The organism is Microbacterium sp. BLY (assembly GCF_017939615.1).
Lineage (GTDB): Bacteria > Actinomycetota > Actinomycetes > Actinomycetales > Microbacteriaceae > Microbacterium.
In genome coordinates, this window is record NZ_JAGKSR010000001.1 from 941,964 (window position 1) to 997,834 (window position 55,871).

General features: G+C 70.3%; 56 protein-coding genes and 1 pseudogene (2 of these 57 cut by a window edge). 28 read left to right on the forward strand and 29 right to left on the reverse strand.

Annotation, left to right across the window (positions count from 1 at the left end; all coding sequences use genetic code 11):
- Positions 1-574: the beginning of an argininosuccinate synthase gene (gene argG, locus KAF39_RS04830; protein ID WP_210676199.1), read on the reverse strand. 872 nt of this gene lie to the left of the window's left edge; the window shows 574 of its 1,446 coding nt (coding positions 1-574); it begins with the start codon at positions 572-574; its stop codon lies off the left edge, out of view.
- Between the two features lie 115 nt (positions 575-689).
- Between argG and KAF39_RS04835 the strand changes: the two genes are divergently transcribed.
- Positions 690-1,397 carry a ZIP family metal transporter gene (locus KAF39_RS04835; RefSeq protein WP_210676200.1) on the forward strand — a complete coding sequence of 236 codons (708 nt, stop codon included), beginning with the start codon at positions 690-692 and terminating at the stop codon, positions 1,395-1,397.
- A gap of 22 nt (positions 1,398-1,419) precedes the next feature.
- On the opposite strand, the gene KAF39_RS04840 is transcribed toward KAF39_RS04835, so the two are convergent.
- The 11 genes from KAF39_RS04840 to KAF39_RS04890 form a co-directional block, all read right to left on the reverse strand.
- Positions 1,420-1,827, reverse strand: coding sequence for a pyridoxamine 5'-phosphate oxidase family protein (locus tag KAF39_RS04840; RefSeq protein ID WP_210676201.1), 408 nt, complete (start codon positions 1,825-1,827; stop codon positions 1,420-1,422).
- Between the two features lie 56 nt (positions 1,828-1,883).
- On the reverse strand, positions 1,884-3,338 hold the full coding sequence (gene cls / locus KAF39_RS04845) for a cardiolipin synthase (protein ID WP_210676202.1): 1,455 nt from the start codon (positions 3,336-3,338) through the stop codon (positions 1,884-1,886).
- A gap of 85 nt (positions 3,339-3,423) precedes the next feature.
- On the reverse strand, positions 3,424-4,524 hold the full coding sequence (locus KAF39_RS04850) for a hypothetical protein (RefSeq protein ID WP_246878232.1): 1,101 nt from the start codon (positions 4,522-4,524) through the stop codon (positions 3,424-3,426).
- The gene (locus KAF39_RS04855; RefSeq protein WP_210676204.1) at positions 4,521-5,270 is read right to left on the reverse strand and encodes a hypothetical protein; all 750 of its coding nucleotides are present in this window, start codon (positions 5,268-5,270) and stop codon (positions 4,521-4,523) included. Before KAF39_RS04855 ends, KAF39_RS04850 begins: the two co-directional genes overlap by 4 nt.
- A 126-nt stretch (positions 5,271-5,396) precedes the next feature.
- Positions 5,397-8,900, reverse strand: coding sequence for a PKD domain-containing protein (locus KAF39_RS04860; protein ID WP_210676205.1), 3,504 nt, complete (start codon positions 8,898-8,900; stop codon positions 5,397-5,399).
- A 203-nt stretch (positions 8,901-9,103) separates the two neighbouring features.
- A complete protein-coding gene (locus KAF39_RS04865) occupies positions 9,104-10,156 on the reverse strand; it encodes a VWA domain-containing protein (RefSeq protein WP_210676206.1) in 1,053 nt (350 codons plus the stop codon).
- A complete protein-coding gene (locus KAF39_RS04870) occupies positions 10,153-11,139 on the reverse strand; it encodes a VWA domain-containing protein (protein ID WP_246878233.1) in 987 nt (328 codons plus the stop codon). The genes KAF39_RS04865 and KAF39_RS04870 overlap by 4 nt, the downstream gene beginning before the upstream one ends.
- Entirely contained in the window at positions 11,130-11,618 is a 489-nt protein-coding gene (locus KAF39_RS04875) for a hypothetical protein (protein WP_210676207.1), read from the reverse strand. The genes KAF39_RS04870 and KAF39_RS04875 overlap by 10 nt, the downstream gene beginning before the upstream one ends.
- The gene (locus KAF39_RS04880) at positions 11,605-12,492 is read right to left on the reverse strand and encodes a DUF58 domain-containing protein (protein ID WP_210676208.1); all 888 of its coding nucleotides are present in this window, start codon (positions 12,490-12,492) and stop codon (positions 11,605-11,607) included. The genes KAF39_RS04875 and KAF39_RS04880 overlap by 14 nt, the downstream gene beginning before the upstream one ends.
- A gap of 29 nt (positions 12,493-12,521) precedes the next feature.
- Positions 12,522-13,487, reverse strand: a complete 966-nt coding sequence (locus KAF39_RS04885; protein ID WP_374093867.1) for an AAA family ATPase — start codon at positions 13,485-13,487, stop codon at positions 12,522-12,524.
- A gap of 243 nt (positions 13,488-13,730) precedes the next feature.
- Positions 13,731-14,663 carry a DMT family transporter gene (locus KAF39_RS04890; protein WP_307805076.1) on the reverse strand — a complete coding sequence of 311 codons (933 nt, stop codon included), beginning with the start codon at positions 14,661-14,663 and terminating at the stop codon, positions 13,731-13,733.
- Between the two features lie 124 nt (positions 14,664-14,787).
- On the opposite strand from KAF39_RS04890, the gene KAF39_RS04895 reads away from it, so the two are divergent.
- Together KAF39_RS04895 and KAF39_RS04900 are read left to right on the forward strand one after the other, a co-directional pair.
- On the forward strand, positions 14,788-15,165 hold the full coding sequence (locus tag KAF39_RS04895; RefSeq protein ID WP_210676210.1) for a hypothetical protein: 378 nt from the start codon (positions 14,788-14,790) through the stop codon (positions 15,163-15,165).
- Positions 15,166-15,397: 232 nt separating this feature from the next.
- Positions 15,398-16,759, forward strand: coding sequence for an NAD(P)/FAD-dependent oxidoreductase (locus KAF39_RS04900; protein ID WP_307805077.1), 1,362 nt, complete (start codon positions 15,398-15,400; stop codon positions 16,757-16,759).
- A 79-nt stretch (positions 16,760-16,838) separates the two neighbouring features.
- On the opposite strand, the gene KAF39_RS04905 is transcribed toward KAF39_RS04900, so the two are convergent.
- Positions 16,839-17,522, reverse strand: a complete 684-nt coding sequence (locus tag KAF39_RS04905) for a Pr6Pr family membrane protein (protein ID WP_210676211.1) — start codon at positions 17,520-17,522, stop codon at positions 16,839-16,841.
- A gap of 212 nt (positions 17,523-17,734) precedes the next feature.
- Between KAF39_RS04905 and KAF39_RS04910 the strand changes: the two genes are divergently transcribed.
- The 10 genes from KAF39_RS04910 to KAF39_RS04955 all read left to right on the forward strand — a co-directional run bounded on the left by KAF39_RS04910 (position 17,735) and on the right by KAF39_RS04955 (position 27,805).
- On the forward strand, positions 17,735-19,021 hold the full coding sequence (locus tag KAF39_RS04910) for an adenylosuccinate synthase (protein ID WP_210676212.1): 1,287 nt from the start codon (positions 17,735-17,737) through the stop codon (positions 19,019-19,021).
- A gap of 11 nt (positions 19,022-19,032) precedes the next feature.
- Positions 19,033-20,136, forward strand: coding sequence for a beta-propeller fold lactonase family protein (locus KAF39_RS04915; protein ID WP_210676213.1), 1,104 nt, complete (start codon positions 19,033-19,035; stop codon positions 20,134-20,136).
- 68 nt (positions 20,137-20,204) lie between these two features.
- Positions 20,205-21,578: an MFS transporter gene (locus KAF39_RS04920; RefSeq protein WP_210676214.1), complete on the forward strand. Its 1,374-nt coding sequence runs from the start codon at positions 20,205-20,207 to the stop codon at positions 21,576-21,578.
- Between the two features lie 75 nt (positions 21,579-21,653).
- Positions 21,654-22,232, forward strand: coding sequence for a biotin transporter BioY (locus KAF39_RS04925; RefSeq protein ID WP_210676215.1), 579 nt, complete (start codon positions 21,654-21,656; stop codon positions 22,230-22,232).
- A gap of 432 nt (positions 22,233-22,664) precedes the next feature.
- Entirely contained in the window at positions 22,665-24,101 is a 1,437-nt protein-coding gene (locus KAF39_RS04930) for an NAD(P)/FAD-dependent oxidoreductase (RefSeq protein WP_210676216.1), read from the forward strand.
- A 135-nt stretch (positions 24,102-24,236) separates the two neighbouring features.
- Positions 24,237-24,539 (forward strand): DUF427 domain-containing protein, encoded by a 303-nt coding sequence (locus KAF39_RS04935; RefSeq protein ID WP_060922325.1) that lies wholly within the window; start codon positions 24,237-24,239, stop codon positions 24,537-24,539.
- Between the two features lie 53 nt (positions 24,540-24,592).
- A complete protein-coding gene (locus tag KAF39_RS04940; protein ID WP_210676217.1) occupies positions 24,593-25,453 on the forward strand; it encodes an ABC transporter ATP-binding protein in 861 nt (286 codons plus the stop codon).
- Positions 25,450-26,133: an ABC transporter permease gene (locus KAF39_RS04945; RefSeq protein ID WP_210676218.1), complete on the forward strand. Its 684-nt coding sequence runs from the start codon at positions 25,450-25,452 to the stop codon at positions 26,131-26,133. Before KAF39_RS04940 ends, KAF39_RS04945 begins: the two co-directional genes overlap by 4 nt.
- Entirely contained in the window at positions 26,130-26,849 is a 720-nt protein-coding gene (locus KAF39_RS04950) for an ABC transporter permease (RefSeq protein ID WP_210676219.1), read from the forward strand. Before KAF39_RS04945 ends, KAF39_RS04950 begins: the two co-directional genes overlap by 4 nt.
- A gap of 35 nt (positions 26,850-26,884) precedes the next feature.
- Entirely contained in the window at positions 26,885-27,805 is a 921-nt protein-coding gene (locus tag KAF39_RS04955) for an ABC transporter substrate-binding protein (RefSeq protein WP_210676220.1), read from the forward strand.
- Positions 27,806-27,970: 165 nt separating this feature from the next.
- On the opposite strand, the gene KAF39_RS04960 is transcribed toward KAF39_RS04955, so the two are convergent.
- On the reverse strand, positions 27,971-29,206 hold the full coding sequence (locus KAF39_RS04960; RefSeq protein WP_210676221.1) for an AI-2E family transporter: 1,236 nt from the start codon (positions 29,204-29,206) through the stop codon (positions 27,971-27,973).
- Positions 29,207-29,269: 63 nt separating this feature from the next.
- On the opposite strand from KAF39_RS04960, the gene KAF39_RS04965 reads away from it, so the two are divergent.
- A complete protein-coding gene (locus KAF39_RS04965; RefSeq protein ID WP_210676222.1) occupies positions 29,270-29,569 on the forward strand; it encodes a chorismate mutase in 300 nt (99 codons plus the stop codon).
- Positions 29,570-29,579: 10 nt separating this feature from the next.
- Here the strand turns inward: KAF39_RS04965 and KAF39_RS04970 are convergent, their stop codons facing one another.
- The 4 genes from KAF39_RS04970 to KAF39_RS04985 form a co-directional block, all read right to left on the reverse strand.
- The gene (locus tag KAF39_RS04970) at positions 29,580-31,286 is read right to left on the reverse strand and encodes a long-chain-fatty-acid--CoA ligase (protein ID WP_210676223.1); all 1,707 of its coding nucleotides are present in this window, start codon (positions 31,284-31,286) and stop codon (positions 29,580-29,582) included.
- A 46-nt stretch (positions 31,287-31,332) separates the two neighbouring features.
- Positions 31,333-31,899: a GNAT family N-acetyltransferase gene (locus KAF39_RS04975; protein ID WP_210676224.1), complete on the reverse strand. Its 567-nt coding sequence runs from the start codon at positions 31,897-31,899 to the stop codon at positions 31,333-31,335.
- Entirely contained in the window at positions 31,899-32,492 is a 594-nt protein-coding gene (locus tag KAF39_RS04980) for a short chain dehydrogenase (protein ID WP_210676225.1), read from the reverse strand. Before KAF39_RS04980 ends, KAF39_RS04975 begins: the two co-directional genes overlap by 1 nt.
- Positions 32,493-32,595: 103 nt before the next feature.
- Positions 32,596-33,690: an ROK family protein gene (locus tag KAF39_RS04985; RefSeq protein ID WP_210676226.1), complete on the reverse strand. Its 1,095-nt coding sequence runs from the start codon at positions 33,688-33,690 to the stop codon at positions 32,596-32,598.
- 122 nt (positions 33,691-33,812) lie between these two features.
- Between KAF39_RS04985 and KAF39_RS04990 the strand changes: the two genes are divergently transcribed.
- Positions 33,813-34,976: an ROK family protein gene (locus KAF39_RS04990; protein WP_210676227.1), complete on the forward strand. Its 1,164-nt coding sequence runs from the start codon at positions 33,813-33,815 to the stop codon at positions 34,974-34,976.
- Positions 34,977-35,092: 116 nt separating this feature from the next.
- On the opposite strand, the gene KAF39_RS04995 is transcribed toward KAF39_RS04990, so the two are convergent.
- Genes KAF39_RS04995 through KAF39_RS05005 form a run of 3 tightly spaced genes read right to left on the reverse strand, consistent with a single transcriptional unit; the run spans position 35,093 to position 38,272 of the window.
- Complete coding sequence (locus tag KAF39_RS04995) at positions 35,093-36,019, reverse strand: carbohydrate ABC transporter permease (RefSeq protein WP_025104200.1); 927 nt, start codon at positions 36,017-36,019, stop codon at positions 35,093-35,095.
- 2 nt (positions 36,020-36,021) lie between these two features.
- Complete coding sequence (locus tag KAF39_RS05000; RefSeq protein WP_210676228.1) at positions 36,022-36,993, reverse strand: carbohydrate ABC transporter permease; 972 nt, start codon at positions 36,991-36,993, stop codon at positions 36,022-36,024.
- Positions 36,994-37,024: 31 nt separating this feature from the next.
- The gene (locus tag KAF39_RS05005; RefSeq protein ID WP_246878234.1) at positions 37,025-38,272 is read right to left on the reverse strand and encodes an extracellular solute-binding protein; all 1,248 of its coding nucleotides are present in this window, start codon (positions 38,270-38,272) and stop codon (positions 37,025-37,027) included.
- Positions 38,273-38,548: 276 nt separating this feature from the next.
- Between KAF39_RS05005 and KAF39_RS05010 the strand changes: the two genes are divergently transcribed.
- The 8 genes and pseudogenes from KAF39_RS05010 (at position 38,549) to KAF39_RS05045 (ending at position 44,655) form a co-directional block, all read left to right on the forward strand.
- Positions 38,549-39,448 (forward strand): SIS domain-containing protein, encoded by a 900-nt coding sequence (locus KAF39_RS05010; RefSeq protein ID WP_210676229.1) that lies wholly within the window; start codon positions 38,549-38,551, stop codon positions 39,446-39,448.
- Positions 39,449-39,473: 25 nt separating this feature from the next.
- Positions 39,474-40,466 (forward strand): ROK family protein, encoded by a 993-nt coding sequence (locus tag KAF39_RS05015; protein WP_210676230.1) that lies wholly within the window; start codon positions 39,474-39,476, stop codon positions 40,464-40,466.
- Positions 40,463-41,407 carry a 1-phosphofructokinase family hexose kinase gene (locus KAF39_RS05020; protein WP_210676231.1) on the forward strand — a complete coding sequence of 315 codons (945 nt, stop codon included), beginning with the start codon at positions 40,463-40,465 and terminating at the stop codon, positions 41,405-41,407. Before KAF39_RS05015 ends, KAF39_RS05020 begins: the two co-directional genes overlap by 4 nt.
- Positions 41,404-42,288: a class II fructose-bisphosphate aldolase gene (locus KAF39_RS05025; protein WP_210676232.1), complete on the forward strand. Its 885-nt coding sequence runs from the start codon at positions 41,404-41,406 to the stop codon at positions 42,286-42,288. Before KAF39_RS05020 ends, KAF39_RS05025 begins: the two co-directional genes overlap by 4 nt.
- A complete protein-coding gene (locus tag KAF39_RS05030) occupies positions 42,285-43,061 on the forward strand; it encodes a DeoR/GlpR family DNA-binding transcription regulator (RefSeq protein WP_210676233.1) in 777 nt (258 codons plus the stop codon). Before KAF39_RS05025 ends, KAF39_RS05030 begins: the two co-directional genes overlap by 4 nt.
- Positions 43,062-43,678: 617 nt before the next feature.
- Positions 43,679-43,910, forward strand: a pseudogene (gene nrdH, locus KAF39_RS05035) (glutaredoxin-like protein NrdH).
- The gene (locus tag KAF39_RS05040; RefSeq protein ID WP_210676234.1) at positions 43,907-44,170 is read left to right on the forward strand and encodes a hypothetical protein; all 264 of its coding nucleotides are present in this window, start codon (positions 43,907-43,909) and stop codon (positions 44,168-44,170) included. The pseudogene nrdH and the gene KAF39_RS05040 overlap by 4 nt, the downstream one beginning before the upstream one ends.
- Positions 44,167-44,655: a thermonuclease family protein gene (locus tag KAF39_RS05045; RefSeq protein WP_210676235.1), complete on the forward strand. Its 489-nt coding sequence runs from the start codon at positions 44,167-44,169 to the stop codon at positions 44,653-44,655. Before KAF39_RS05040 ends, KAF39_RS05045 begins: the two co-directional genes overlap by 4 nt.
- Before the next feature lie 168 nt (positions 44,656-44,823).
- Here KAF39_RS05045 and KAF39_RS05050 read toward each other — a convergent pair whose 3' ends face one another.
- Both KAF39_RS05050 and KAF39_RS05055 read right to left on the reverse strand, forming a co-directional pair.
- Positions 44,824-45,393 (reverse strand): hypothetical protein, encoded by a 570-nt coding sequence (locus tag KAF39_RS05050; protein WP_210676236.1) that lies wholly within the window; start codon positions 45,391-45,393, stop codon positions 44,824-44,826.
- Between the two features lie 119 nt (positions 45,394-45,512).
- Positions 45,513-46,055, reverse strand: coding sequence for a hypothetical protein (locus KAF39_RS05055; RefSeq protein WP_210676237.1), 543 nt, complete (start codon positions 46,053-46,055; stop codon positions 45,513-45,515).
- A 167-nt stretch (positions 46,056-46,222) separates the two neighbouring features.
- On the opposite strand from KAF39_RS05055, the gene KAF39_RS05060 reads away from it, so the two are divergent.
- From KAF39_RS05060 to KAF39_RS05080, 5 genes are all read left to right on the forward strand, one after another.
- The gene (locus KAF39_RS05060) at positions 46,223-46,624 is read left to right on the forward strand and encodes a hypothetical protein (protein ID WP_210676238.1); all 402 of its coding nucleotides are present in this window, start codon (positions 46,223-46,225) and stop codon (positions 46,622-46,624) included.
- Between the two features lie 322 nt (positions 46,625-46,946).
- Positions 46,947-47,249 (forward strand): hypothetical protein, encoded by a 303-nt coding sequence (locus KAF39_RS05065; RefSeq protein ID WP_210676239.1) that lies wholly within the window; start codon positions 46,947-46,949, stop codon positions 47,247-47,249.
- On the forward strand, positions 47,249-47,587 hold the full coding sequence (locus tag KAF39_RS05070) for a hypothetical protein (protein WP_246878235.1): 339 nt from the start codon (positions 47,249-47,251) through the stop codon (positions 47,585-47,587). The genes KAF39_RS05065 and KAF39_RS05070 overlap by 1 nt, the downstream gene beginning before the upstream one ends.
- Positions 47,588-47,596: 9 nt before the next feature.
- Entirely contained in the window at positions 47,597-48,154 is a 558-nt protein-coding gene (locus KAF39_RS05075; RefSeq protein ID WP_307805084.1) for a hypothetical protein, read from the forward strand.
- A 1,124-nt stretch (positions 48,155-49,278) separates the two neighbouring features.
- On the forward strand, positions 49,279-49,653 hold the full coding sequence (locus tag KAF39_RS05080) for an endonuclease/exonuclease/phosphatase family protein (RefSeq protein ID WP_210676240.1): 375 nt from the start codon (positions 49,279-49,281) through the stop codon (positions 49,651-49,653).
- A gap of 154 nt (positions 49,654-49,807) precedes the next feature.
- Here KAF39_RS05080 and KAF39_RS05085 read toward each other — a convergent pair whose 3' ends face one another.
- The 6 genes from KAF39_RS05085 to KAF39_RS05110 form a co-directional block, all read right to left on the reverse strand.
- Positions 49,808-50,269 carry a hypothetical protein gene (locus KAF39_RS05085; RefSeq protein WP_210676241.1) on the reverse strand — a complete coding sequence of 154 codons (462 nt, stop codon included), beginning with the start codon at positions 50,267-50,269 and terminating at the stop codon, positions 49,808-49,810.
- 33 nt (positions 50,270-50,302) lie between these two features.
- Positions 50,303-50,746: a hypothetical protein gene (locus KAF39_RS05090; protein ID WP_210676242.1), complete on the reverse strand. Its 444-nt coding sequence runs from the start codon at positions 50,744-50,746 to the stop codon at positions 50,303-50,305.
- A 329-nt stretch (positions 50,747-51,075) separates the two neighbouring features.
- Positions 51,076-53,520, reverse strand: a complete 2,445-nt coding sequence (locus KAF39_RS05095; RefSeq protein ID WP_210676243.1) for a CHAT domain-containing protein — start codon at positions 53,518-53,520, stop codon at positions 51,076-51,078.
- Positions 53,521-53,568: 48 nt separating this feature from the next.
- Positions 53,569-55,146 (reverse strand): S8/S53 family peptidase, encoded by a 1,578-nt coding sequence (locus tag KAF39_RS05100; RefSeq protein WP_210676244.1) that lies wholly within the window; start codon positions 55,144-55,146, stop codon positions 53,569-53,571.
- A gap of 47 nt (positions 55,147-55,193) precedes the next feature.
- Positions 55,194-55,649 (reverse strand): hypothetical protein, encoded by a 456-nt coding sequence (locus KAF39_RS05105; protein ID WP_210676245.1) that lies wholly within the window; start codon positions 55,647-55,649, stop codon positions 55,194-55,196.
- Positions 55,646-55,871: the 3' portion of an RNA polymerase sigma factor gene (locus KAF39_RS05110; RefSeq protein WP_246878236.1), read on the reverse strand. Its footprint extends 398 nt past the window's final position; 226 of the gene's 624 nt are visible here — the last part of the coding sequence; its start codon lies off the right edge, out of view; the stop codon is at positions 55,646-55,648. Before KAF39_RS05110 ends, KAF39_RS05105 begins: the two co-directional genes overlap by 4 nt.

Genomic DNA, 55,871 nt, shown 5'->3' on the forward strand with positions numbered 1-55,871 from the left:
AGTACGCCTTCTCGGCGGAGTCGCGGTACGGGAAGCCGTGCGCGACGAGCCACTCGCTCATCTCCTGGCGGCCGCCGAGCTCGGTGACGAAGTCGGCGTCGAGCCAGGGCTTGTAGATGCGCAGACGGGGGTTGGCGAGCAGGCCGTAGCGGTAGAACCGCTCGATGTCGTTGCCCTTGTAGGTCGAGCCGTCGCCCCAGATGTCGACGCCGTCCTCGCGCATCGCGCGCACGAGCAGCGTGCCGGTGACCGCGCGGCCGAGCGGGGTGGTGTTGAAGTACGTCTTGCCGCCGGAGCGGATGTGGAACGCGCCGCAGGCGAGGGCGACGAAGCCCTCCTCGACCAGCGCCGTCTTGCAGTCGATGAGCCGCGAGGCCTCGGCACCGTACTCCAGCGCCCGGCCGGGGATCGACGCGATGTCGTCCTCGTCGTACTGTCCGAGGTCTCCCGTGTAGGTGAACGGCACGGCGCCCTTGTCGCGCATCCACGCGACGGCGACGGAGGTGTCGAGTCCTCCGGAGAAGGCGATGCCGACGCGCTCGCCGACGGGCAGGGACTGGAGGACCTTGGACATGGCTCCCAGTCTATCGGCGCGCGACCCACCCCTTTTCGTGTGTTCCGGCCCCTTTCGGACGCACGCAGAGGGGTGGCTCGCGCAGAAAGGGGTGGGTCGGCGGGAAGATGGGCGCATGGGTGGAGCGATTCTGTGGGGAGCCGTCGCGGCGGCACCCCTGTTCGTCGGCGCCGTGCTCGCGATGCTCCGCACGTGGCCGCCGCGATGGCTGGGCATCGTGCTCGGGTTCGGTGCCGGCGCGCTGATGGCCTCCATCGCCTTCGAGCTGTGGGAGGAGGGGCTCGACCGCGGCGGCCCCATCCCCCTCGTCACCGGCGTCGCGCTCGGCGCCCTCAGCTACTACACCGCCGCGCGGATCCTCGATGCCAGGGCCGCGAGGAAGAAGGGCGACGCCGGCGGCGGACAGCTCGCGGTGGGCGCCCTCCTCGACGGCATCCCGGAACAGCTCGTCCTCGGCATCGGACTCGCTTCGGGGGAGCCGGTCAGCATCGCCCTCGTCGTGGCCATCCTCGTGTCGAACCTCCCGGAGTCCATCGGCTCCGCCGCGGACCTCCTCGACGGAGGCATGCGGCGGCCGCGGGTACTGCTGCTGTGGGGCGGCGTCGCGGTACTCTGCGCGGCGGCGACCGTCGCCGGCTTCGCGCTCGCCAGCGTCACCGACGAGGTCTTCCGCGCGGGCGCGAGCGGTTTCGCGGCCGGCGCCCTGCTCGTCATGCTCGTCGACTCGATGGTGCCCGAGGCGCAGTCGAAGGCGAAGGAGTCCACCGGCCTGGCGACGGTCCTCGGGTTCGCGCTCGCCGCCGGCCTCGCCTTCGCGTCCTGATCCCGGGTCGGGAGCGCGGTGGTCAGACGCCCCCGTCGCGCGCGTCGCGCCGGACGCTGCGCCCGGACAGGCTCTCGATGCGGAAGGACAGCGGGAGGTCGCGGTCGTCGCCGGCCCACGGGTTGACCCGCGCGGCCGCTGCGGCCGCCTCGTCCTCCGGCACCCGCGCGAGCGTCCCGTGCATGAGCACGCTCCAGCCGCGGCCGCCGATCGGATCGTGGTAGTCCACCTCGAACGCGACCGCCACCGGTTCGGCCGACAACGCCGCCAGGCGGCCGTGCGGGGCGGTGCGCAGGAGCAGCTCGTGACCGGACACGGCGAAGTTCACCGGATGGATCTGCACCCGTCCGTCGGCGACGAATCCGACCCGGCCCACGGTCGTGGTCGCCAGCAACTCGTACGACTGCTGCTCATCGAGTTCGTGGATCATGCGGACTCCCTTCGTGTGGCACCAGCGTAGTTCGCGGGTGGCGAAGGATCGAGGGCTCAGTTCAACGCGGAGGTAAGCCGGAACACGCCGTCGAGGAACGTGGACCGGGCGGGTTCCCGCAGCCACTCGTCGAGCGTCAGCTCGCGCCCCGCGTCCCGGTGCTTCTGCTCGACGGTCCGCATCTGCGTCACGAACGACTCCCCGCGGACCAGGAGGGACATCTCCGCGTTGAGGCTGAACGAGCGGATGTCCATGTTGCTCGATCCGATCACGGCGATGTCGTCGTCGACGGACAGGTGCTTGGCGTGCAGGATGTACGGGGCCGGGTAGAGGAAGATCCGCACGCCGGCGCGGAGCAGCGTCTCGTAGTAGGACCGCTGCGCGTGGTAGACCATGCCCTGATCGCCGAGTTCGGACACGAAGAGCTGCACGTCCAGTCCTCGCTGGCAGGCCGTCGTGATCGCGTACACCATGGCCTCGTCGGGGACGAAGTACGGGCTGGTGATGATCACCCTGTCCTGCGCGCCGTGGATGAGGGACAGGAACAGGCGGAGGTTGTTCTCGGTGCTGTACGCCGGACCGCTGGGCACCAGCTGGCACTGGAGGTCCCCGGAGCGCGCGCCGATGCCGCCCTCGGCGACGGGCGCGTCGCCGAGGTCTTCCCCGGTCTCCGCGAGCCAGTCCATCCGGAACACGGTGTCGATCTGGCCGACGACGGGCCCCTCCACACGCGCCACGAGCTCCTGCCACTGGAGCCCGCGGCGGATGTTCTTCTCGGCGTCGTAGTCGCGGGAGATCAGATTCTGGGAGCCGACGAAGCCGACGTCGCCGTCCACGACGACGAGCTTGCGATGGTTGCGGAGGTCCGGGCGCTGGAACCTCCCGCGGAGCGGCTCCACCGGCAGCATCCACGACCAGGACACGCCCATGCGGTCGAGCGCGGCGAAGGTCTGCTTCCACCCCGGGATCCGTCGGGACGCGACGTGATCGGCCAGGAAGCGCACCCGGACACCGCGCGCCACCGCGGCCTCCAGCGCGCGGAAGAACCCGGAGGTGGTCTCATCCAGGGCGGCGATGTAGAACGCGACGTGGACGTACCGTTCCGCGGCGTCGACGGCCGCCGCCATGGCGTCGATCGACTCCTGGTACCCGTCCAGGAGCGTCGCACTCGAGCCGGACACGACCGGCAGCCCCGTCAGCGCACGGTTCTGATGCGCGACGCGCTGCAGCCAGCGGGGCGCATCGCCGTCCGGTTCGACGACGGGGCGGGCCGCGATCCGCGCGGTGATCTCCCGCTGCTGCGCGCGCCGGTGCGCGGGAAGGCGGGTGCTGCCGATGAGCAGGTAGACGGCGAATCCGGCGAACGGCACGAGGAAGATCAGCAGCAGCCAGGCCATCGCTGCGGTGGGCTTGCGGCCTCGCGGGACGATGATGAGGGCGACGATGTTGAGGGCGAGGACGAGGAGCGCGGCCATCGTCCAGATCAGGTTGGCGGAGGCCAGAGCGTTCATGCGTGATCCTTTGCGCGAAAAGCTCATCCTCCGCGCTCGCCGGTCGTCCGTCGAGCCGCCCTCGCCCGCCCGGGGTGGGGCCCGGTCACTCGAATCCGGGGTACTCCTGGAGCCGCTGCTCGAACTCGGCGCGGTCGTCCTCGCTGAGCACCTTGCCGGCGATGACTACGAGCTGCAGCCCCTCCAGCGGTTCGCCGGTGCGCGCCGTCTGCGCCTCCCGCGAGGCGCGGAACCCGCCGTCCGCGTCGTTCGACAGGTCGTAGATGTTCGCATAGAAGCGCAGCGGGTCGGGGTAGTTCTCGGTGTAGTACTCCCACGTCGTCTGCGTGCGCGGGTCGTCGCTGCCGTAGAGCTTCGCGATCATCGACGGGTCGATGCCGGAGTTCGTCGGGTCGTTGAACGAGTACAGGTTCCACAGTCCGTGCGCGGCGACGACCTCGTCGATCGCCGCCATGACCTCGAGCTTGTACGCATAGCCCTGCACCGGCTGCTCGGTCGCCCAGGCCGAGGAGGTGTACTCCGACAGCATCGACTCGCCGCCGTAGCCGTTGCGCTCCGGCCGCACGTCCTCCTCGCCCACCTGCACCCACGTGAATCCGAAGTCGGCGGTGAGCCGTTCGCGGATGTCGGCGAAGAGCGCGTCGGCCTCCGCGCGCACCTCCTCCATCGACTGCTGGGTGAGTGCCTCCTGCGGATCGGTGCCCTTGATCCCGGGATACGCCTCCGCGTGGCGCTGTTCGGCGGTCTTGGCGCCGTCGTAGTTGCCGGACGCGGAAGTGCGCAACGCGCTGAGCGCCCCCACGGTGGCCACGTTGAACAGGACCGTGAGGATGAGGGCGATGATGCCCAGCCGCCGCCCTCCGGGAGTGCACAGCGCGGCGACGATGACGCCGAGCACCACCAGCTGCACGGTGATCATCGTCACCCCGTACAGCAGATCGGTGCCGCCCACGACGAGCGTGCCGAACAGGATCAGGACCCAGAGGATGGCGGCGACCAGTGCGATCCAGCCGATCGGGCGGGCCGGTGCCTTCGTCTCCTCGACGGGCGGGAGCGGAAGCGCGGGCGGAGTCAGGTCGAGCTGCTGCTGCCGTCGGGCGCCCCGATAGCCGCCGGGGGGAGGGACGGGCGGTGCTCCCTCGGTACCTCCGACGTAGCGGGCCCGCTGCCGCTCCTGGTCGCTCACCACGGCTTGTCCGTCCCGGTGCCGCCGGGCTCGTCGCCCTGCTGCTGGTCGCGCTCCTGCGTCCCCTGCTCGAGCTTGTCCTGGAGGTCCTGCAGCTTGTCCTCCGACGGCTGCGGCTTCTCCTCCTCGTCCTGCGGCTCCTGCGGCTGCTGCTCCTGGTCCTGCTCCTGCTGCTTCTGCTTCAGGCGGTCCTCGGTGTTGTCCAGTGTGTCGGACATGTCGCGCTCGGGATCGGGAGACTGCTGCTGGGCCTCGTCGCTGTGGCACTCCTCCGGCGTCTCCACCGTGACGGTGAGCGCTTCGCCGTAGAGGGCGGTCGCGGCGGTCCCGTCGCCGTCCGCGCGGGCGGCGTCGCCCATGCGCTCGATCACGAGGGCGAGGTTGACCCGGACGGCGCACACCTCGAGGCCGTGGGCCAGGTCGAGCGCGCGCTCCAGCTCGGCGCGGGAGTCGGGGAGCTGCTCGGCGCCCGCGAGCGCGGTGCCGATGTTGTACGGCGCCTTGTACGGCTCGAACCAGTTCAGGACGTCCTGACCGCGAGCGGACGCCTCGGAGCCGGCGAAGTCGTCGACGACGTAGGCGGTGATGGCCTGATGCGCGAAGGCGTACATGCTGAGCAGCTTGCCGACGAAGAGCAGGGCGGCCAGCGTGAGCGGGAGGGTGCCGATCAGCACCCAGCGGCGGACGAGACGGCGGCGACGGTTCGACTGGAGGAGGGCTGCGGCGGCGTCCTGCGCAGGCGTCACGACGGTCCTCCCTCCCCTGTCGTCGGCGTCTGAACATCCTATCCGCGGTGCGGGAACGACGCGGTCCACGACGAACGCCGGCCTCGGAGGACCGAGACCGGCGTTCGTGCGGGCGCGTCGTCCGGACTATTCGGCCGGGGTGACGCGGAACGTGTCGAACGACACCGCGAGCGGAGTGGTCGCGCTCGCCGAACGGCTGCCGCTCAGTCCCACGCCTCCCGCCGGCAGTGGTGTCGCGTCGGTCGCCCGCAGCTGCCAGTCGGACGGCTCGGTCGTGCCGGCGGCCCAGAGCTTCGCCGTCAGCGATGCCTGGTCGGTGCCCGTCACCGCCACCTTGAGCGTGTACGGGCTGCCCGGGGTGACCGGGACGCCGCTGAGCACGCGGGTCGCGAGGAGCGTGCCGTCGCGATGCGCCACCAGCCAGATCGTCCCGTCGGGGCGGAGCCAGGCGCGGACGAGGTACCGCCCCGCAGCCGAGTCCCGGGCGATGACGCCGACGTACGCGCCGCCGGTCGTCGAGGCCTGGTCGATCCGGAAGGTCGTCTCCAGCGCCGGGCTCGCCACCGTCGGCGTGTTCAGGGTCGCGTGCCGCGTCTCCCCGGCGCCCAGCTTCAGCGTTCCGGAGCCGTCGGCGACGGTGGCCGCCGCCGCGGAACCGCCCGCGATCTTCCAGGTGCCGCCGATGAGGGCGTCGCCCCAGCCCGGCCCGGCCGTCCGGTCGAACTCGTCGTTCGCGAGCGGTGCGGGCTCCGTCAGGACGGCCTCCTGCGTGGTCGTCGCCGTGCCGCCGACGTCGTCCGTCACCGTGAGGGTGACCGTCCGCGTCCCAGCCGTCGCGTACGTGTGCGTCGCCGACGCGCCTTCGCCCGTCGTGCCGTCACCCCAGTCCCAGCGGTAGCTGCTGATGCTGCCGTCGGCGTCGGTCGATGCGGAGGCGTCGACCGATGCCGTCAGCTCCGCCGCGGAGAGCGTGAACGAGGCGGTGGGCAGCGTGTTCGGCCCCTGCACGAGGACCGGCTTGGTGACCGACCCGACCAGGTTCTGGTTGTCGGTGACCGTGAGCTTGACCGGATAGGTCCCGGGCTTCGCGTAGGTGTGCGTCGGGGTCTTGCCCGTGCCCGTCGTCCCGTCACCGAAGTCCCACCGGTAGGCCGAGATCGTGTTGGCTCCCGGCGGCACCGAGGTGCTCGCGTCGAACGCCACGTCGAACCCGGACGCGCTGGCGGTGAAGGCGGCGACGGGGGCGGTGGAGCCCCTGCCCACCCAGTAGTGCGTCTTGACCTGCGGGGCGCTCAGCCCGTACGGGTAGACGGCGAACTCATCGATGTTTCCCGTGAGGAACGTCGAGGTCGGCACATTCGGCCAGTTCGCCAGGTTCCCGCCGCCGATCCGCCAGTACCCGTCGAACTGCGGGCCGCTGGTGACGGTGGTGAGCTGGGTGTTCAGCGTCCCGTCGACGAAGAGCTTCATCCCCGCGGGACTCAACGAGGCGACGACGTGGTGCCAGCGGTTGTCGTTGTACGCCGCCGACGTCGTGATGACCTTCGTGCCGCCGTTGTAGACGCCGAAGTTCAGGCGGCCGTCATTCGTCATGTAGACGTTGCGGTTGTAGCGCGTGGCATAGCCGGCGGCCGAACTCTCGAAGTCGAACAGCAGACCGCCCTGCGTCGTCGACGTCTGGAACCAGATCTCGACGGAGTGGGAGGCGGGCGCCGGGATCTTCGTGGTGGTGTCGATCCGTCCGGTCTTCGAGCCGTCGAGCGCCGTCGCGCCCGTCACGCTCTTCGGGATGCCCGTCGAGAGCGGCTTCGTCCCGGAGCGGAAGATGGGGCTGTTCGTGCCCGCCACGTCCTGCTCGGTGGTTCCCAACGGGTAGTACAGCGCGGGCTCGTCGGCCAGCACCGCGTTGGAGTACGGCGGCGTCGATCCGGCCACGGTGACCGTCGCCGTGCTGCTCGAGACCGTGTGACCATCGCCGTCCGTGGCAGTGAACGTGTACTCCTGCTGCGAGCCGACGGGGGCCGTCGTGTCGTCGAACGTGACGGCGGGCCGGTTCCACCAGGTGGCGTCCATCGTGGTGGTGAACAGTGGCGTGGCCGAGTCGCCGCGGCGCAGCTCGTAGGTGAGCGTGAGGTCGTCGCGGTCCCAGTTGGCGGGGATCGTGACCTTCACGTGGCCGGAGGTGAGGGACGTCGCGGTCGGAGCCCACTTGTCCCCCGACAGCCGGGGTCCGTCCTTCGGGCCGCCCGGAGGGGCGGTCGAGAAGCGGACGAGCCCTTCGAACTGCCCGTTGTTGACGGAGCGGAACTCGCCACCGATCGAGATCATGTCGCCCGTTCCGGTGATGGAGAGGCCGGCCTGACCCAGACCCGTCGTCACTCCGACGCCCCAGTCCGGGGTCCAGTTGTAGGCCGACGGGGCGGGCGTGCCCACCCAGTTCTTGCGGATGTCCAAGCGCTCCTGCGAGCCCAGCACGCCGCGGGCGTCTGCGGTGTAGGCCTCGGAGTAGCGGTGGATGCGCGGGCTCTGCTCGGGGTGGAGACCCGCGGTGTCGCAGGCGTGCGTGTGGCTCGTCGTGTAGACGACCTTCCCTGTGGAGTAGACGCCGTAGTGGTCGCCGAGGCAGTCGGCGATCCAGCGGACCTTGCCGGTGCCGGCCTCGGCGGCGAACGTGCCCTCCAGGCTGGACGTCGCGACGTCCGCGAAGCCCCAGGCGGTGCCGTACACCCCGGTGGCGTCGACGGCGAGTCCGAACGTCCCGGCCTTGCCGGCGTAGGTGCCGGAGCCGGCGCCGTTCTTGACCGTCTTCACCAGCTCCCACTCGGTGTTCAGCTCTCCGGTGATCTTGTCGACCGACGCGCTGCCGCGCATCTCGGTGTTGCCGTTGACCTGCGAGAAGCGTCCGCCGATGATCGTGTCCTCACCGGCCGGATCCATGACCATGGCGTCGACCTGCAGATCCGTCTTCGGCGCCCACGGCAGGAGCGCGCCGGACTTCGCGTCGAACGCGGACAGATTGTTCCGCGCGGTGCCGTTGGCCTGCGTGAAGAGCCCGCCGGCATACACGGTCGTGCCCGACGTGGCCAGCGCGTAGACGCCGGAGCCGCCGATGGACGGGACGAAGCCCGGGACCAGTTCGCCGGTCTTCGCGTCGAGCGCCGCGATGTTCCAGCGGTCCTTGCCGTTGACCTTGCTGAAGGTGCCGCCGATGTAGATGCGGGATCCGTCGGGCGATGCCGCGACCGCCTTGATGACGCCGTTGACCGTGGGCGCGAACGGGAGCAGGGCGCCGGTCTCGATGTCGTAGGCCAGCACGTTGGAGCGTGCCGTCAGGGCCGTGCCCGGTTCGGCCTTCGGCTCGCGGGCGTTGTCGAACTTGCCCACCGCGTACACCGTCGTGCCGATCGTGGTCTGCGCCCAGACGTACCCGTTGTCGATCTGGACGGTCGGAATCGGATCGGAGGTGACGACGTCGTCGTCGCGTTGCAACAGCGGCGGCACCGTGTCCGGCGGCTCCGCCGCGGCGGCCGCACCCCCTCCGAGCGAGACGAGTCCGGCGGCGACGATCACCCCCACGACCACTCCGGCCACGCCCGTTCGGGCGCGCTGAAAGACAGCTCTTTTCCCCATGTTTTTCCCCAGTCTTTTTCGATGACCGACCCCACGTCGGTCTTCCACGCCGGACGACGGACCGCCAGAGCTCCCCCAGGATGCTCGGACCACGGCGGCTCGTACCGGCGAGCCCCCGTCGGCGGCATGAGAGCCGCCGACGGGTAACATGATACCACCGCGACGGTGTGAGAACACGCCGTCCACAGCCCGATGCGGGCGCGTCAGCGTCCGTCGGAGCGGACCGCGCGACCGGGCGCGGGCGCGCGAAGGCCGCGAAGCCGAGCGATCAGCGTCGTCGCCCTGGCGAGCTCGACGCCCAGCGCGGCGAGGACCACCAGCGCCGCGATCCAGTACAGCTCGGTCACGTTGCCGACCTCTCCGGCATCCGCGTAGGCCGTGGTGCTCGCCGGAGCCTCCGGCAGCGTGGGGGCCACGTCGGCTTCACGGTGCTCGTACTCGACGCCCAGCTGCTCGGCGATCGTCTGGAGGTTCGTCTCGTCGATCGTGGAGAGCGCGTCCGCGCCCTGGTACTGGATGTACTCCGATCCGCCGTCACCGAGACCCCCGGTCGTCACGCGCATCGGGCCGCCCTCCGCGGTCCCGTAGCCGAAGACGGCGCCCGCATCGGTGTACCGCGCGCTGTCGGCGAACGACTCCGGCGTCGAGCCGGTCGTCTGCTCGCCGTCGCCGAAGTAGAACACCATGCGCGACCGGTCCGGCGACGACTCGGCGGCCGACGCGAGCGTCTCGCGGAGCAGCGGCGCCGCCACCCCGATCGAGCTGCCGCGCGACTGGCTGGTCACCTCGGGACGCAGGACGTCGAGGGAGCCGATGAGCGCGGTCGTATCGGTCGTCAGCGGCATCCGCAGCTCCGCCGCCGCATCGGACGTGATGAGGGCGAAACGGGCTCCGGGGTACTCCTCCACGAGGGCGCGCACGTCGGCGCGCACGCCGTCCAGGCGGGGAGCGCCGTCGGCCCAGTCCTCGGCCACGATGCTCGCCGTGGTGTCCACGACGAGCACGATGTCCGTGTCGGTCGCCAGCGTCTGCGTCGATCCGCCCGGCACACCGGGCCGCAGCAGCATCACGGCACAGGCGAGGATCATCACGAGCCGCAGCGCCCACAGCGACCGATGGGCGGCGAGGGCGCGGCGGTCGGTGACGGCCGCCCCGGACACCCGCGGTGCCCGCACGAGCATCCAGACGGCGACGGCGGCCACTCCCGCGCACAGGAGCACGATGAGGAAGACGGGGAGGACGGGCTGGAAGATCACAGGCGCACCCTCCACACCAGGATGACGAAGCCGAGAGCGAGGACCGCGAGCACCGCGATCCACAGGTTGGGGGTGTCGGTCCAGACCACCTGGGCCTCGCCGCGCAGCGCCGTGGCCTCCTGCTCCTGCACCTCGTCGATGATGTCGCCGACGGTGGTCGTGTCGCGCAGGCCGTAGGCCGCGCCCCCGGTGGCCTCGGCCGCCGCCGCGAGCTCGGCGCTCACCTCGGTGTCCTTGCCCTCGACGGGGTTGATCGCGAACACCCGCACGTTCTTCGAGGCGGCGTAGGCGGCGGCCTCCTCGAGCGTCACGATGGAGGCGCCGTTGATCTCGTTGTCGGTGGCGAAGATGACCGACCGCGACCGGTCGTCGTCCGGGTGGTCGAAGCCCATGGTGCACGCGGCCAGGCCGTCACCGATCAGGGAGGCCCCGTCGCCGTTGAGCGTGCCCCGCCAGTGCTCCGGGATCTCGTCGACGTAGTCGAAGCTCTTCATCATGCTCGCGAGGTGTTCGCGGATGAAGTCGTAGTCGTCGGTGAGGGGGAAGATCTGCACGGGGGAGCTGTTGAAGATCGTCAGACCGATGCGTTCGCCCTCGAAGCCGTCGAGCAGCTCATCGAACACGGACAGCACCTCGACATCCACCTCCGACATGGAACCGGACACGTCGAGGCACAGCATGATGTCGCGGCTCGTGTTCACGGGCTGGACGGTCTGGGCCGACATCGGCCGGGCGGCGACGACGCCCGCGACGAGCGCGGCGGCCGCACCCAGGGCGACGAGTCCGGTCAGCGCCACGACGCGACGGGACAGCGCCTGCCGGAACGAGGGCAGCGCCCGCAGCCGCTCGGCCCGGGCGATGCGGGCCGTGTCGCCCGTGCGCGGATCGCGATGACGGCGCAGCCCCACCACGAGCCCGGCCACGACCGCGACGACGATCACGCCCGCCGCGGCGAGCAGCATCCACACGTTCGCTAGTGCCATGCGCGCACCACCGTCCGGGCGGCCGCGGCGCCGGCGACCGGGTCGATCACGGGCCCCTGCCGGAAGATGCTCGGGTAGTAGTGGCGTCCCATCGCGTCGATGAGGGCGGGGTGCACGCCACGGGCGACGAGGTCGTCCAGGGCGAGCACCGGCGCTTCCAGGCCGCTGTACTCGTTGACGAAGGTGCGCACGACGCGGCTGAGCTCGAGGTTGGCCTGGCGCGCCGACAGTCGACGTTCGCGGTAGTCGTGCTCGACGCGATCGATGCGGTCGAGGTACTCGGAACGCAGCGCGGACAGCACATCGAGCGTGGACGGGCGGTCCACGTCCGCGGGGGTGCCCGTTCCGGCCGGGCGCGGCCGGGTGAGGTGGAACAGCAGCCACACACCGAGGATGAGCAGCGCCAGGATGCCGAGCGCGAGCAGCATCCATCCCCATCCGTACTGCGCCGGGGGGTAGAGGTCGTCAGAACCGGGCATCGGACCTCCGGTTCAGCAGGTGCAGCAGCTGCGGGACGGCGTCGTCCTGGCCGTCGAGGGCGGCGTGGCTGATCTCCATCCGCGTCAGCAGGTCGGCGAGGCGGGCGGCGTCGGCGTCGCGGTGCGCCGTGAGCTCCTGCACGATGGCGCGGTCGCCCTGCACGAAGTCCGGCACCTCCCAGCGGCTGTCGACGTCCGCGCGCCGACGACCGGAGCGATGATCGAGCACCGGCTCCGCGTCGCGGAGCGTCAGCCACAGCACGTCGTGCTGCACCCGCAGGCGGCGCAGCAGCCGCTCGGTCTCCGTTGTCACCGGCGCCTCGTCGGTGACGACGACCACGATCATCCGGCGCGCGATGGTCCGGGTGACGAACGACAGCAGGGCGTCGCGGTCGCTCGGCGCCGCCGCGTCGTCGACCGCGCGGTCGATCGTACGGAGGGCGTGCTCGAGCGCACCCTCGCTGCGCCCCGGCGCGAGGCGGCGGACGCGCGACGAATCGCCGTAGACGACGGTGAAGTCGTCGCCGTGGCGCAGGGTGAGCACGCCGAGCGCCCCGGTCGCCAGGATGGTGAGCTCCTTCTTCGAGCGTTCGTCGGCGGCGAGGGCGCTCATGGAACGGCCCGTGTCCACGACGAACATCACGGTGTGCATCCGCGTCGCGCGCGATCGCTTGACCAGCGGCGTCCCGAGGCGGGCGGTCGCGCGCCAGTCGATATCGCGCACCTGGTCGCCGTACTCGTACTTCCGCAGGTCCTCGAAGTCGAGGCTCCGCCCGTGCAGGAGCGATGCGTACGCGCCGTCGAGCGCGTGCAGCGACTTGCGGTTCGAGTGGATGAAGAGCTTGCTCTTCACCTGCGTGATCAGGCTGGGCATCTGGCGGAGGGTCCCTGAGGGGGTCGAGGTCAGGGGGTGGGCACGGCGGCGAAGATCTGGTCGATGATCTCCTCGCTGCGGATGCCCTCGGCGTCGGCCTCGAACGTCAGCAGCACGCGGTGCCGGAGCACGAGGTGACGTAGGGCGCGGATGTCCTCCGGCAGCACGTGGCTCCGGCCGCTGAGGAGCGCGAGGGCGCGGGAGGCCTGCAGGAAGGCGATGCTCGCGCGCGGGCTCGCCCCGTACTTGATGTAGCGGGCGCGCTCCTCGCCGATGTACGGGGCCGGGTTCCGCGTCACGTACGCGATCGACACGATGTAGTTGCGGATCGCGGGGTCGACGTAGATGCAGCTCGCGACGTCCTGCAGCAGGTGCACGTCGTCGAGCGTCACCGCGCTGTGCACGTGCCGGTCCGGGTCGAGCACCCCGGAGTCGATGCGGCTGAGGATCTCGAACTCCTCCGCCGGGCTCGGGTACTCCACGATCTCCTTGAGCAGGAAGCGGTCCATCTGCGCCTCGGGCAGCTCGTACGTGCCCTCCTGCTCGATGGGGTTCTGCGTCGCGATCACGAGGAACGGCTTCGGCAGCGGGTGGATCTCGCCGCCGATGGTGGTCTGGTGCTCCTGCATCGCCTCGAGCATCGCGCTCTGGGTCTTCGCGCTGGAGCGGTTGATCTCGTCGAGCAGCACGAAGTTGGCGTGGACGGGGCCGAGGACGGTGCGGAAGCTGCCCGTCGCGGCATCGTAGATCTGGTTGCCCGTGATGTCGCTCGGCAGCAGGTCGGGCGTGCACTGGATGCGCTTGAACTTCGCCTTCACCGTGTCGGCGAGGGTGCTGGCGGCCGTGGTCTTGGCGAGGCCGGGCACGCTCTCCAGGAGGATGTGGCCGCCGGCGATGAGGGCGACGAGCAGGCTGGTGCGCAGGCGCTCCTGGCCGACCATCTTGGCGGAGTACGCGTCGGAGATCGTCCGCAGCACGGCGGCGGCACGCGCCATCTCGGCCTCGGTCGGCGCGGGCTGCGCGGCGGCCGGAGCCGGTGCGGCGGTGGCCGTCGGAGCGGGAGGCGTGGCGGGGGCAGGGGGCGGCGGGGGCGCGGAGATCGTCGGCGGGGTCTGCGCGTCGGCGTCGGTCATCGGTCTTCGTCTCCCTCGGTCACCGCGGGCCCGCACGGCGCGCCCCTCCGCCGACCAGCGTAATCGCATCCGCGCGACGCCGGCGCGGCGCGGCCGGGAGCACGGCTAGCGCGGCCGGCTCCCGCGCATCCGCGTGATGAGGACGCCGAGCAGGCACAGAGCGCCGCCGACGAACATGAGCGGGGTCGGCACCTCCCCGAGGATCATCCACGACAGCAGGATCGCGAGGGCCGGGACCACGTAGGTCGTCGCCGAGGTCTTCCCCGCGGTGCTGCGCTGCAGCACGTACGCCCAGGTCGTGAAGGCGATGGCCGTCGGGAACACGCCCAGGTAGACCACCCACAGGGTCGCGTCGAGGGGAGCGGAGCGCACATCGGCGATCAGCGGACCGAGCCACGGCAGCAGCGCGACCGTGCCGGCGGCCGCACCCAGCCACGTCAGGGTGGTCGCGTCGGCCCCGTCGCTCAGCAGGTGCTTCTGCAGCAGCGTGCACCCCGCGTACATCACCGCCGCGAGCAGGGCCAGCAGCAGCCCGGTGATGTCCGGTCCGCCGGCGCCGGTGGAGTTCATGCCGATGAGCACGACACCGAGGAAGGCGATCGGCGCACCGATGATGAGCGGCCGCGGGAATCCCTCGCGTAGGAACAGCCCGCTGAAGACGACGACCATGAGCGGGGCCAGGTTGACGACCATCGCCGCGGTGCCCGCGTCGAGCGTGCGCTCGGCACTGTTGAGGGCGAGGTTGTAGACGCAGAACCACCCGACTCCCCACAGCACCACGAGCGGCCACTGCCGCCGGGTCGGGAAGCGGAGGCCGTGACGCAGCGCGATCGCGGTGAGCACGAGGGTGCCGACGGCCATCCGCAGCAGCGCCAGAGCACCGGGATCGTAGTGCGGTCCCGCGCCGCGGATGCCGATGAACGCCGACGCCCAGAGCACCACCGTCACGGCTGCCGCGAGCAGCACCAGGGCGCCGGGCGCCCGGGTCGGCGCGCTCTGCGGGTCGCCCACCGGCATCGCCCTGTCGTCCTGTCGCACCGTCCGATCCTGGCACCGCCCACCGACATCGGCGAGGCGCGGAGGCGAATCACCCGGGCGATTGCCCTCGAACGGCGTCCGCAGGCCCCCGAAGAGCGACGATGTCGCCCTACGATCGGTGCTCATGACAGCACGGAACAGGCACCAGGATGACGGGGTCGAACGACACAGCGGCGTCCTCAGCGGAGGCGGAAGCCCCACCCTCTGGGGGGCGTTGATCGGGCTCATCGTGTTCGTCTTCGTCGCCGTGCCGATCAGTGCGGCGGTGCGCTTCGCGACCCACCCGCTGTCGCAACAGCTGTTCGGGGGTCGGCTCTCGGAGGCCACGACGGCGGGTTATCAGGCGTTCTGGTGGATCGTGGCCCTGATGCTCCTCGCCCTGCCGTTCCTGGTGGGGTGGGCGGTCGCCCGCCTCTCCGCTCGCACCCTCGCCATCATCGGGGCGATCTTCGTCGTCTTCTTCATCCTCACGCTGATCCTCGGTCAGCTGTACGTGTTCTGACGCGGAGTCCCGCGGTGCGGGATCACAACCGTGCCGCCGGAGACCCGCGGAGGAACGTTCTCCGTCCCGTATCGATGGCAGCCCCGCCGGCGCCGCGGAGCCGCACTGCTAACGTCGAAGGACAGCCACTGTCCGGGCGGGTCGAGCGTTCCGCTCCCACCGGGGAAGAACTGTCCTCCTCTCCCGGATACGGCTGCGCCCGATACATGACGGAAGAGTATGAGGACGATACGTGACGAACAGTGAACGAGTAGCGATCATCGGTGCTGGCCCCTCGGGGATGGCGCAGCTGCGGGCCTTCGAGTCCGCGGCCCGTGCGGGGGCGGAGATCCCCGAACTGGTCTGCTTCGAGAAGCAGGCCGACTGGGGCGGCCAGTGGAACTACACCTGGCGCACCGGGCTGGACGAGTACGGCGAGCCCGTGCACTCCAGCATGTACCGCAACCTGTGGTCGAACGGTCCGAAGGAGGCCCTGGAGTTCGCCGACTACACCTTCGACGAGCACTTCGGCCGGCCGATCTCGTCGTACCCGCCGCGTCCGGTGCTGTGGGACTACATCGCCGGGCGTCTCGCGAAGACGCGGGTGCGCGACCTCATCCGCTTCCAGACGGCGGTGCGCTGGGTGGAGTTCGACGCAGACCGTGAGGTGTTCCGCCTCACCAGCGAGCACCTGCCCACCGGGCGCACGACCACGGAGGAGTTCGACCGCGTGGTCGTGGCCAGCGGGCACTTCTCCTTCCCGAACGTGCCGCACTTCGACGGCATCGAGACCTTCCCCGGATCGGTCGCCCACGCGCACGACTTCCGGGGTGCCGAGGCGCTCGCCGGGCGGGACGTGCTGGTGATCGGATCGAGCTACTCGGCGGAGGACATCGGCAGCCAGGCCTTCAAGATGGGTGCCCGCTCGGTCACCGCGAGCTACCGGACCGCGCCGATGGGCTACGACTGGCCGGAGGGCTTCGAGGAGCGCCCGTGCGTCGAGCGCTTCGAGGGCCGTACCGTGCACTTCGCCGACGGCACCTCGAAGGAGGTCGACGCCGTCATCCTCTGCACCGGCTACCTGCACAAGTACCCGTTCCTGCCCGCGGAGCTCGCCCTGTCCTCGCCGAACAACGTCTACCCCGACGGGCTGTACCGGGGTGTGCTCTGGCAGGGCAACCCGCGCCTGGCATACCTCGGCGCGCAGGATCAGTGGTTCACGTTCAACATGTTCGACGCACAGGCCTGGTTCGTGCGCGACGTCATCCTCGGCCGGATCGCCCTGCCCGATGAGGCGGAGCGCGCCGCGTCGATCGCGGCGTGGCGGGAGCGGTTCGCGCGGATCGACTCGGCCGCGGCGGAGATCCGTTTCCAGGCCGACTACATCCGCGACCTGCTGGAGTGCACCGATTACCCGGCGTTCGACATCGATCGAGTCGTGGAGATCTTCCTCGCGTGGAAGCGCGACAAGAAGGCCGACATCATGGGCTACCGCGACCGCGTGTACCCCTCCGTCATGACCGGGACGCTCGCGGCCGCACATCACACCCCGTGGCTGGAGGAGCTCGACGACTCCCTCGAGCGCTACCTCGAGGCCGACGCTCTCCTCGTCTGATCGCCGACCCACCCCCTTCCGGCCGCCCCACCCCTTTTCGTACGTGCGCAAGGGGGTGGGGCGCACGGAAAGGGGTGGGTCACGGCCGGGCCCGACGCCGGCCGATCCCCACGACCAGCGCGGCAGTGGCGAGGATGATCGCGGCGATGAGGAGCACCCAGAGCGCGACGCCGCCGTAGCCGCCGTTCAGCGCGGGATCGAGGAAGGGGTACGGGTACCACCACGGGTTCCCGGTGGCGGGAGCGGTCACGAGGTTCGCGCGGAGCAGCGTGTAGACCACCCACACGATCGGGAAGATCGCGGCGATCCCCACGGTGCCCCAGCCGAGGGCACGACGACGCGGCGCGAACAGCACGTCGGCGAGCAGGACGAGCGGGATGACGACGTGCAGCACCTCGTTCGACCACGCGACCGTGGTCCCCTGCGGCAGCGCGATCCCGCGGAGCAGCGTGTTGTAGACGACGCCCGTCACGATCATGTAGGTGCTCGCGCACACGAGGAGCGTCGCCAGCCACCGCGGCTCGACCCGGGCGTCTCGGTGGGTCAGCCCCCAGATCCCGCCGACGGCCAGCACCACCGCTGCCAGCACGTTGGAGAGGATCGTGAAGAAGCTGAAGAAGTTCGCGACCACGGTGGGTAGGTGCGCGCCCCACGCGGTGTCCGCGGCGAGGGCGATCTCCAGGGTCCGCACGAGCTGGGCGACGATCGCCGCCACCGCGAGCGCCGCCGCCGAGAGCCGGACGTAGGGCCACCACCGCGTCATCGCCACCTCCGTCGCCACTGTAGCGGGCGACCCGGCATCCCTCCCGGCGCGGTGCGGGATCGAGAACGTGCCGCCGCCGCCCGGGGGAGGAGCGTATTCCGTCCCGTATCGCGCCTCGGGAGGCTGTCGGAGGCCTGCCGATAGGATGGGAGAGCCCGCAGAGGGCCAGCTCATCGGCCGGTGCAAACCCGGCGAAAGCCAAGGGGTTACCCATGCCAGGAATCGTTATCGTCGGCGTGCAGTGGGGCGACGAAGGAAAGGGCAAGGCCACCGATCTGCTCGGTGAGCGCACCGACTGGGTGGTGAAGTTCAACGGCGGCAACAACGCCGGGCACACCGTCGTCGTCGGCGACGAGAAGTACGCCCTGCACCTGCTGCCCTCCGGCATCCTGTCGCCCGGTGTGAACCCGGTCATCGGCAACGGCGTGGTCATCGACCTCGAGGTGCTCTTCTCCGAGCTGGAGGCCCTGTCCGCGCGCGGCATCGACGTCTCGCGGCTCAAGGTCAGCGCCAACGCGCACATCATCACCCAGTACCACCGCACGCTCGACAAGGTCACCGAGCGCTTCCTCGGCAAGCGCAACATCGGCACCACGGGTCGAGGCATCGGTCCGGCCTACGCCGACAAGATCAACCGCGTCGGCATCCGCGTGCAGGACCTCTTCGACGAGAACATCCTGCGGCAGAAGGTCGAGGGCGCCCTCGACCAGAAGAACCACCTCCTGGTGAAGGTCTTCAACCGTCGTGCCGTCACCTGCGACGAGATCGTGGAGGACCTGCTCTCCTACGCCGAGCGGCTGCGGCCGATGGTCGCCGACACCGGCTACCTCATCGATCAGGCCCTGAGCCGCGGCGAGGTCGTCGTGTTCGAGGGGGGCCAGGCCACGATGCTCGACATCGATCACGGCACCTACCCGTTCGTCACGTCGTCCTCGGCCACGGCCGGCGGCGCCTCGACCGGCTCCGGGGTCGGCCCCGGCGCACTCGACCGCATCGTCGGCATCGTCAAGGCGTATACGACCCGCGTCGGGTCCGGGCCGTTCCCGACCGAGCTGTTCGACGAGCAGGGCGAGTGGCTGCGCAAGCAGGGCTTCGAGTTCGGCACCACCACCGGGCGTCCGCGCCGGGTGGGCTGGTACGACGCGCCCATCACCCGTTACGCCACGCGCATCAACGGCATCACCGACCTGGTGCTCACCAAGCTCGACATCCTCACCGGGCTCGAGAAGATCCCGGTGTGCGTGGCCTACGACGTCGACGGTGAGCGGTTCGACGAGGTGCCGGTGAACCAGACCGACTTCCACCACGCGAAGCCGATCCTGGAGTACTTCCCAGGCTGGAGCGAGGACATCTCGACCGCGCGGACCTTCGAGGACCTTCCGCAGACGGCGCAGGACTACGTGCTCGCGCTGGAGGAGATGAGCAACACGCGCATCTCGGTCATCGGCGTCGGTCCGGAGCGCGATCAGGTGATCGTGCGCCACGACCTGCTCGACTGAACGGAGCGAGCATGACGCGCTTCTGGCTCGGGGGCTACGGCCCGGCGATGGAGGGCTCTGCCGAGGGGATCGGCGCGCTGGCGGGAGACGAGGGTCGTGAGGCGACGACGCTCGCCTACCGCGGGCCGGTGACGCAGACGCCGTCGCCGTCGTGGCTCGCGGCACACCCATCCCTCGACGTCGTGTATGCGGCGCTGGAGGGCGACGCCGCGGTGCAGGCGTTCGCGCGCACCGGGGAGCTGGCGCTCACGCCGCTCGGCGATCCGGTGGCGACCGGGGACGGCGTCTGCCATCTCGCGGTGTCGCCGAACGGTCAGACGCTCGTCGCCAGCTGCTACGGCGACGGGCGAGTCGTCCGCTTCGGGCTCGCGGCCGACGGTCGGCTCGTTCCGGCGAAGGAGGATGCGGCCGCAGCCCTGCGTGCCGCCCTGTTCGGCGACGGCGACCCGGACGCGGCTCCGAAGACTCCCGCCGGTGACGGCATCGCCGCGGTCGATCCGTATGACGCCGCGGACCGCGCGTCGCACGCGCACGCCGCCGCCTTCCTGCCGGACGGGCGCGTGGTCACGACCGATCTCGGCTTCGATCTCGTCCGGTTCTGGCGTCTGCAGGGCAACGGTCTCGTCCTCGACCAGGAGGTCGTGCTGCCGCGCGGCACCGGCCCGCGACACATGGTCGTGCATCCGAGTGGTCACCTGCACGTCGTGACCGAGTACTCGTGCGAGGTCTTCACCCTTGCGGCCGCCGCCGACGGCACGTGGAGCGTTGTCTCCTCGGCCCCGGCCAGCCCCATCGCGCAGGTCGGCGCGGACTTCCCCGCCGAGCTCGCCCGCTCGAAGGACGGCCGGTTCCTCTACACCGCCCTCCGCGGCAGCAACACGATCGCGGCGCTGCGGGTGCGCGGCAGCGGGGAGGGGCTGGAGCCCGTCGCGCTCGCCGATTCCGGGGTCGACTGGCCGCGCCACCACCTCGTCTACCAGGGCAAGCTCCTCGTCGCCGGTCAGCGCTCCGACACCGTGACGCTGCTCGACCTCGACGACCGCACCGGGGCCCCGCTCGGGGTCCGGCACGAGGCGCAGGCCCCGGCGCCGACGAGCATCCTCCCGCTCCACTGAGCCCGCTCCGGAGCCTCGGCCGTTCCCGACTTGACCTCAACCATTCTTGAGGTTCTAGCGTCGTCCTCATGACGACCGAGACCGGGCGCCCCGCGCCGTCCCTGCCCGCCCCGCCGCGCATCCTCGGCGGCGAGTACGTCTGGATCACGATCGGCGCGTGCGCCCTCGTGTTCCTCGGCGCCTTCGAATCGCTGGCGGTCACCACGGTGATGCCGGCGGTGAGCGCCGACCTCGACGGCGAGCGGCTGTACGCGCTGGCCTTCGCCGGACCGCTCGCGACGAGCGTGATCGGCATGGTCCTGGCTGGCAACTGGTCGGACCGGCGGGGCCCGGTGGCGCCGCTGTACACGTCCGTCGGCCAGTTCACGGTTGGCCTGCTCGTCGCGGGGCTCGCGCCGACCATGGAGATCCTCGTCGCGGGACGCTTCGCGCAGGGCCTCGGCAACGGCGGGCTCATGGTGGCTCTCTACGTCGTGGTCGCCCGGGTGTATCCGACCTCCCTGCATCCGGCGATCTTCGCCGGGTTCGCCGCCGCCTGGGTGATCCCCTCCCTCATCGGTCCGACGATCGCGGGCGCGGTCACGGAGGTGTGGAGCTGGCATTGGGTGTTCCTCGGCGTTGTGGTGCTCGTCGTGCTCGCGCTGATGATGGTCGTGCCGGCCCTCCGCGGCCTCACACGCAGCGGAGATGCGAGCGTGCCCTGGGCGCTCGGACGGCTGGGATGGTCGGTGCTCGCCGCCGTCGCGGTGCTCGCACTCGACCTCGTGGGCGATGTCCCTGTCGCCGGGCCGTTCCTCTCGGCGGCCGCGGTGATCGTCGCGATCGCAGCGGTGCGCTCCCTCCTCCCGCGCGGCGCGCTCCTCGCCCGACGGGGGCTGCCGTCGGTGATCCTCGTGCGCGGGCTCGGCGCGGCGGCGTTCTTCGGGGCGCAGATCTACCTGCCGTACCTGCTGACCGACCGCTACCTGCTGTCGCCGACCCTCGCGGGGCTCGCGCTGACCGGGGGTGCGCTCGCCTGGTCGGCGGCGGCGACCGTCCAGGGTCGGATGGGCGAGCGCCTGTCGAGCGTGACGGCGGTGCGGGTGGGAACGGTCCTCGTGGTCATCGGAATCACGCTCGTCCTGGTGATCACCGTGATGCAGGCGTCGGCGCTGCTCGCCGCCCTCGCCTGGGTCGTCGCCGGCGCCGGGATGGGGCTGATGAGTCCCCGGACCAGCGCCCTCGTGCTGGCCATGTCGTCTCCCGCGGAGCAGGGGTTCAACAGCGGGGCGATGACCGTCGCCGACTCGTTCGGCAGTGCGCTCGCCCTTGCGGTCACGGGCGCGCTCTTCGCCGCACTCGGGGCGACGACGGCTGATCCGTTCGTCGGGGTGTTCGCGCTCGCCGCGGTGGTGGGCGCCGGAGCGGCCGTCCTGGCTCCGCGAACGCGCGCGGGAACCTGATTTGCGACGGGAGGGCGGCTTCCCTACTGTGATGAACGGTGTTCAGGTGAACACCGTTCAGGAAGGACACAGCCGATGGCACCCACTCCCCGCGACACCTCGGCCATGCTCGGCCGGGTGGCCGTCTTCGCCGCTCTCATCATCGTGCTCGGCACGGTCGTCGTCCCGCTCCCCGGCGGCGTGCCCATCACAGGCCAGACCCTCGCCGTCATGCTGGCCGGTCTCGTGCTCGGGCCGCGGGTCGCACCGTGGTCGGTCGCCCTGGTCCTGCTGCTGGCGGCGCTCGGCCTCCCGGTCCTCGCCGGCGGGCGCGGAGGGCTCGGGGTCTTCGTCGGGCCGACGGCCGGATACCTGCTCGGGTGGATCGCCGGTGTCGTGGTGATCGGGCTCCTGATGCGCACCGGCCGACCGACCTGGTGGCGCGCCGCGATCGCCGCGTTCGTCGGGGGTGTGCTCGTCGTCTACGCCTTCGGCATCCCCGTGCAGGCTCTCGTCACCGGGGTCCCGCTCGACCTCACCGCCCTCTCCACGCTGGCCTTCCTGCCCGGTGACCTCATCAAGGTGACCGCAGCCACCCTCCTCGTCGTCGCCCTCCGCCGCGCCTACCCCCGGGCCTTCGCCGACCACCGTCCCCTCCGCCCCGCCCTCGCCTGACGCCCCCGGCGGGCCCGGCCCGGCCCGGTCCCGTCGTTCGTCCCCCGACCGTCCCCCGACCGTCCTCCGACCGTCCCCCGGTATCCGCGCCGCCGATCCCGTTCCGGATGCACGACAGGGGCACGTCTGCGGGCCGGTAGTCCCATCCCGGTCGTGCATCCGTCTTCGGGTCGTGCAGACGGGGCGGGATCCATGCCCCGTCCGGGTCGTGCATCCGTCTTCGGGTCGTGCAGACGGGGCAGGATCCATGCCCGGTCCGGGTCGTGCAGGTGTCGCGGGGTCGTGCAGGCGTCCGCGGGGCGGGCAGCGGGGACTCGGGGCCGACGACAGATGGACCCGTATATCGGTGGCCGGGAACAACTCACCCGTGACTCGACGTTCGTCATGAGCGAGACTGGGCCACGGACCGCCGCGGCCACGAGAGGGGCGAGCATGAGTGCTGCCGAGAAGACCGACGAATACGACCTCATCGTCCTGGGCGGTGGCCCGGTCGGGGAGAATGTGGCCGACCGCGCCGTGCAGGGGGGCCTCACGGCGATCATCGTGGAGAGCGAGCTCGTGGGCGGCGAGTGCTCGTACTGGGCCTGCATGCCCTCGAAGGCGTTGCTCCGCTCCGCCCAGGCGCTCCGGGCCGCACAGCATGTCCCGGGCGCCGCGGAGGCGGTGACCGGGGGGCTGGACGTGCGCGCTGTGTTCGCACGCCGTGACTCCTTCACGAGCAACTGGTCCGACGACGGACAGGTGAAGTGGCTCGAGTCGGCTCACATCGACCTCGCCCGCGGCCACGGCCGGCTGACGGGGGAGCGCGAGGTGACGGTGACCGACCCGGACGGCGGCACGCGGGTCCTGCGTGCGCGTCACGCGGTCGCGATCAGCACCGGCTCGGATGCCGTCATCCCGCCCATCGAGGGTCTGCGGGAGGCGGCGCCGTGGACGAGCCGCGAGGCGACCAGCGCCGAAGAGGTCCCCGAGAGCCTCGCGGTGATCGGCGGCGGTGTCGTCGCGGTCGAGATGGCCACCGCGTACGCCGCGCTCGGCTCGTCGGTCACGCTGCTCGCGCGCAGCGGGCTGCTCGGAGGGATGGAGCCCTTCGCCGGAGAGCGCGTCGCCGACGGGCTCCGGGAACTCGGCGTCGACGTCCGCACCGACACCGGGACGACCGCGGTGCACCGCGACGGCGGACGGGTGACGATCACGCTCGACGACGGGGAGACCGTGACGGCGGCGGAGGTGCTCGTCGCGACCGGCCGCTCACCGCGCAGCGCGGACATCGGGCTCGACGTCGTCGGGCTCGAGCCGGGCCGCTGGATCGAAACGGACGACACCCTGCGCGTCCCGGGGCACGACTGGCTCTACGCCGTGGGCGACGTCAACGGGCGCGTGCTGCTGACACACCAGGGCAAATACCAGGCGCGGGCGGCGGGCGATGTCATCGCCGCGCGGGCGAAGGGCGAGGCGGTCGACGACGCCCCCTGGGGCCGTCACGTCGCCACGGCCGATCACTCCGCTGTGCCGCAGGTCACGTTCTCGATGCCCGAGGTCGGATCGGTCGGGCTCACCGAGGCCGCGGCCCGCGAGGCCGGCACCGCAGTCCACGTCGTCGACTACGACCTCGGCTGGGTGGCGGGCGCGAGCCTCTATGAGGACGGCTTCGCCGGGCAGGCGCGGCTGGTCGTCGACACCGACCGCGACGTCGTGATCGGTGCGACCTTCGTCGGACCAGAGGTCGCCGAGCTGGTGCAGGCGGCGACCATCGCGATCGTCGGCGAGGTCCCGATCGCCCGGCTCTGGCACGCCGTGCCCTCGTATCCCACGATCAGCGAGATCTGGTTGCGGCTGCTGGAGGGGTACGGACGCGACTCGGCCTGACCCCGCCAATCCGTTTCCGGGCCCGTCACGAACAGAACGCGCAATGTGTCCCAGATTGACGACCCCGCGCGCAACCCGGTGCCGGATGTCGTACCCGTCTTATACGCTCGAACCCACATCCGAGGAGGCAGGACCATGAAGGCTGTACTCGCAGGAAACGTCATCGCCGAGGCCGACCAGGACGACCTCATCCGCATCGAGGGGAACTGGTACTTCCCGCCGGCATCCGTCGCGCCCGACGCGCTCGTCGAGAGCCCCACCCCCTACACCTGTCCGTGGAAGGGCGAGTGCCAGTACTACTCCGTCCAGGTCGACGGAGAGCTGCACAAGGATCTCGCGTGGTCGTACCCGCATCCGTACCCGTCGGCGTTCGACCGCGTCGGCAAGGACTTTTCCGGCTACGTCGCCTTCGCCCCGGGCGTCGAGGTCTCGGCCTAGTCCCGCACGACGAACGACCGCACGCCCGCACGACCGTCGGAGAAGACCCCCTCATGATCGAGTTCCGCAACGTCACGAAGCGCTTCCCCGACGGGACGCTCGCCGTGGACGACTTCAGCCTCGTGCTGCCTTCCCGCAAGACGACCGTGTTCGTCGGATCATCCGGCTGCGGCAAGACCACGTTGCTGCGCATGATCAACCGCATGGTCGAGCCGACCTCGGGGGAGGTCGAGATCGACGGCGAGAGCGTGCTGTCGGGTGACCCGGTCGCGCTGCGCCGCCGCATCGGCTATGTCATGCAGAACTCCGGGCTCATGCCGCACTTCACCGTCATCGACAACGTCGCCACGGTGCTGCGGCTGAACGGGGTGAAGCGCAAGCAGGCGCATGAGCGGGCGCGCGAGCTGCTCACGACGGTCGGCCTCGACCAGGCGCTCGCCGAGCGCTACCCGAGCCAGTTGTCGGGTGGGCAGCAGCAGCGCGTCGGGGTGGCTCGCGGGCTCGCCGCCGACCCGAACATCCTCCTCATGGACGAGCCGTTCGGTGCGGTCGACCCGATCGTCCGCGCCGACCTGCAGCAGGAGACCCTGCGTCTGCAGCACGAGCTCGACAAGACGGTCGTCTTCGTCACGCACGACATCGACGAGGCGTTCCTTCTCGGCGACCAGGTCGTCATCCTCGACAAGGGCGCCCGGATCGTGCAGGTGGGCAGCCCGAGCGAGATCATCGAGAACCCGGCCGACGACTTCGTCTCCTCCTTCATCGGAGCCGACCGCGGCCGCCGTGCGCTGCACCTCAAGCAGACGCCGCGCGGCATCGTGGTCGTGGACTCCGAGGGCCGTACGCAGGGGGCGATCGTCGATGCGCCGGAGGGCGTCGCCGACGGAGCCGACACGGTGAAGGCGGCCCCGTGAACTGGGTCGGCGACAACCTCGGGCTGATCCTCGAGCTCACCGCCGTGCATCTGCAGCAGAGTGCGATCGCCATCGTGCTCGGCTTCGTGCTGGCACTGCCGCTGGGATGGGTGGCCTGGCGCTATCAGCTCGTCAAGGGACCGGTCATCGTGCTGACCGGTCTGCTGTACACGATCCCGTCCCTGGCGCTCCTCATCCTGCTGCCGTCGGTGGCGGGCTACCCGGCTCGGAGCCCGGCCAACCTCGTCATCGGCCTCACCATCTACGCGGTCGCGATCCTCGTGCGCGCCGTGTCCGACGGCCTGGACTCGGTCGACCCCGCCATTCGGCAGTCGGCGGTCGCCATGGGGTACGGCGGGTTCCGCCGCTTCTGGACGGTGGATTTCCCGCTTGCCGGACCGGTCATTCTCGCGGGCCTGCGGGTGGCCGCCGTGAGCACGATCTCGCTGGCGACAGTCGGGATCCTCGTCGGCGTCACGAACCTGGGCTACCTGTTCACGAATGGTCTCCAGCGCCGCATCCTCGCCGAGGTGTTCACGGGCATCGTGGCCGTCGTCGTCATCGCCCTCGTCATCGACCTGCTGCTGGTGCTTCTCGGCCGTGCCCTCATGCCGTGGACCCGGGCGGCAGCCACCCCCGCCGCGGCGCGCCGGACGATCGCTCTGAGGACGGCCGCATGAACGTCTTCACTGAGGCCTTCGCGTGGCTCTTCTCCCCCGACCGCTGGGTCGGCTCCTACTCGCTTCCGGTGCTGTTCGGCCAGCATGTGTTCTACACGATCGTCTCGGTACTGATCGCCGCCGTCATCGCGGTCCCGCTGGGGTGGCTCATCGGACACACGGGCAAGGGGCGGGAGGTCGCGGTCGCCGTCTCCGGAGCAGCACGTGCGATCCCGTCGTTCGGCCTGATGGTCCTGCTGGTACTCCTGCTGGGGGTGCTACGCACACCGCTGGCGGCGATCATCACGTTCGTCATTCTGGCGATCCCCTCCCTCCTCGCCGGCGCGTACACCGGACTGGAGGCAGTCGATCGTCGCACCATCGACGCGGCGCGGGCGATGGGGATGACCGGCTGGCAGGTGTTCTGGAAGGTGGAGGTGCCGCTCGGGATGCCTCTCCTCGTCGGCGGACTCCGGTCGGCGCTCCTTCAGGTCATCGCCACGGTCACCATCGCCGCGTACGTGAACCTCGGCGGCCTCGGCTGGCCCATCATCCAGGGCATCCCGCTCCGTCGTTTCGACCAGGTGCTCGGTGGCGCGATCCTCGTCGCGGTGCTCGCGCTCCTCGTCGACCTCCTGCTCGCCCTCGCCCAGCACGCTTCCGTCCCGCGGGGCGTGCGCACGCGTCCGCAACGCCGTCGATCCCGGTCGGCAGCGCCCACGGCCGCGACCGCCTGACCCACAGCATCGTCCCCCAGAGAAGAGGAAGTCCCATGTTCACCGCACGAAAGTCCCGCCTCGCCCTTGCCGGCGGCGTCGCACTCGCCGCCGCGCTCGCGCTCTCCGGCTGCGCCAACAGCAACCCGCTGGACGCACCTACCGACGACGCCGGAGACGGGGGTGGCAGCGACACCATCGTCATCGGCTCGCAGGCGTACTACTCGAACGAGATCATCGCCGAGATCTACGCGCAGGCGCTCGAGGCCGCGGACTTCGACGTCGATCGTCAGTTCAGCATCGGTCAGCGCGACGCCTACATGCCGGACGTCGAGTCCGGGGCGATCGACCTGTTCCCGGAGTACACGGGCAACCTGCTCGAGTACCTGGACAAGGATGCGACCGCCACGAGCCCGGACGACGTCTACGCCGCCCTGCAGGATGCGCTCCCCGAAGGTCTCACGGCGCTCGACTACGCCGAGGCGTCCGACCAGGACACCTACACGGTACTCAAGAGCTTCGCCGAGGAGAACGACCTCACCTCGATCGCCGACCTCGCGGACGTGACCACCCCGGTCACCATCGGCGCGGCCCCGGAGTTCGAGCAGCGTCCGTACGGGCCGGCCGCGGCCAAGGAGGTCTACGGCGTCGACCTGGCATTCTCGGCCACCGGCCCGACCACGCTGGAGTCGCTGCTCGCCGGTGAGATCCAGGTCGCGGACATCTACTCCGCCGACCCGGCGTTCCAGACCGAGGACATCGTGGCCCTGGAGGACCCGGAGAACATCATCCTCGCCTCGAACGTCGTCCCGATCGCGTCCAGCGACGTGGCCGACGAGATCGCCGACGTCATCAACGGCATCAGCGCCAAGCTGACCGCCGAGGAGCTCGTCGCCCTCAACGTGCAGAGCACGGTCGACCAGAAGTCGGCGGAGGACATCGCGAAGAAGTGGCTCACGGACAACGACCTCATCTGAGTCGTCTTCCCGCGGAGCGCCCGGCCCTCAGGGGTCGGGCGCTCCGTCGTTCTCACCCGCCCCGTGCACAACTCCGGAGCTCTCGCCCGACACGCCGCCGAACGCCCCCGGACGGCGGGGTGTCGCCCCGGATCTCCGCCGTTGTGCGCGGGGAAGGCGGCTGAGTCAGGTACGGGCGTCCTGCTTGGGCACGACCACCTGCTTGATGATGATGAGGATCGAGGCGGTCACGGGGACGGCCACGAGAGCGCCGAGGAGGCCGAGGAGCGTGCCCCCGGCGAGGGCACCGATGACAACGAGCGAGCCCGGCACCGCGACGGCCTTGTTCATGACCCGCGGGGTGAGCACGTACGCCTCGATCTGCATGTAGACGAGGTAGACGCCGGCGAACACCAGGGCGGCGATCGGGTTCGTGAACAGGGCGAGGATGGTGCCGATCATCCAGAACAGCACCGAGCCGACGAGCGGGATGAGCGTGACGCAGAAGGCGATCGCGGCCATGAGCGGCGGGAACGGCAGGCCCAGCACCGAGTACAGGATCAGCGCGAGGGTCGCGTTGCAGAACGCGAGGACGACCATGCCCATGACGTACCCACCGACCGACTCCGTGATCTGCTGCGAGATGTCGCCGGCCTGCTCGCGGTCGCGGGCCGGGACGAGGCGCAGCAGGCCCTGCCGCATGACGGGCAGCGTCGCGAGGAAGTACAGCGTCAGCACGAGGACGATGATCGCGCCGGAGATGCCGCTGGCGATGGACGCCCCGACCTGCAGGGCGCCGCCGCCGATCGTCGCCAGGTTGCCGAAGTCGGAGAGGAACTTCTGCACCTCCGACACGAGGTCCTGGAACTGATCGCCGAACTGGTTGTTGAGGGTGCCGTAGAGGTCGGTCTTGGTGAAGTCCTGGACCATGCCCGGGACGGACTTCACGAAGCTCGCGATCTGATCCACGACGATCGGCACGATCATCCACAGGACGAGGGCGACGACGATGATGAGCGCGAGGATGGTCGTCACGACGGCCAGGGCACGGGACAGGCCACGGCGTTCCAGGAAACGCACCGCCGGGTCGAGGCCGAGGGATGCGAACAGGGCGAGCGCGATGTAGATGAGCACGGTGGAGAGGTTCGACAGCGCCATGCCGATGACGATCGCTCCGAGGCCGCCGAGCGTCACGAGGAAACCGAACACGAACGGGCGGTCGATCCGCGTCCAGAACGAGCGGCTCGGCGTGGTCGGCTCGATCACCACGGGCCTGGTCGGCCCGGCCGGCGTCGTGAGGGCTCCGGGCGCCTCCTCGGCGACGCCCGCGAGCGCTGCGTCGACGGGAGCGGGGCCACCGTCGACGGCGGGGACGCCGCGGTCGTCGTGCGGAGCGGGGGACGGCGACTCGTCGTTGCTCATGACCACACGATAGCGGTGACCCTCGGCGGAGGGAGGGCGATCCGCGGCTCTAGAGTAGGGGGCATGACTGCCGCAGAGGACCCGAAGGCCGAACTGCTGCGCCTGCGCGCGAGCATCGACAACATCGACGCGGCGCTGATCTTCCTGCTCGCCGAGCGCTTCCGCGCCACCCAGCAGGTCGGCCAGCTCAAGGCCGAGCACGCGATGCCGCCGTCGGACCCGAATCGGGAGGAGCAGCAGGTCGCGCGGCTCCGCGCCCTCGCCGAGGACGCCCACCTCGACCCCGAGTTCGCGGAGAAGTGGTTCAACTTCGTCGTCGCGGAGGTCATCCGCCACCACACCGAGGCCGCCGAGGGCCGCTGAGCCGTCGCGCTCAGGCGCCGCGCGCGGCGAGCAGCCTGTCCCGCACCTCGCGGCGCAGCACCTTGCCGATGAGCGACCGGGGGAGGTCGTCGACGGCGGTGATGCGACGCGGCACCTTGTAGGCGGTCAGGTGGGTGCGGCAGAAGTCGCGGAGTCCGTCCATGTCGGCCGCGGCGCCCTCGCGGAGGACGACGGCGGCGGCGACCTCCTCCCCGCCGCTCGACCGGGGCAGCCCGACGACCGCGGCCGCCACGACGTCCGGGTGCGCTTCGAGCGCGTTCTCCACCTCGCTGGGCGAGACGTTGAAGCCCCCGGTGATGATGAGCTCCTTGCGGCGGTCGACGATGGTCACGAAACCGTCCGGCGAGACCTCGGCGATGTCGCCCGTGCGTAGCCAGCCGTCCGGGAGCAGGGTCTCGGCCGTCTCCCCTGGCCGCCCCCAGTACCCCTGGAACACCTGCGGGCCACGGAGGAGGAGCTCACCCGGCTCGCCCGTCGGCACGTCCACCTCGGGGTCATCCGGGTCGACGATGCGGATCTCGGTGCTCGGGAACGGCACGCCCACGGTACCGGGCCGTCGGGTCGGTCCCATCGGGTTGCCGAGCGCCACCGGGGAGGCCTCGGTCATCCCGTAGCCCTCGACGAGGAGGCCGCCGGTCGCCTCCTCCCACCGCCGCACCGTCGCCACCGGAAGGCTCATCGCGCCGGAGATCGCGAAGCGGATCGTGGAGAGATCCACGGTCCCTCGTGTGGCGGCGCGCGCCAGCTGGTCGTAGATGGGTGGCACGGCGGGGAGGAAGGTGGGCGGGCTCGTGCGGGCGGCATCGGTGACCAGACCTAGGTCGAACGTCGGGAAGAGGACCACTTTCGCCCCGATGCTCAACGCGAAGGTGAGGCACAGGGTCAGCCCGTAGGCGTGGAACAGCGGGAGGACGGCGTAGAAGGTCTCTTCGCCATCCCGGAGGCCGGGTACCCAGGCGCGGCCCTGCATCGCGTTGGCCCGGAGGTTCGCGTGCGTGAGGATCGCCCCCTTGGGGACTCCCGTCGTGCCGCTGGTGTACTGCAGGACGGCGGTGTCGCCCAGCGAGGGCGCGGGCGTGCGACGGGGGAGCCGGCGATGCGCGATAAGTTTCTTCCACGGCAGGAGATGGCGGGCCCGCGGAGTGGCCGTCAGCTTCGCCCGCGACGCGCGGGCCTTCGGCAGCGGAAGCCGCAGCAGGAAGCGCTTCGACAGCGGCATCGCGGTCGTCAGGTCGATGCTCACGATGTGCTCGACGCGCAGGTCGTCCGGGAAGCCCGCGACCGTGTCGGCGACCTTGTCCCAGACGATCGCGACGCGCGCGCCGTGGTCCTCGAACTGGTGCCGCAGCTCGCGTGCCGTGTAGAGCGGGTTGTGCTCGACGACGATCGCGCCGAGACGGAGGACCGCGTAGAACGCGACGACGTGCTGCGGGCAGTTGGGCAGCACCAGCGCCACACGGTCGCCCTTCGTGACGCCCAGGTGGCGCAGGCCCTCCGCGGCGCGATCGATCTGCTCGCCGAGGTCGCGGTACGTCGTGACCGCGCCGAAGAACTCGAGGGCGGGACGGCGGGCGTACTTCCGGATGCTCGCCGACAGCATCTCGGGCAGCGTCTGCGTCGGCTCGTCGATGTCGGCGGGCACGCCGTCGGCGTACGAGCGCAGCCAGGGGCGGGAAGACAGAGGCGAGTCGGTCATCTCTCCATCCTGCGTCACGGACCTGTGCCCCGCCTCCCCCTTGCGCTCACTCGGGTTCGGTGTGCACCCGTCCGTCCGCGAGGGCACCCATCACGATCGCGTCGACCCAGTCGCCCTGCCACCGCAGGGCATGGCGGCGCCGCCCCTCGACCACGAATCCGGCCTTCTCGTATGCGCGCTGCGCCCGCGGGTTGAAGGCGAACACCTCGAGCTCCACCCGATGCAGACCGACCGTGTCGAACGCATGCCGGAGCACCGCGCGCGTCGCCTCGGTCCCGTATCCGGCGCCGAACCACTGCGGGCCCGCGAGAGCGATGCGGAAGCCGGCCGAGAGGTTCTCCTCGTCCAGGTCGCTGAGGACCACCTCGCCGATGTGCGCGCCGTCTTCGCGGCGGAGGATCGCCCAGTCCGCCCGGTCGTCCCGGTCGGCGAGCGATCGGAGCCAGGTCTCGACGCCCTCGCGGGTGAACCGGTCGTGCGTCCCGGTCAGGCGCAGCACCTCGGGTTCCTGCAGCGCGGCCCAGGTGCCGTCGAGGTGCTCGGGGCCGAGCGGGACGAGCTCCAGACGCGCGGTCGACAGCACGGGGACGGGGGTGAGGGTGGGCAGGTCCATCAGACCGTGAGCACCCGTCCCGTCACGACCCCTTCGATGGCTCGGACGTACGCCCGCCCGACCTCCTCGTCCGTCACCGGCCGGTGGCCGGGGAACGTCGAGAAGTAGCCGGGGGAGTTGGCGAGCACGTCGGGCGAGACGGCGTTGATGCGGATGCCGCGCGGTGCTTCGGCGGCCGCCGTCACCACGAACGACTCCAGTGCGCCGTTGGCCATCGCCGCCGCCGCACCGGTCGCGATCGGTTCGCGCGCGAGCACGCCGCTGGTGAGGGTCACGGAGCCGCCGTCGGTCACGTGGTCCAGGGCGACGCGCACGACGTCGAGCTGCGCGAGCGTCTTCCCGGTGAACGCCGCGAGGTAGTCGTCGCGATCCAGGTCGAGGAGCGGCCGGAAGGGCACCGAACCGACGGCGACGACGACCGCGTCGACCGGGCCGACCCGCTCGAAGAGACTGCGGATGGAGGCGGGGTCGGTGACGTCCACGCTCTGCTCGCCGGAGCGGGACGCCCGCACCACCTCGTGTCCCCGGACGTCGAGGGTCGCGGCGACCACGCCGCCGATGCTGCCGGTCGCGCCGATCACGAGTGCTTTCATGCGGATTCCTCTCCAGGCCGGATCGGGGCGACGGACCGGTCGCCCCGCGCGAACGAGTCTCCCATCCCGGGCGGGCTCGGGGCCGCGGATGACGGGTGGGTCGTCAGCGCGGGCTGAACTCGGCGGCGACCACGCGGGTCGCAGCACCCCGCAGGACGGCGTCGTCGAGCGTGCTCGCCGCCACCGCGGGGCCCAGGGACGGGTGGGAGGCGGCGCGGACGGCGGCGGCCGTCGCGTCCACGAGATCGGGCGTCACGATGTCCGCCGGACCGCTCAGCAGGATCGTCGGCAGGTCGACGGCGGCGGCGATCACGGAAAGGGACGTGCCGAGGCGGGCGCCGGCGGCGGCGAGCACCGCGCTGCGGTCCGCGCCGGCCTCCTCCAGGCGCCGAGCGAGGGCGGGAGCCGCGGCCCACGCATGGACGCAGCCCTCCCGTCCGCACAGGCACGGATCACCCGGGTCGCCGCCCGCCCGGACATGGGCGAGCTCGCGGGCACCGATGGAGCGCTCCACCGGGGCGCCGTCATCGCCCACGACGCGGATGGCGGTGCCGATGCGCGTCCCGATGCGGACGAGGAGGAAGTCGGTGCCGACGGTGCCGAACCGCTGCGCGGCGTCGGCCACGAGGTCGGCGTCGTCGAAGAGGTGCACGGGGGCGTCGAGGAGTTCCGCCAGGCGTGGTCCGAGGCCGAGGAGTGCGGACGAGCCGGTGGGTGCGCCGATGCCGATGCCGAGCGCGGGACCGTCGGCGAGGGCGCGCAGCTCGGCGACGAGGCCGACGATGCCGTCCGCGGCGTCGGGGGTGCGGGGGCGCTGGAGGCGGTGCGTCAGGCGACCGTCCGGAGAGGCGAGCGCCCCGACGAGGTGTTCGGGGTCGGAGAGATCCAGGGAGATCACCTGCACCGCGCGCCGGTCGAACTCCAGCATCACGGCGGGCTTGCCCGGCCGGGTCTCCTGGCTGGGGCCGCCCTCCCGGATCACGCCGTCCGCGAGCAGGTCGCGCACGACCTCCGAGACGGTGGGGCGGGCGAGGCCGGTGAGGCGGGAGAGGTCGGCGCGGCTGAGAGGCGCCTGTTCCATGAGCGTGCGCAGGAGGAGGGCCCTGTTCCGCTCGCGGATGCCGCGGGAATGGCCGTTGGTCGCCGCCGAGACTCGTGCCCGGTCGGCGGGGCGCTCTAGGATCTGGGGGTAGCGCACGATGCTCCTCCGGATCGGGTGCGGGCAGACTTCGTTCAATGAATAAACTAACCGACCGAGCGCGTCGAGCGATACCCGCGCCCCTTCCGATGCGCCCCGTTCCGCGAGAAGGAAACCCGCAGATGTTCACCCACGACGACGCGCTGGACACCCAGGCGGCGGTTCGGCGCGCGAACCTGCGGAGAGCGCTCCAACTGGTGTTCCAGGGCTCGGGCACGCAGACCCGCGCCGGGATCGCGCGCGCCACGGGACTGACCGCGGCGACCGCCTCGTCGTTGGTCGCGGAGCTCATCGAGAACCGCCTCGTCGCGGAGGGCGAGCAGGCGGTGAGCACGGGCGGCAAACGCGCCACGACGCTCAGCATCGACGCCGATCACCACCTGATCCTGGTCCTCGTCGTCCAACCGACCAGCGCCCACCTCGCGCTCGTCGCCCTCGACGGCTCGGAGGTGGCCCGGCGCAGCCTCTCCTATACGACAGAGACCCGCGACCGGGTGCTCGACGAGACCGTCGCGACCGTCGCGGCCACGCACGGAGAGCGACTGCTCGCGGTCGGCGTGCAGGTGCCGGGGACGACCGACGGCCGCACGGTCCTCGAGAGCGTGCAGCTGGAGTGGCGCGACGTGCCGCTCGCCGAACGCCTCGAACGCATCGCCGGTGTGCCGGTGCTCCTCATCAACGACGTCGACGCCGAGGCCATCGCGGAGGCCGGACTGGACGAGACGCCCTCCGGGTACCGCCTCTTCATCCACAGCGGCGGGGGCATCGGCGCCGCGGTCACCCTCGACGGCGAGCTCGCTCCGGGGCCCCGCGACCGGGCGGGGGAGATCGGTCACGTGCAGGTGGTGTTCGGCGACGCCGCACGACCCTGCCGGTGCGGTCGTCGCGGGTGCCTCGAGTCGGCGGCGGCGATGGGGCCGATGCTCGGCGAGGAGTTCTCCGACGCGCTGGACGTCGCCGCGGTCCGCGCTCTCGTGGCGCGTGCGGATCAGGCCCTCATCGACGACGGCGCACGGGCCCTCGCCCGCGCCATCAAGCTCATCGGCGCCCTGCTCGACCCCATCGAGGTGGTCATCGGGGGGCCGGCGACCGAACTCGGCCCGCGGTTCCTCGAGCGGGTCCGGGCCGAGAGCGGCTATCCCGCCCGCGGCACCGCCGACATCCCCATCCGGTACGCCGACCCGCGCGTCGCCGTCTCCGCGGGCGCCGCGCAGGCCGCCCTCACCGCCGTCCTCGGCGTCCGGTGGAGCCCCGAACAGCTCCGCGCCGGCAGCCCGCGCGCCTGACCTCGTCCCCGTCGAGGTTCCGGGTGTACGACCGGAGTGCGGGTGCACGACGGGATCCGCCCGGGGCCCCGGCACGCGCGCCGCGGTCGTGCAGGCGTGCGGGGAACCGGGACGGGCTACTTCACGCTGCCGGCGGTGAGGCCGCCCACCAGACGCTTCTCGATGAGCATGAAGAGGATGATGACGGGCAGGATCGCGACGATCGAGACGCCGAACACGTACTGCCAGCTCGTCTCGTACTGGCCGACGAACTTCGTGAGCGCGACCGACAGCGGCTGGTTCTTGTCGGTCGACAGGATCACCAGCGAGGCGGCGAACTCGTTCCAGCAGGCCACGAACGTGAAGACGATCGCGGTGACGATGCCCGGCCAGACGAGCGGGAGGTTGATCCGGAACAGCACCGTGAGGCGCCCGGCGCCGTCGATCTGCGCCGCCTCGTCGACCTCCTTCGGGATGCCGGCGAAGAACGAGTGCATGATCCACACGGCGAACGAGAGGTTGAAGGCCGCGTTGATGAAGATCATGGCGGTCCAGGTGTCGCCGAGGCCGAGGACGGTGAACTGCCGGAACAGGCCGGACGTGAGCACGGCCGGCTGCAGCATCTGCGTCACGATCACGAGGAACAGGAACACCATGCGGCCGGGGAAGCGGAACCGGGCCGTGTAGTACGCCGCGGGAAGCGACACGAGCAGCACCAGGAGCGTCGCGAACACGGAGATGACGATGGTCGAGACGAGGTTGTACGGCAGCGGCGTCTCGGGCGTCGACCACATCGTGAGGTAGTTCTCCCAGTGCCACTCCACCGGGAGGTAGGTCGGGTCGACCGAGCGGATCTGCGCCTTCGTCTTCACCGACCCGAAGAACATGATGAGGTACGGGAGCACGAAGATCGCGAGGACGAGGAACCCGGCCGCGGTGCGGAGGATCACCCGTGGCAGCGTCACCTGGTCGGCGGTGTAGCGGCGCCGGCGGCCGGGGATCGGCGGGGTGCGCCGTCCACGGGAATCGGCGGTGGTCACGAGGGCGGTCTCGGTCACGGTCATGATCAGACCTCCTTCATGGGCTTGACGATCTTCACGTAGGCCGCGACGATCGCGATGACGATGAGGAAGGCGACGACGGAGAGCGCGCTCGCCACGTCCACCTTCTTCTGCAGCTCGATGTACTTGAAGATGAGCGTCATGATCGTGTCGGCACCGTAGCCGGGGATCGACCCGGTCATCACCTTCAGGATCGGCAGCGAGTTGAAGACGTTGATGATGTTGATGAGGATCGCCACCGCCAGCGCGCCGCGCAGCTGCGGCAGCACGATGGACCAGTACGTGCGGGTGGCCCCGGCGCCGTCCATCTTCGCCGCCTCGATCGCGTCGGCCGGGACCGCTTGGAGCCCGGCGAGGATCGTGTAGGTGGTGAACGGGAGCGACACGAACACGGCGATGACGATGGACCACACGAAGGCCGTGGTCGGGTTCTTCGTCCAGCCGTAGCCCACCGCGTCGTCGGAGAGCCCGATGTCGTAGAGGAACTTGTTGAAGACCCCGAAGTACGGCTCGAGGCTGTAGTAGAAGACCATCGTGGTCATCACCACGGACGCGGCCCACGGGACGATGACCGCCATCCGCACGAGCTGACGACCCGGGAACGCCTTGTTGAGGATCTGCGCGAGGCCGAGCGAGATGACGACGGTGAACAGCACCACCGACACGACCCAGACGATCGTGCGGATGAAGATGGGCCAGAACTCCGGGAACGTGAACACGGTCACGTAGTTGTCGAGGCCGACCGAGCCCTTGTCCAGGCCCGAGAGCGAGATGTCACGGGTGGAGTTGAAGAACATGACACCGGCGGGGAACAGCACCACGCCGATGATGAGCACCAGCGCGGGGGCGATCCACGGCAGTGCCTGGAGGAGGTCCCGTCCGCCGGGGCGACCGCGCGCGGCCGTCCCGGCGTCCGGGGTGCGGGGGCGACCGGTGGCCGCCCCCGCGAGGTTCGAGGATTCTGTCGTCTGGCTCATGGGGGATTCCCGAACCTCTCCGTTCCGCGGGTCAGCCCGCGTCCACCTGGTCCTGGATCTGCTTCAGCACGTCGGCCGCCGGCTGGTCCTGGATCTGTCCGAACAGCGACTTGAAGGCGCCGTCCGCGGCCGACCACTTCGGGTTCGTGGACGGGTAGAACTGCGCGTCGGGCAGCACGTCGAGGAACGGCTTGAGGGCCTCCTCGCCGGACAGCTCCTCGGCGCCGGACTTCGTGACGGGGAGGAAGCCCTCCGCCTGCACCCACGGCACGTAGACCTCGGGCGAGTAGAAGTAGTCGAGGAACTTCGTGATCGCCTCCTGCTTGTCGCCGTCGTTCTCGAACGCCATCAGCTGGTCCATGACTCCGAGCGTGAACGGCGAGCCGTCCTTCGTCGGGATCGGCACGATGGAGTAGTCGAGCTCGGGGTTGTTGTCGGCGATCTGGCCGACCGTCGGCGGCAGGCCGACCTGCATGCCGATCTTGCCCTGGATGAAGATGTCCATGAGCGGGGAGCGCTGCGTCGAACCGGGGTCCGCCTGGGTCGCCCCGGCGTCGATCATCTTCTTGATCTGCTCGGCGCCGACGAGGTTCTCCGGGGTGTCGATGGTGATCTCGGAGGCGTCGCCGAAGGATCCGCCGCCGCCCCAGAGCCACACGGCGGCCTCGGCCTGCGCCTCCTCGGAGCCGAGGGGCATGCCGTAGCCCGCGACACCGCCGCCGAGCCCGGACACCTTGGTCGCGGCGTCGAGCAGGGAGTCCCAATCGGTCGGCGCCTCGACGCCGGCCTCGGCGAGGAGGGCGTTGTTGACGAAGAGGGCGCGCGCCGACGCGATCATCGGCAGGGCGTAGGCGGTGCCGTCGACCTCGGCGTTCGCGAGGAAGGAGTCCTGGAAGTCGGAGTAGACGTCGTCGGACACGACCTCCTCGACCGGGTAGAGCAGCTCGTCCTCGACGAAGCCCGCGAAGGGGCCGCCGTTGTAGATGTCCGGTGCCTCGCCCGCCTGGACCTTGGTGGAGATGACCTTCTCGAGGTTGTCCCACGACTGCACCTCGAGGTTGACCTTGATGTCGGGGTTCTTCTCGGTGAACCCGTCGATGACGTCCTCCCAGAGGCCCTTCGTGGCGTCGGAGTAGCTGGGGACGAGGAGGTCGAGGGTGTCGGCATCGCCGCCGCCGCTGTCTCCTCCCGATCCACCGAAACCGCAGGATGCGAGCGACAGCGTGGCGAGGGCCGCGACCGCTGCGGCCCCGTATCGCCGTGACTTGTTCATGGGCATTGCATTCCTCACTGTGGGTGCTGCTCCAGCGGGCGGGGGTCCGCTCTCCGGAGAGGGGGGTGGTGCACAGTCGCAGAACACTCCACGCGACGGTGCGTGCTGATCACGCCGCCGAGGTGGTCGCGATCGTCCGAGCGGGGGCTCGTGGAACTGGTCCCGATTATTTGTCAGGCAAACAAACAAATCAAGATGTTGCTCTCTTGGAACGAAATACTATGATCGGATCACGCCCGAAACAATCACAAGTACGCAACATCTCGTCCGAAAGGCCTTCTCATGACCGATTCGCTGCCCGGCGCGCACATGCGCGAAGAGCTCCGCTCCCAGCCGCAGATGTGGGCCACCGCGGCCGAGCTGTCCGCCGAGCAGGCCCTGCTGCCCGCCCGCGGCGCGCGCGTCGCGGTCGTCGGCTGCGGCACCTCGTGGTTCATGGCCCAGTCGTACGCCGCACTGCGCGAATCGTCCGGTCAGGGCGAGACCGACGCGTTCGCCGCGTCGGAGGCCTTCGTCGACCGCGGCTACGACGCCGTCGTCGCCCTCACCCGCTCCGGCACCACGACCGAGGTGCTCGAGCTCGTCGACCGCATCAAGGGTCGCACCCGCACGATCGGCGTGATCGGCGACCCCGACTCGCCACTTGTCTCGCTCGTCGACGATGCCGTGCTGCTGCCGTTCGCCGACGAGCAGTCCGTGGTCCAGACGCGCTTCGCGACCACGGCGCTCGCGCTCTTCCGGGCGTCGCTGGGTGAGGACCTCTCCGGAGCCATCGCCGACGCGACGGCCGTGCTCGCCGAAGAAGGGGACGACACCGAGCTGCGCGACGCCGAGCAGTACACGTTCCTCGGGCGGGGCTGGACCATCGGGCTCGCCCACGAGGCCGCGCTGAAGCTGCGCGAGTCGTCGCAGTCCTGGACCGAGGCGTACCCGTCGATGGACTACCGCCACGGTCCGATCGCCATCGCCGCCCCGGGCCGGGTGACCTGGCAGTTCGGAGAGGCACCGGACGGACTGGCCGCCGAGGTGCGCGCCACCGGGGCACGGTTCGAGCACCGCGCGATCGACCCCCTCGCCGACCTCGTGCGCCTGCACCGCACCGCCCTCGATCGTGCCGTCGCCCGCGGTCTCGACCCGGACCAGCCGCGCAACCTCACGCGATCCGTCATCCTGGATGCATGACGCCAGCGAACCCCGGAGCCGAGCGATGACCCCGACCGACGCGGCGGACGCGATCCCCGACGTCGCCAGGGACGACACCGGCGAGACGCTCGCCGCGGTGCGCACGCTCGGCGCCGGGGCGCCCGTCCTCGCGTTCGACGTCGGCGGGACCGACATCAAGTCCGCGCTGTTCGACGCGGAAGGACGAGCGCGCGGACTCCGCCGCACCCCCACCCCGACGGCGGACGGCGACCGCACCCCCGCTCTGCTCGAGCGCCTGGAGGTGCTGGCCGCCCAGCTCCGCGCGGAGCATCCGGACGTGGTGCCGCGCGCCGCCGGGCTCGTGGTGCCCGGCATCGTCGACGCCGAGGCCGGGATCGGCGTGTTCGCGAGCAACATGGGCTGGCGGGACGCCCCCCTGCGCGACCTCACGGCGCAGCGCCTCGGCCTTCCCGTCGCGTTCGACCACGACGTGCGGGCGGCGAGCTGGGCGGAGCACGAGCTCGGCGGCGCCCGCGCCTACGACGACGCGGTGATCCTCGTGATCGGCACCGGCATCGCCGGCGCCCTCCTCATCGGCGGACGCCCGTACACCGCTGGCGGGTATGCGGGAGAGATCGGGCACTCCCCGATCGCCGACGGCCCGGTCTGCCCGTGCGGGGCGCGCGGCTGCCTGGAGGCGGTCGCCTCGGCCGGCGCGATCGCGCGACGCTATCGGGACGCCACCGGCGCCACCCCCGACGGGGCGAAGGACGTCATCGCCCGCGCCGTCGCCGGGGACGAGGTCGCCGCGGACATCTGGGACTCGGCGCTCGACGCCCTGACGCTCTCCCTCGCGCAGCTCACGGCAGTGGTCGCCCCCGAGGCGGTCGTGATCGGCGGCGGGCTCTCGCGCGCGGGAGGCGCGCTGTTCGACGAGCTGCGCACCCGTCTCGCCGCCCGGCTCAGCTTCCATCGCCTTCCCGCCCTCGTCCCCGCCGAGCTCTCCGGCAACGCCGGACTGATCGGCGCCGCCCTCCGCGCCAGGGAGATCGCATGATCCTCACCGTCACCCCCAACCCCGCTCTGGACCTGACCTGGCGGGTCGACCGGCTCGTCGCGGGCGGGACCCACCGGGCCGACACCGGAGCGGCGCGCGCCGGCGGGAAGGGACTCAACGTCGCCCGGGTCGCGAACGCCGAGGGGGCGTCCGTGCTGGCGCTGACCACGGCGGGTGGCCGGATCGGCGCCGAGTTCGCCGCGGAGCTCACCGTCAGCGGCGTGCCCGCCGTGCTCGTCCCCGTCGCCGCCGAGACCCGGCGCAGCATCGCGCTCGTCGATGACTCCGCCGGGGACACGACGGTCGTGAACGAGCGGGGGGAGAACCCGACCGACGCGGAGTGGGGCGGACTCCTCGCCGAGATCGTCGATCGGCTCCCCGGCGTCAGCGTCCTGGTGATCTCCGGCAGCATCCCACCCGGGGCACCCGAATCGCTCGTCCCGATGCTCGTCGCGGTCGGCGCCGACGCCGGCGTTCCCGTGATCGTCGACACCTCCGGCCCCGATCTTCTCCGCGCCGCCGACGCCGGAGCCACCGTGCTCAAGCCCAACGCCGCCGAACTCGTCGAGGCCACCGGCATCGACGACCCCGTCGAAGGGGCGCGGTCGCTGCTGGCTCGCGGGGCCGAACTCGTGCTGCTGTCGCTCGGCGCCGAGGGGATGCTCGCCGTCACCGCCACCGACCTCCTCCACGCGCGGCTCGACGAGCCGCTCGCCGGGAACCCCACCGGTGCCGGAGACGCGGCCGTGGCGGCCTGCGCCGTCCGGTACGCGGACGGCGAGCGCGATCCCGAGCTGATCCTCCGGCGCGCGACCGCATGGTCGGCCGCGGCCGTCCTCATGCCGCTCGCCGGCGACATCTCCCCGCGCTGGATCGCGCTCGAGCAGCAGCTCCGCATCTCGCGTCCCGATCCCGCCTCCTTCCGGAAGGACCCTTCGTGACCCTCGTCTCCGCTCGCGAGCTCGTCTCCGCCGCGGCCGCCGCCAGCACCGGCATCGGCGCCTTCAACGTGATCCACCTGGAGACCGCGGAAGGCCTCGTGCGTGCCTCCGCCCTCGCCCAGCTCCCCGTGATCCTGCAGATCTCGCAGAACTGCGCCGACTACCATGGCGGTCTCGAGCCCATCGCGCTGGCCACCCTCGCGGCGGCACGACGCGCAGAGACCCCGGTGGCCGTCCACCTCGACCACGCGGAGCGACCGGAACTCGTCGACGAGGCCGTGGCCCTCGGCTTCGGCTCGGTCATGTTCGACGGCGGCGCGCTGCCCTACGACGAGAACGTGGCGCTGACGGCCGAGGTGGCCGCGCGCGCCGGGGCGGCCGGCGTCTTCGTGGAAGGCGAGCTCGGCGAGGTGGGCGGGAAGGACGGCGCCCACGCTCCCGGGGTGCGCACAGACCCCGACGAGGCGCGGGCGTTCGTCGCCGCGACCGGGGTGGACGCGCTCGCCGTCGCCGTGGGGTCGTCGCACGCCATGACCGACCGCACCGCCGCCCTCGACCTCGACCTCGTCGCCCGCCTGCGTGCGGCGCTGCGGGGTGCCGCGGCGGACGGCACCGACGTGCCCCTCGTGCTGCACGGGTCGTCGGGCGTGGCCGATTCCGTCATCGCCGACGCGGTGCGGGCGGGGATGACGAAGATCAACGTCTCCACCCACCTCAACGGCTTCTTCACCCGCGCGGTCCGCGAGGTGCTGGACGCGGACGAGCGTCTCGTCGACTCCCGCAAGTACCTCGCCCCGGCGCGCGCCGCCCTCGCGGACGAGGCCGCCCGGATGCTGCGGCTGTTCGCCCTCCAGCCCTCGACACGGGACGACGACCGGTGAAGCGGGCGGCCCGGCTGCACGCGATCCTCGACCTCCTCGCCGCCGACGGCGAGGTCACGGTCGAGGAGCTCGTGGACCGGTTCGGCGCGTCGCCGGCCACCACGCGTCGTGACCTCGACTCCCTCGCCGAGCAGCGCCTGCTCACCCGCACGCACGGCGGTGCGGTGGCGCAGACGGTCGCCTACGAGCTCCCCCTCCGCTACAAGAGCCATCTCCGCACCCATGAGAAGGAGAGCATCGCGCAGGCCGCGGCGGCGCTCGTCACCCCCGGCACCGTGGTCGGGCTCTCCGGAGGGACCACGACGACGGCCATCGCGGCCGCGCTCGCCGCCCGGGACGACCTGGCGGCGGAGGGAGGCATCACGGTGGTGACGAACGCCGTGAACATCGCCGCCCAGCTGGCGACGCGACCCGAGATCAAGGTCGTCGTCACCGGCGGGGTCATCCACTCGCGCACCTACGAGCTCGTCGGTCCGTTCGTGGAGCAGCTGCTCCGCGGGGTCCGGCTGGACATCGCCTTCATCGGCGTGAACGGCATGGATGCGGTGGCCGGGGCCACGACGCAGGACGAGCGCGAGGCGGCGGTGAACCGCATGATGGCGGAGCGGGCGCGGCGTGCCGTGGTCGTCACCGATGCCAGCAAGCTCGGAGCGGAGGCTTTCTCCGCGGTCGGCGGTCCGGAGCTGTTCGGCACCGTCATCACCGATCGCGGGGCCGAGCCCTCGGCCGTGGAGGCACTGCGCGGCGCCGGGTACACGGTGCTCCTCGCCTGACGATCTCGCGGGCGGCGGCCGGGCGCTCCGAGGGCCTCGGCGTCCCCAGATCGCCGAGGCCCTGCCGGAGCGTCACGGTTGCAGACCGCGACCTCCCGGAGCAGATGGTGTCATCTTCGTCGTCCCGCTCCCCAGCGGTGCTTCCCCAGATCCGACGGCGCCTCCCTCGCGCCTCTCCCTTCGAGGCCTTCGCTCGACACCTTCCGAAGAACAGGAGAGGGTGCCCCCGATTCTGATACCTCGCGGCGAGAAAAATAACTCGTCCGCTCAACCCCGCTCGCAGCGGGCATCGAGTTCCAAGCCGAGCAACAGACCTTTCGCTGCTGGGTCTGGGGCAACGCCATCCAACTCGACGACACCTGACACCAACGGCAGCGACTCGAGCACACCCCCCGACGGTCAACATCGCTACACGACCAGAAACCAGCCCGAGCCACCGTCATCAACGGATCACCGCTCCTGCGCCACGGGGATTTCCAGCCCACTCATCTACCAGCAGCCCCGGCAAGTTGCGACCCGTAAAACCCCAGATCAGAACCGATATATAGCCTGGTTGAATCGGGTGCATTTCGGGCAGAATTGAAGCACGGAAAGACATACAGAACTAGGGAGAAATCATGGCCGCGATCACCGTCTACACCAAGCCCAGCTGCGTCCAGTGCCACCTACTGGGCACTGGACGCCAAAGGCCTCGCCTACGAGATCCGCGACCTGAGCGAAGACCCCGCCGCCCTCGAGTACGTCAAGAGCCTCGGCCACCTGCAGGCACCCGTCGTTGTCACCGACGAAGACCACTGGGCCGGCTTCCGCCCCGACAAGATCAACGAGCTGGGGGAGCGTGCAGCATGACCACCCCGACCCCCATCATCGAACGCCACCACGTCTCCTGGGAGACCTACAACTTCATGCGCCAGGAGCTCGCCCGCCTCGAGGCGGAGAAAGCCCAGCTCGAGAAGGACGTCGCGTACTGGGGATGGCAGACCAACTACTGGTACATGAAAGCCAACTACACCGACCGCGAACTCCAGGCCATGTACCTCCGGCGTTCCCGCGCAGCAGGCGAGCTCACGGCAGAGTGGACGGCCACGCACGAGAGCAGCGCCGCATGAAACGCCTACGCGGGGGAGCGGCTCTTCTCGTGGCCGCTACCCTCACCGCATGCGCACCGGATGCCGCGCAGACCCCGGCGCCTGTCCCGGCGAACGTCGTCGCCGTCGTCGACGGCGACACCATCGACGTCGCCATCGACAGCCGCACCGTCCGAGTACGCCTGATCGGGATCGACAGCCCAGAGATCGGACGCGGGGGAGAGGCCAGCGAATGCTACGCCGACCAAGCCCGCGACTTCCTCGACGACCTGCTCTACGGGACCACGGTCCAACTCATCAGCGATCCCAGCCAGGGCGACCAGGACAGATACGGACGCCTCCTGCGACACGTCTTCATCGACGGTAAGGATGCAGCAGAACTCGCCATCCGCGACGGCTACGGAACCGAATACACCCACGACACCCCCTACCTCACCCAGGAGAGCCACCAAGTCGCCCAACGTGCGGCGGCCGCAGCGAGGGCCGGACTCTGGAACGAATGTTGACTCACGCGGGGGCACACCTTGATCTTCTCCGAGGGTGGAGCGACCTAGCTGCCGCTGCCTGATGGGGCGGTTGCTGGGTCGTCGGCGCTCTCAGCTGCTGCGTGCTTGGCTGCGCGGCTGGCACGGATCTTGTGTACGGCGATCGAGACCGCGAAGGAGATCGCGGGATCATTCGATCGTGGTGGCGCAGAAGGACTTGATCTCGGGCCCAACGTCCGTGATGGCGTACTCGAAGTCGGCTTCTGACCGTATTGAGGTGGCGTCGAGTTCGGTCGCGGCTTCTTCGGATTCGGCTAGGGAGCCGGGGAAGACGCTCTCGTATGAGTCGGCCATATCCGGATCGGGCGTCTCAAAGATGATGTTCCGAACGATGCTCACGACTCCGACCGTGCAGGCGCGTAGGGCCTCTTGCTGTCGAGTGAGCGGGACTGGTGATGGCACCGCGGTGCCATGCGCCGCTGGAAGCTCAAGTAGTCGCTCAATCTCCGCGAGGTGCTGTGGCGAGCCGAGCGCGAACCAGTTCTTCCCCACGAGCGCGTTGAAGTCGTCGTCGAGCTGCGATTGCCAATCCTGGAGTACCTGACCCACCGAGCTTTCGTCCTGATAAGCGCGCACAGCGGTCCAGCTGCCGTCTTGCTCTGTGCAGTCGAATCCGACCATCGAATCGTAATGGTAAACGTCGTCGTTGAGCTCGCGCACTTCATGGCATGACAACTCATCTGCGAGTGATATCACCATCGCATTTGTCAGTGTGTGGTCTATGGGCGCGGGAGATGGTGTGGAGGGCGCGCACCCGCTGGTCACCAGAGCAATTGCTCCGATGACCAGCGGGATCGCGCACGTTATGCGCGAACGACTCACCCGAAGTCGCCCGCCCAACCAATGGGAACGGACGTGACATAGCCGCGCATCTGCAGGTTCCCGGCGACATTACCCCAGGGGACCGTCCCGGACCCGGAGGAGTTGCACCCGAGGCCTCGCCAGGTCTGCACGTACTTCGTTCCGGACTTCACGAAGCCCTTGCCCTCGGCGCAGATTCGGCCGGAGGAGTTGAAGTTGGCCTGCCAGTCGTATGTCCACTTCGCCGTGGAGTCCCAACCGATCACTGAGCAGCCCTGGACCGATGTGTACTTCGAGCCGGTACCCGGCACGACCCATCCGGTGCGGCAGAGGCTTCCCGAGCGGCCTGTCACCCGGGCCTCGTCGGGTGCGCCCGCGATCTGAACGCCACGACTGGTGTCAAACCCAGGCATCACCTCGGCCTGATACTCAACGCCATCTACTTCGACGGTGTTGCTGACCGGGTGGGTGATCTCGTCCGCAACAGCTGCACCCGGAAGGAGTGCTGCGCCCGCGAGTGCTACGGCGGCCGTGAGAACGGAATACGTTGTTCGTTTCAATTTCCTACCTTTCGTTACCTCCCCTGTTAGTCACATGCTTACGGAATCCTCTGCGTTTGTCTGTCCCCCATATTGCCGACTAGCGGAACCGCAAAAATCTGCTCTACGCCAAAATCACCGCCCTGAGCGTGGGCAGATTGAGTTGGTCAGCGGCATAAGGTGGAGGCATGAGACGTGTCACTGCTGCTTTCGGACTCGCCAGTCTCTTGCTGTTGGCTGGATGCGCGAGCGGACCTGACCTGCTGCAGTGCCAGGCCGTCGCGGAACTCGACACGGAACTAGAAGCGTTCTTCGATGCCGACAACGCCGAAGCTGGTACTGGCGGCGCTGAGGAACAGCTTCAGCAGTTGGGTGAACTCGCGGACGCGTACTCTGAGGTCGAAGTTGACGGGGATTTGAAGGAGGCGACGTCGTCTGTGGGCGACAAGCTGAACGAGCTGCTCGCCTACCGGATCGCTGTACAAGACGGTGACGCACCGGACCCGGCGCGCGAGAAGGAACTTCGTCGCGAAGCCATCGACGCGTTCGTCAACATGCAGACGATATGCATCGAAGCGAACGCCAGCTAGCTCGGTTGCTGTAGTCGAACGGGTCCCGGAGATGCGGGCGCAAACCAGGCCCGACGCGCCAGCGGTCGCAGAGACACGGACGTCCCAGCGTGCGGACTGAGCCCTTGAGAACGGATCATCCAACTATGCAGGACACGCCGAGCGAAGGGCAAGGTAGGCGCTTTTGCGGCATTCCGCGCGCGTTGCCCCTCGGTTCGGGAGTGGTCTGCGCGCGAGGGGAGAGGGCCTGCGTCAACCTAAGTTGACATAATAACCATTATCGGTTCTTCTTTCCTTACCGAAACATGTACATGTTTACGTGCGCAACTGGTACCATGAATGCATGGTCACCACGTCATCGCTTCCCATGCTCACGGTGCTTCCTACGACAGAGGCTCGACTCGAGCTCGGTGAGACACTTCGTCGATTCAGGGCCCAGGGCGCGGCCGCCGCGCCTGTTGTGTTTGGCTCTCAGCGTCGCCCGGAAGGTGTGATCCTGCCGTTCGAGCTCTACTCCGAGCTCATTCCTCTCATCGAGGATCTGGAGGTTGCGCGGCTCGTGCGCGAGCGTTCGAGTGCGGGTGCGTCGGTTCCTTTGGGTGACGTCGCCGCGTCTATCGGACTTGATCCGGCGGACTACGCCTGATGCCGGCGCCGCTGCCCCTGAAAGCCCTGCCCGGCTTCCAGCAGGACATCGACGCGCTTCCCGACCAGCAGACCAAGAAGATGGCACTCGACATGCTCGTCCTTGTCCGCGCCGGCAAGATCAAGGGCGTGAAGCTGGACTCTCATGTCGATACAGGAGATCTCGGAGACTGCTACAAGCTGTACTTCGACCCCGACGGGTCCGGCAAGCCCCGGTACCGGCTCGTCTACCGGTACACGCCCATTGAGATCTCCGCTGTCGCGCTGGAGGCCGTCGCCGTAGGCCGCCGCGACGGCCTGGACGCATACACCCGCGCGATCGCCAACCTCGGACGCTAAGGAGCTACCGTGGATCTGGATGTCATCGCACTTATCGTCGCCGGACTCTCCCTCTGCGTCTCGTTCGTGGGGACGATCCTTTCCAATCGACGGTCGAAGGATGCGCTCGCGCTGGCACAGCGGGCCGCGATCGACGCGCGGTGGTCCGCGCTGCAGGAAGCGGTGCAACGTCTGATCGGCTTCGACCCGACGGCAGATCCGATCGAGGAACGTCTGATCAACCTGCGGATCGCGATGGTCGCGCTCGTCGACGAGCTACCGGACTGGGATGGCCTCGACACGTGGCTGGATGCGGAAAGAGCCCTCGGCGCCACATTCGGGCGGCAAGTCATGACCGCAGCGCGACCTGGGGATGACGTGGAGCAGCGGGTGCGAAACCTCGAGCCGCTCATGACGTGGGCGCAAGCACTGAGTTCTAATCTGCGCTTCCTGCGATCCAAGGGCTACGTCCCGAAAACTCTCCAGCAGCTCACTGATCACGTCACTGCTCTCATCCGCGAGGTACACGAGAAGAACGGATGGGACCTGCCGCCCAGTGTGAATCCGCGCATCGGGAAGCTCGAGTAGTCACGTGGGACCTTTTCCCGTACGCCATAGCGTGCGAACCGACAGCCGCCTGCAGCGGTGAGTTCAACCGTAGAGCGCCAAAGGCTACCGGCGCCTCCTCCGCGCGCGACGAAGGGGCTCAGAGCATGGATAGGCGCTGTTGTATCGAGAGAGTTGCTGCTTCCGCCGCTGCGCAGGCGAGCTGTAGGTGGTTTGATTGGCGAGGGTGACGAACAGGCGACGGTACATCGGCATATCCGCCGCTTCGGCTGGACTTCTGCTCGGAGCGTGGTTTCTTCCTGACAGCGACGATCGTGCGACCCCTCCATAGCCGGATGGAGATTCATGAGCTGCGAGGACCGCGCGGGGACGAATCGTCCAACCGCAGCATGTTCCGCACCGCCACCGGCAGGTCTATCCGCCCTACATGGGTGGATGCACAGGAGGGACAGCCTGGCTGGACATGAGATGAACGCGAGCGCATGATCCATCGGAGGTGGGGAGCCGTCGCCGATGCCCTGGGCGAGGTTTCGCCCCCCGTAAAGCCCGCAGAGGAGGATCGCGAGCAGCGACGCGAAGATCAGCGGCCGTCGGGTCGGGGAGGACGATCCGAACGCCGCCAAGATGACGGCCGCGACGAGTAGTGCAATCGCAACCGCGGCGTCGACGGATACGAACGATGAAGCTACAGGCCACGAGCGAAGTGGCGTATAGGTCCCTGATCCACTGCAGATGCATCTGCCAGGTGTCTGCGCTCGTTATGCCCGGTTGCTGAAGATGAACGCCGACGATTACTGGGGTATCAGCCGACACAGTTTCTGGGCGCAGCACCACCCCGGCCCACGGAGGCGCGTCACTGTCGATCGTGTAGCCGCCGCTGTCGCTCAGTGCCGTGCTGAGTATCACAGACGTTGTCGCAGACTCCGGGGCAAACGTCTTGTTGGGGAATCCACTCGACGAGAGCAGATCACCGACCCGCTCGCCAGTTACCCAACCAACCTCCGGAAGCACAACGATGTCGGCATCCAGATCACGAACCATCGGGGAGATCTGATCAGCCACGGAATCGGTGTCGACTTCACCGGAATGCACTCGTCGCCCTCGGCATTCTGACATCGCAGGTCGCACTGCTCGGACGTGCTGTAGTGCATCTCGATCGTGACGCGCCCGTCGCGGATCGCGATCGCTTCCGCGACCTCGGTAAGGTGCTCGCGCGAGATCGTCCAATATCCCTGTGTGAAGGAGACGAGTACATCGTCATCATCGGAGACTTCAACACGACCATCAACAGCATGGGTGGCAGCACCCTTGGTTCCTGTACTGACGTGGCAAGCATGCACGGAGCGGGTGCGGGTGCAACCTGGCCCACGATTTTGCCGCCGATCATGGGGGTCGCAATCGACCGCTTTCTTGTCGGTCGTGCGTACTCACCAGCCGAGGCCACCATGCACATCCAGCGCAGTGTCACAGGCTCCGACCACTGGGCGATCACCGGCAGCATCCCCGCACTCTCGGACTAGATAGGTTGGCGACGGCTCCCCCGCTGCGTTCTCTTTGGTTTCGCACCGCCCACCCCAACCAAGGAAACACAGGCCATGACCACGGACGCTGACTCCCTCGACCGCCAGTTCCTCTGAGAGCTCGGGGCCGGGCTGGGCGCCCGGCCCCGAGTCGCTATGCGGGCCAGTCGAAGAGCGTTGGCTGGTCGGCGCCGGCGCCGGCGATCACTGCGGCGATCGCCTCCCGGTTCCACCCCATGGTGAGCACGAGGTCGCGCAGTGTGCGCGAGCGTGTGGCGAGCTGGCGGCGAGACAGCCCACGCATCCCCACTTGGTGTCGGCCGGCACGTCCCTTCCGTTCACGGTCACGCATGTTCGCGCCATGGTCGTCAGCGAGGAGATGAGTGTCTGCGTCGGCGGTCACTCGAACACAGATCGGCACATCGCACGTGTGGAGGAGCTCGACGTCGCGCGTGAGCTCCCGGCCGGTGACGTGCTCGAAGAGAAGACGCTGCGGGCGCACCATTCGCTCTCGACCCTCGCGACGAAGAGAGAACCTCCTGTACCCGTCGTCCGCGATCGCCCCGACCCACAGCCAGCAGTCATCCTCACGCGGCCCCGACACCACCTTGGCCATGAAGCGTTCGTACTCGCGAGCGTTCACGGGCGATCACGCGGCGACGCCGGAGGCTGGCTGCTGCTCCTGCTCGTCGACCGCAGGCATGGCGCCGCCGATCTCGTCACCATCAGCTGTTCGCTCTGCTCGTGTGCGCGGCGCGGGCGACTCTTCCAGCTTGGACAGCCGGGTCACCTCAGTGGATGGAACACCGACGACATCTGCGATCGCCGTGACCGTTTCCAGCTCCCGCAACGCCCTGATGGCACGACCTTGGTCCCGCTCGAGCAGCGCGTGCTTTGCCACGAATTCCTCCAGCACTCGCTCGCGTTCCGCGGCGAGACGATCGATCCGGTCCGCGTTGACGAAGAAAGCCGTGGCCGCGTCCTCGATCCGCTGCTCTCGCATCCGCTGCTCTTCAAGCTGCGCCGCGCGAGCTGCGCGAACCCGCTCACGAATAGCCGTCTGCGATGTGCGTGTCGTCTTCGATTTCGACATAGGGGTACTCCGCGGAAGAACGTGCCGTGGACAACGCCGACCGAGCGCACCTGACCACCTGTGGACAGCACGAGCTAACGCCCGGGCTCATCCTGCCCACAGGATGGACAGCTGCGCTGAACTGACACCACCCTCCGGGCGGAGCAGCACTATGTCCTCCGGACGGGTAAGGGGCACCTTGCGGTGCCCCTGCGAGGGTCCCCCCTCGCGCTCCGGACAGCGCCAAGGCTACAGACGCACCCCGACCCGACACCCGCCCCCTCCCACAGACACCTAACGGTCACCGAGCTCCGCTACCCCCGCGGGCTCAGGATCTTCCGAGTTAAATGTCAGAATCCGTTGCCGTGGCACTGGAACGGGGCGGAAACCCCCGTCTCCGAGGCGGCTCGTGCCAGCGCCTCCGCGGGGCGCACGCCCGCGGCGAGCTCCCCGTGCACGGCCGTGAGGAGCTCGCAGGCGTCGTCGTCCGGCACGATGACGGGAGCGGCGATCACGCAGTCCGTGCCGGCGTGCAGCCAGACGCGTGTCATTCCCAGGGCCTCCTCGCCCCAGCGCACCGAGGAGCGGCCCAGCTCGCACGCCGAGAGGATCACCGTGCCCGGAACCCGGGGGATGAGGTCGACGTCGTAGCCGAACAGGACCCCGTCGGCGAGCTCGAACCCCGAGAACAGGGGGTTGTCGACGGCGTGGCGGCCGTGGGCGGCGATGTGCAGGACGTCGACGGTGCCGGCGAGCTCGGTCGTGCTCGTGACCGTCGCCTCCGCGTCCTGCAGCGTGCGCGTCGTCCCCCGTCCCGCCCATGATCCCGCCGCACGCCGGACCTCTTCGACCGCGCGCGGGACCCGGGGTCCCGCCGCGAAGCCCACGGTGGGAGCCGCGCGCGCAGGCGCGGGGGCGTCGAGCCACCGGGAGACCGAGGTCGCGATCGTGAACGGCACCCCGTGCATGCCGGGGAGCATCCCCCACGGCACCCCGCCGAGGATTCCCGGCACCGTGAGGAGGAGGCGGCGTGCCCCCGCCGCGGCGTGTCGCATCGGGCGGAGCAGTTCGTCGTCGAGGACCGCGAGGCGGGCCGCGAGGCTCCGCGCGGTCACGGGGCCCATCCCCCCGCCGCGCGTGAGGGCGGCCATGTCGAGGTCGGCGCGGAGGCCGTCGAGGGCGTCGCGCACCCGCGGCCAGGAGAGGTCGAGCACGGTCGCACCCGCGCCCTCCACCACGACACCGTGGAGCCCGCTCCCGGTGTACACGTAGGCCAGGACGGCCGTGTCCGCGGGGAGGAGCGCGGACACCTCCTCCCGTGTGCGGCGTTCCCTCGTCGCGCCGGAGCCGGTCGCGGCCCACTGGCGCTCCCGCACGCGGTCGCGGAGGGCGCGGACGGTCGGGTCGGTCGTCCAGTCGGCCCCCGCGAGATCGGCGCGCAGCATGCGCAGCTCCGCCAGGTCGGCGGCGAGGGCGTCGTCGTGCGGCGGACGGACCGGGGCGACCTGCTGACTGAGGTGACGGGCGCGCTCCGACCACTCGAACACGGTGTCGGGGTCGCGACGACGGACGGCGGCGGTGAGCCCCGCGAACACGAGGTCGCTCGCATGCATCGCGACCGAGGCCTGGAGGTCGAGCGCCCCGAACGACCGCTGCCAGGCCGACAGCAGATCGAGTCCCGTGGCAGCAGCCCGCAGCACCTCCCGGTCGCGCCCCCGCCCGGCGGCGCGCGCGGCGCGGACCTCCTGCGCCCGGATGCGCAGCGGCGTCGGGGCGGAGGCCGGGATGCGCGGGAGGCGGCCGGTGCCGTCGCGGCGGGCGCTCAACCGCAGCCCGGTGGCCTCCGTGCGGAAACCGCTCCGGTCGAGTTCCTGCGCGACGTGCTCGAACGCGGCCGCATCCGCCGGACGGTCGGGGCGGGTCCGCTGCCGGGCCTCGAGTTGCACGGCGGTGGCGCGCGCCGCCCAGCCGCTGCTGCCGAGCGCGGTGAAGCGGCGGGCGGCCGTCCGGGCCGTGCGCTCCGCCGCCCGCGGGTCGTGCCGGACGAGCGAGCGGGCGAGGTGGAACTCCGCCTCCCCGCGGGCCTGCCGCATGCGCTGCGCCCCGAACTGCACGGCGACGCGGCCGAGCAGCGCCTCCGCCTCGGTCGTCAGCCCGGCGTCACGGAGCACCTCGGCGCGGTCGAGATCGCTGATCGCGGTGGCCAGGGGACTGGTGGCTGCGAAGGTCGGCCGCGACGCGGCCATGAGGCGCAGCGCCGACACGAGGTCTCCGCCGAGGAGGGCGGCGTAGCCGAGGTTGTGCGTGGCCTCGGCGAGGGAGTCCCGCTCGTCGTGCGCCTCGTAGATCGCAATCGCCCGGCGGAGGTCCGCCATGCAGCTGTCCAGCCGGTGGCGCTGCATGCGCACGACCGAGCGGTTCATCAGGCAGTTGGCGAGCGCCGTGGTCTCGTCGCCGGTGGCGGAGAGGGCATCGATCGCCGTGGTGAGGCTCGCCTCCGCCTCCTCCATCCGGCCGCCGTGCATGAGGAGGGCGCCGAGCTGCCCGCCCAGCAGAGCGACGGTCTCGGCCTGCAGGCCGCCGCGCGCCAACGCCTCCCGGCACAGCGCCTCCGCCGCCGCCGGTTCGCCGGTCTGCACGAGGACGTAGGCGGTGGTGCCGTCGATGCGGGCGCGGAGATCGGCGTCGGTGGTCCGCGCGGCAGCCTGCTCGAGGGCCCGGCGTGCGCGCGGGAACCGTCGGGAGTTCGCCGCCTCGACGCCGCGTCGGTGCAGCTCGCTCGCGGACAGGGGCATCCGTCCAGGATGCCGTGCGACGACGCTCCCGGGGAAGAGGACGAAGGCTCAGCGGCGGTCGTGCGGCGTCGGCAGCGCGGCGAGCACGGCATCGACGGCCTTCGTGGCGACGGCGGGCTCCACCCCCTCGGTCGGGACCGGCCCGAGCTGCGCGGCGATCCGGCCGGCGATGTAGGGGGCCGCGAACGACGTGCCGCTCCACACCGCGAAGCCGCCCCGGTAGTCGTCCGGGTCGAGGGTCTCGCGGGGCAGCCCGTCGACGTCCGCGCGGGTCGCCGCCTGCGCGCCGCCGACGAAGGCCGGCGACGTGCTGACCACTGCGGCACCCGGGGCGTAAACCTGCACCCACGGGCCCACGTTGGAGAAGAGGGCGACCGAGTGGGCCGACGGGTTGAGTGCGCCGACGGACACGTGCGGGGCGCCGTCGTCGGACGGCAGCCCGTTGTCGGAGCCGGGCCAGGGCCACAGCGAGGCGGGGAAGGAGGGGCGATCGATCGCGTCGTTGCCGGCGGAGCAGACGACCACACAGCCGAGTTCCCTGGCCTTCCCGAGGAGGTCGAACAGCGTCCTGCTGAACAGGCCGTCGGTCGGGGTCTCGTGGTAGTAGCTGAGGGACAGGTTGAGGACGTCGATGGGGAAGCCCGTCGACGGGTCATCGCGGTGCCGCCGCAGCAGCTCCACGACCTGCGCGATGGTCTCCAGCAGGGTGCTCTCGTCGATCACCCCGAGTGCTCCGGCGACGCGGATCGAGAGGATGTCGGCGTCCGGGGCGGCTTGGCGCACCAATCCCGCGATGAACGTGCCGTGTCCGGCCACCGCGTCGATCTCGCCGTCGAGCTGCCCGTACAGGTCGGGGTAGCGCTCCGGGTCGGCATCGTCGGTGAGGCCGACGGGGACGCCGTCCAGCTCGACGTGCCGGGTGACGACGTCGGAGGGCAGCCAGGAATGCTCGCCGCAGCCCGTGTCCAGGATCGCGACGACGGGACGGCGGCCCTGTTCCGGAGCGGGCGCGCGGGTCGGGGCCGGGCCGAGCCAGGTGACCGGCTGCCGGGCGCCCCGTCCGGGCTCCAGGTAGTCGTCGCTGCCGCCTCCGCCGGGGGCGGCGCCACGGACCGGGTTGGTCCGGGTGAAGGGGTTGGTCCGGGTGAACGGGTTGGTCCGGGTGAAGGGGTTCAGCCCGACCGGATCGATCGAGAGGACGTGTTCGAGGCTCGTCCGGGGCATGGTCGAGCGGGACAGGCGGCGCGCCCGCTGCAGGACGCGCCAGGCGTCCGGGGCCACGGGCGACTCGCCGCGGGTCGGCTCATCGGGTGTCGCGAGGCGCGCCCGCACGAATCCCGCGACGCCGGGGACCAGCTCGCCGTCGTCGGTGCCGATCCTGCGCCCTCGATCCTCGATCTCCAGCCGCCAGCCGAACGAGTCGGCCGCGTCCCGCAGGGCACGCAGCTCGCGGTCGTAGGCCTCCTGCTCGCCGAGGGCGCGAGTGATCAGCAGGCGCTCGCGCAGGTAGGCGGTGGGGAACGCGCGGATCCCGTCCACCGGCTCGGTGCTCGGGTCGAGGGCGGTGCCGCGCCGGATCGATCCCTCCGCGCGGTCCTGCCAGGTCCATCCCTGGGGCTGCTCCATCGGTCATCCTCTCCGTGGGGACGTCGGCCGCATCGCCGGCGTCGAGGTCACAACTCGAACTGCGGTGTCTCGAGGGTGCGGGTCTCGTCGCCGACGGTCGCGGTCAGGCGCACGCGGCTCAGGCCCGGAGTCACTTCGTCGAACACGAACCGACCGGTCTCCGCCGGGGTCGTGGTGCGCTCGCGCTCGCCTTGCCGCAGCACGATCTCCGCCGCGGCGGTGTCCACCCAGCCGTCGATCCGTCGTCGCCCGGAGGCGGTGGTGGTGACGTGCAGGAGGATGCTCGTGGTGCCGTCGCTGAACTGCAGGGTGAGGGCGTCCGTCTCCCCGCGCACCGCTCCGAGCTGTCCTTCGACGAGGGTCAGCAGGGCGTACTCGCGGTTGAGGCCGTCCGCGGCGACCGCGGCGACCATCCGATCGATCAGTCCCGCGGGCACGGGGTCGATCTCTCCCCAGAGGCGGCGCAGGCGGGCGAAGAGCTGCGCGTCGTCTTCGTCGCTCACGGTCGTCCCTCCGTCCGGGAGGCCGGGGCGTCGAGGAGGTCGCGGAGCTTCGCGAGGCACCGTCGACGCGTCGGGCCGATGCTGCCGACCGGCATCGACAGGTCCTGGGCGAGGCGCGCGTAGTCCGGGCGGTCCTCGAACGCGATGACGCGCAGGAGGCGCTGGCACCGTTCGGCGAGGCGGCGGACGGCTGCCCAGAGCCGCCGGTTCTCGTCCTCGAGT

Coding starts and splice junctions, on each gene's coding strand:
- KAF39_RS04835 (WP_210676200.1), top strand. CDS start 690: ATGGGTGGAGCGATTCTGTGGGGAGCCGTCGCGGCGGCACCCCTGTTC.
- KAF39_RS04840 (WP_210676201.1), bottom strand. CDS start 1,827: ATGATCCACGAACTCGATGAGCAGCAGTCGTACGAGTTGCTGGCGACC.
- cls (WP_210676202.1), bottom strand. CDS start 3,338: ATGAACGCTCTGGCCTCCGCCAACCTGATCTGGACGATGGCCGCGCTC.
- KAF39_RS04860 (WP_210676205.1), bottom strand. CDS start 8,900: ATGGGGAAAAGAGCTGTCTTTCAGCGCGCCCGAACGGGCGTGGCCGGA.
- KAF39_RS04870 (WP_246878233.1), bottom strand. CDS start 11,139: ATGGCACTAGCGAACGTGTGGATGCTGCTCGCCGCGGCGGGCGTGATC.
- KAF39_RS04875 (WP_210676207.1), bottom strand. CDS start 11,618: ATGCCCGGTTCTGACGACCTCTACCCCCCGGCGCAGTACGGATGGGGA.
- KAF39_RS04880 (WP_210676208.1), bottom strand. CDS start 12,492: ATGCCCAGCCTGATCACGCAGGTGAAGAGCAAGCTCTTCATCCACTCG.
- KAF39_RS04885 (WP_374093867.1), bottom strand. CDS start 13,487: ATGGCGCGTGCCGCCGCCGTGCTGCGGACGATCTCCGACGCGTACTCC.
- KAF39_RS04895 (WP_210676210.1), top strand. CDS start 14,788: ATGACAGCACGGAACAGGCACCAGGATGACGGGGTCGAACGACACAGC.
- KAF39_RS04905 (WP_210676211.1), bottom strand. CDS start 17,522: ATGACGCGGTGGTGGCCCTACGTCCGGCTCTCGGCGGCGGCGCTCGCG.
- KAF39_RS04910 (WP_210676212.1), top strand. CDS start 17,735: ATGCCAGGAATCGTTATCGTCGGCGTGCAGTGGGGCGACGAAGGAAAG.
- KAF39_RS04915 (WP_210676213.1), top strand. CDS start 19,033: ATGACGCGCTTCTGGCTCGGGGGCTACGGCCCGGCGATGGAGGGCTCT.
- KAF39_RS04920 (WP_210676214.1), top strand. CDS start 20,205: ATGACGACCGAGACCGGGCGCCCCGCGCCGTCCCTGCCCGCCCCGCCG.
- KAF39_RS04925 (WP_210676215.1), top strand. CDS start 21,654: ATGGCACCCACTCCCCGCGACACCTCGGCCATGCTCGGCCGGGTGGCC.
- KAF39_RS04930 (WP_210676216.1), top strand. CDS start 22,665: ATGAGTGCTGCCGAGAAGACCGACGAATACGACCTCATCGTCCTGGGC.
- KAF39_RS04935 (WP_060922325.1), top strand. CDS start 24,237: ATGAAGGCTGTACTCGCAGGAAACGTCATCGCCGAGGCCGACCAGGAC.
- KAF39_RS04940 (WP_210676217.1), top strand. CDS start 24,593: ATGATCGAGTTCCGCAACGTCACGAAGCGCTTCCCCGACGGGACGCTC.
- KAF39_RS04950 (WP_210676219.1), top strand. CDS start 26,130: ATGAACGTCTTCACTGAGGCCTTCGCGTGGCTCTTCTCCCCCGACCGC.
- KAF39_RS04955 (WP_210676220.1), top strand. CDS start 26,885: ATGTTCACCGCACGAAAGTCCCGCCTCGCCCTTGCCGGCGGCGTCGCA.
- KAF39_RS04960 (WP_210676221.1), bottom strand. CDS start 29,206: ATGAGCAACGACGAGTCGCCGTCCCCCGCTCCGCACGACGACCGCGGC.
- KAF39_RS04965 (WP_210676222.1), top strand. CDS start 29,270: ATGACTGCCGCAGAGGACCCGAAGGCCGAACTGCTGCGCCTGCGCGCG.
- KAF39_RS04970 (WP_210676223.1), bottom strand. CDS start 31,286: ATGACCGACTCGCCTCTGTCTTCCCGCCCCTGGCTGCGCTCGTACGCC.
- KAF39_RS04975 (WP_210676224.1), bottom strand. CDS start 31,899: ATGGACCTGCCCACCCTCACCCCCGTCCCCGTGCTGTCGACCGCGCGT.
- KAF39_RS04980 (WP_210676225.1), bottom strand. CDS start 32,492: ATGAAAGCACTCGTGATCGGCGCGACCGGCAGCATCGGCGGCGTGGTC.
- KAF39_RS04990 (WP_210676227.1), top strand. CDS start 33,813: ATGTTCACCCACGACGACGCGCTGGACACCCAGGCGGCGGTTCGGCGC.
- KAF39_RS04995 (WP_025104200.1), bottom strand. CDS start 36,019: ATGACCGTGACCGAGACCGCCCTCGTGACCACCGCCGATTCCCGTGGA.
- KAF39_RS05000 (WP_210676228.1), bottom strand. CDS start 36,993: ATGAGCCAGACGACAGAATCCTCGAACCTCGCGGGGGCGGCCACCGGT.
- KAF39_RS05005 (WP_246878234.1), bottom strand. CDS start 38,272: ATGCCCATGAACAAGTCACGGCGATACGGGGCCGCAGCGGTCGCGGCC.
- KAF39_RS05010 (WP_210676229.1), top strand. CDS start 38,549: ATGACCGATTCGCTGCCCGGCGCGCACATGCGCGAAGAGCTCCGCTCC.
- KAF39_RS05015 (WP_210676230.1), top strand. CDS start 39,474: ATGACCCCGACCGACGCGGCGGACGCGATCCCCGACGTCGCCAGGGAC.
- KAF39_RS05020 (WP_210676231.1), top strand. CDS start 40,463: ATGATCCTCACCGTCACCCCCAACCCCGCTCTGGACCTGACCTGGCGG.
- KAF39_RS05040 (WP_210676234.1), top strand. CDS start 43,907: ATGACCACCCCGACCCCCATCATCGAACGCCACCACGTCTCCTGGGAG.
- KAF39_RS05045 (WP_210676235.1), top strand. CDS start 44,167: ATGAAACGCCTACGCGGGGGAGCGGCTCTTCTCGTGGCCGCTACCCTC.
- KAF39_RS05050 (WP_210676236.1), bottom strand. CDS start 45,393: ATGGTGATATCACTCGCAGATGAGTTGTCATGCCATGAAGTGCGCGAG.
- KAF39_RS05060 (WP_210676238.1), top strand. CDS start 46,223: ATGAGACGTGTCACTGCTGCTTTCGGACTCGCCAGTCTCTTGCTGTTG.
- KAF39_RS05065 (WP_210676239.1), top strand. CDS start 46,947: ATGGTCACCACGTCATCGCTTCCCATGCTCACGGTGCTTCCTACGACA.
- KAF39_RS05070 (WP_246878235.1), top strand. CDS start 47,249: ATGCCGGCGCCGCTGCCCCTGAAAGCCCTGCCCGGCTTCCAGCAGGAC.
- KAF39_RS05085 (WP_210676241.1), bottom strand. CDS start 50,269: ATGGCCAAGGTGGTGTCGGGGCCGCGTGAGGATGACTGCTGGCTGTGG.
- KAF39_RS05090 (WP_210676242.1), bottom strand. CDS start 50,746: ATGTCGAAATCGAAGACGACACGCACATCGCAGACGGCTATTCGTGAG.
- KAF39_RS05095 (WP_210676243.1), bottom strand. CDS start 53,520: ATGCCCCTGTCCGCGAGCGAGCTGCACCGACGCGGCGTCGAGGCGGCG.
- KAF39_RS05100 (WP_210676244.1), bottom strand. CDS start 55,146: ATGGAGCAGCCCCAGGGATGGACCTGGCAGGACCGCGCGGAGGGATCG.